Annotated in this window: 52 protein-coding genes, 1 tRNA gene and 1 pseudogene (2 of these 54 cut by a window edge); 33 read left to right on the plus strand and 21 right to left on the minus strand. The window is 66.1% G+C overall.

The genetic code is table 11. The annotated features are described in order from the left end of the window. The 5 genes from FAZ79_RS04110 to FAZ79_RS04130 form a co-directional block, all read left to right on the plus strand. A protein-coding gene (locus FAZ79_RS04110) for a copper resistance system multicopper oxidase (RefSeq protein ID WP_136866713.1) crosses the window boundary here: on the plus strand, positions 1–653 show its 3' portion. The gene continues 1270 nt to the left of window position 1, outside the view; the window shows 653 of its 1923 coding nt (coding positions 1271–1923); the start codon falls outside the window, past its left edge; its stop codon occupies positions 651–653. Between the two features lie 63 nt (positions 654–716). Then, a complete protein-coding gene (locus FAZ79_RS04115) occupies positions 717–1463 on the plus strand; it encodes a copper resistance protein B (protein WP_211238789.1) in 747 nt (248 codons plus the stop codon). Between the two features lie 168 nt (positions 1464–1631). After that, positions 1632–3743, plus strand: a complete 2112-nt coding sequence (locus FAZ79_RS04120) for a copper-translocating P-type ATPase (protein ID WP_136866714.1) — start codon at positions 1632–1634, stop codon at positions 3741–3743. A gap of 39 nt (positions 3744–3782) precedes the next feature. Continuing rightward, positions 3783–4019, plus strand: coding sequence for a GDCCVxC domain-containing (seleno)protein (locus tag FAZ79_RS11650; RefSeq protein ID WP_136866715.1), 237 nt, complete (start codon positions 3783–3785; stop codon positions 4017–4019). Positions 4020–4321: 302 nt separating this feature from the next. Next, positions 4322–5680, plus strand: coding sequence for an APC family permease (locus FAZ79_RS04130; RefSeq protein ID WP_136866716.1), 1359 nt, complete (start codon positions 4322–4324; stop codon positions 5678–5680). Between the two features lie 381 nt (positions 5681–6061). Here FAZ79_RS04130 and FAZ79_RS04135 read toward each other — a convergent pair whose 3' ends face one another. The 4 genes from FAZ79_RS04135 to FAZ79_RS04150 all read right to left on the minus strand — a co-directional run bounded on the left by FAZ79_RS04135 (position 6062) and on the right by FAZ79_RS04150 (position 8370). Then, a complete protein-coding gene (locus FAZ79_RS04135) occupies positions 6062–6583 on the minus strand; it encodes a hypothetical protein (RefSeq protein ID WP_136866717.1) in 522 nt (173 codons plus the stop codon). A gap of 225 nt (positions 6584–6808) precedes the next feature. Beyond that, a complete protein-coding gene (locus tag FAZ79_RS04140; RefSeq protein WP_136866718.1) occupies positions 6809–7048 on the minus strand; it encodes a type II toxin-antitoxin system Phd/YefM family antitoxin in 240 nt (79 codons plus the stop codon). A gap of 261 nt (positions 7049–7309) precedes the next feature. Further along, positions 7310–7385 (minus strand) — tRNA-Thr (locus FAZ79_RS04145). Positions 7386–7422: 37 nt separating this feature from the next. Then, complete coding sequence (locus FAZ79_RS04150) at positions 7423–8370, minus strand: CHAD domain-containing protein (RefSeq protein ID WP_169303569.1); 948 nt, start codon at positions 8368–8370, stop codon at positions 7423–7425. A 186-nt stretch (positions 8371–8556) separates the two neighbouring features. Between FAZ79_RS04150 and FAZ79_RS04155 the strand changes: the two genes are divergently transcribed. Genes FAZ79_RS04155 through ubiB form a run of 3 tightly spaced genes read left to right on the plus strand, consistent with a single transcriptional unit; the run spans position 8557 to position 12019 of the window. Then, the gene (locus FAZ79_RS04155) at positions 8557–9687 is read left to right on the plus strand and encodes a phospholipase A (protein WP_169303570.1); all 1131 of its coding nucleotides are present in this window, start codon (positions 8557–8559) and stop codon (positions 9685–9687) included. Between the two features lie 35 nt (positions 9688–9722). Continuing rightward, positions 9723–10361: an SCP2 sterol-binding domain-containing protein gene (locus FAZ79_RS04160; protein ID WP_136866721.1), complete on the plus strand. Its 639-nt coding sequence runs from the start codon at positions 9723–9725 to the stop codon at positions 10359–10361. Further along, positions 10361–12019 (plus strand): ubiquinone biosynthesis regulatory protein kinase UbiB, encoded by a 1659-nt coding sequence (gene ubiB, locus FAZ79_RS04165; protein ID WP_136866722.1) that lies wholly within the window; start codon positions 10361–10363, stop codon positions 12017–12019. Before FAZ79_RS04160 ends, ubiB begins: the two co-directional genes overlap by 1 nt. A 202-nt stretch (positions 12020–12221) precedes the next feature. On the opposite strand, the gene acs is transcribed toward ubiB, so the two are convergent. Then, positions 12222–14183, minus strand: coding sequence for an acetate--CoA ligase (gene acs, locus FAZ79_RS04170; RefSeq protein ID WP_136866723.1), 1962 nt, complete (start codon positions 14181–14183; stop codon positions 12222–12224). An 844-nt stretch (positions 14184–15027) separates the two neighbouring features. On the opposite strand from acs, the gene xerD reads away from it, so the two are divergent. From xerD to FAZ79_RS04190, 4 genes are all read left to right on the plus strand, one after another. Beyond that, positions 15028–15933, plus strand: a complete 906-nt coding sequence (gene xerD, locus FAZ79_RS04175; protein ID WP_136866724.1) for a site-specific tyrosine recombinase XerD — start codon at positions 15028–15030, stop codon at positions 15931–15933. A gap of 185 nt (positions 15934–16118) precedes the next feature. Then, positions 16119–16886, plus strand: a complete 768-nt coding sequence (locus FAZ79_RS04180; protein ID WP_136866725.1) for a DsbC family protein — start codon at positions 16119–16121, stop codon at positions 16884–16886. A gap of 401 nt (positions 16887–17287) precedes the next feature. Further along, the gene (locus tag FAZ79_RS04185; protein WP_136866726.1) at positions 17288–18928 is read left to right on the plus strand and encodes a methyl-accepting chemotaxis protein; all 1641 of its coding nucleotides are present in this window, start codon (positions 17288–17290) and stop codon (positions 18926–18928) included. A gap of 175 nt (positions 18929–19103) precedes the next feature. Next, positions 19104–20009, plus strand: coding sequence for an NAD-dependent epimerase/dehydratase family protein (locus FAZ79_RS04190; RefSeq protein ID WP_169303571.1), 906 nt, complete (start codon positions 19104–19106; stop codon positions 20007–20009). Between the two features lie 11 nt (positions 20010–20020). On the opposite strand, the gene FAZ79_RS04195 is transcribed toward FAZ79_RS04190, so the two are convergent. Then, positions 20021–20707 carry a transposase gene (locus FAZ79_RS04195; protein WP_136866728.1) on the minus strand — a complete coding sequence of 229 codons (687 nt, stop codon included), beginning with the start codon at positions 20705–20707 and terminating at the stop codon, positions 20021–20023. Between the two features lie 60 nt (positions 20708–20767). Between FAZ79_RS04195 and FAZ79_RS11430 the strand changes: the two genes are divergently transcribed. Beyond that, positions 20768–20974, plus strand: coding sequence for a hypothetical protein (locus tag FAZ79_RS11430; RefSeq protein WP_169303572.1), 207 nt, complete (start codon positions 20768–20770; stop codon positions 20972–20974). A 290-nt stretch (positions 20975–21264) separates the two neighbouring features. Here FAZ79_RS11430 and FAZ79_RS04205 read toward each other — a convergent pair whose 3' ends face one another. The 11 genes from FAZ79_RS04205 to ppa all read right to left on the minus strand — a co-directional run bounded on the left by FAZ79_RS04205 (position 21265) and on the right by ppa (position 32926). After that, on the minus strand, positions 21265–22317 hold the full coding sequence (locus FAZ79_RS04205; RefSeq protein ID WP_169303573.1) for a porin: 1053 nt from the start codon (positions 22315–22317) through the stop codon (positions 21265–21267). A 293-nt stretch (positions 22318–22610) separates the two neighbouring features. Continuing rightward, entirely contained in the window at positions 22611–23588 is a 978-nt protein-coding gene (gene lipA / locus FAZ79_RS04210) for a lipoyl synthase (protein WP_169303574.1), read from the minus strand. Between the two features lie 67 nt (positions 23589–23655). Then, on the minus strand, positions 23656–24276 hold the full coding sequence (lipB, locus tag FAZ79_RS04215; RefSeq protein ID WP_136866730.1) for a lipoyl(octanoyl) transferase LipB: 621 nt from the start codon (positions 24274–24276) through the stop codon (positions 23656–23658). A 177-nt stretch (positions 24277–24453) separates the two neighbouring features. Then, positions 24454–24837: a DUF493 domain-containing protein gene (locus FAZ79_RS04220; RefSeq protein ID WP_136866731.1), complete on the minus strand. Its 384-nt coding sequence runs from the start codon at positions 24835–24837 to the stop codon at positions 24454–24456. Next, the gene (locus FAZ79_RS04225; RefSeq protein WP_136866732.1) at positions 24834–25706 is read right to left on the minus strand and encodes an aminotransferase class IV; all 873 of its coding nucleotides are present in this window, start codon (positions 25704–25706) and stop codon (positions 24834–24836) included. Before FAZ79_RS04225 ends, FAZ79_RS04220 begins: the two co-directional genes overlap by 4 nt. A gap of 34 nt (positions 25707–25740) precedes the next feature. After that, the gene (locus tag FAZ79_RS04230; protein WP_136866733.1) at positions 25741–26913 is read right to left on the minus strand and encodes a D-alanyl-D-alanine carboxypeptidase family protein; all 1173 of its coding nucleotides are present in this window, start codon (positions 26911–26913) and stop codon (positions 25741–25743) included. After that, the gene (locus FAZ79_RS04235) at positions 26910–27728 is read right to left on the minus strand and encodes a septal ring lytic transglycosylase RlpA family protein (protein WP_211238790.1); all 819 of its coding nucleotides are present in this window, start codon (positions 27726–27728) and stop codon (positions 26910–26912) included. The genes FAZ79_RS04230 and FAZ79_RS04235 overlap by 4 nt, the downstream gene beginning before the upstream one ends. Beyond that, the gene (mltB, locus tag FAZ79_RS04240) at positions 27718–28761 is read right to left on the minus strand and encodes a lytic murein transglycosylase B (protein WP_136866734.1); all 1044 of its coding nucleotides are present in this window, start codon (positions 28759–28761) and stop codon (positions 27718–27720) included. The genes FAZ79_RS04235 and mltB overlap by 11 nt, the downstream gene beginning before the upstream one ends. Before the next feature lie 535 nt (positions 28762–29296). Beyond that, the gene (rodA, locus tag FAZ79_RS04245) at positions 29297–30436 is read right to left on the minus strand and encodes a rod shape-determining protein RodA (RefSeq protein ID WP_136866735.1); all 1140 of its coding nucleotides are present in this window, start codon (positions 30434–30436) and stop codon (positions 29297–29299) included. A 3-nt stretch (positions 30437–30439) separates the two neighbouring features. Continuing rightward, positions 30440–32278 carry a penicillin-binding protein 2 gene (mrdA, locus tag FAZ79_RS04250; RefSeq protein ID WP_136866736.1) on the minus strand — a complete coding sequence of 613 codons (1839 nt, stop codon included), beginning with the start codon at positions 32276–32278 and terminating at the stop codon, positions 30440–30442. Positions 32279–32395: 117 nt separating this feature from the next. Then, entirely contained in the window at positions 32396–32926 is a 531-nt protein-coding gene (gene ppa / locus FAZ79_RS04255) for an inorganic diphosphatase (protein WP_125198003.1), read from the minus strand. A gap of 157 nt (positions 32927–33083) precedes the next feature. Between ppa and FAZ79_RS04260 the strand changes: the two genes are divergently transcribed. The 9 genes from FAZ79_RS04260 (at position 33084) to FAZ79_RS04300 (ending at position 43009) form a co-directional block, all read left to right on the plus strand. Then, on the plus strand, positions 33084–33749 hold the full coding sequence (locus tag FAZ79_RS04260) for an adenylate kinase (RefSeq protein WP_136866737.1): 666 nt from the start codon (positions 33084–33086) through the stop codon (positions 33747–33749). 9 nt (positions 33750–33758) lie between these two features. Continuing rightward, entirely contained in the window at positions 33759–36101 is a 2343-nt protein-coding gene (locus FAZ79_RS04265) for an LPS-assembly protein LptD (RefSeq protein WP_136866738.1), read from the plus strand. Between the two features lie 108 nt (positions 36102–36209). Then, positions 36210–37640, plus strand: coding sequence for a peptidylprolyl isomerase (locus FAZ79_RS04270; protein ID WP_136866739.1), 1431 nt, complete (start codon positions 36210–36212; stop codon positions 37638–37640). Further along, the gene (pdxA, locus tag FAZ79_RS04275; protein WP_136866740.1) at positions 37612–38595 is read left to right on the plus strand and encodes a 4-hydroxythreonine-4-phosphate dehydrogenase PdxA; all 984 of its coding nucleotides are present in this window, start codon (positions 37612–37614) and stop codon (positions 38593–38595) included. The genes FAZ79_RS04270 and pdxA overlap by 29 nt, the downstream gene beginning before the upstream one ends. Positions 38596–38597: 2 nt before the next feature. Next, positions 38598–39431 carry a 16S rRNA (adenine(1518)-N(6)/adenine(1519)-N(6))-dimethyltransferase RsmA gene (rsmA, locus tag FAZ79_RS04280; RefSeq protein WP_136866741.1) on the plus strand — a complete coding sequence of 278 codons (834 nt, stop codon included), beginning with the start codon at positions 38598–38600 and terminating at the stop codon, positions 39429–39431. Between the two features lie 74 nt (positions 39432–39505). After that, a complete protein-coding gene (gene pgl, locus FAZ79_RS04285) occupies positions 39506–40228 on the plus strand; it encodes a 6-phosphogluconolactonase (RefSeq protein ID WP_136866742.1) in 723 nt (240 codons plus the stop codon). Continuing rightward, positions 40225–40626 (plus strand): Co2+/Mg2+ efflux protein ApaG, encoded by a 402-nt coding sequence (gene apaG, locus FAZ79_RS04290; RefSeq protein ID WP_136866743.1) that lies wholly within the window; start codon positions 40225–40227, stop codon positions 40624–40626. The genes pgl and apaG overlap by 4 nt, the downstream gene beginning before the upstream one ends. Before the next feature lie 124 nt (positions 40627–40750). Next, positions 40751–41587, plus strand: coding sequence for a symmetrical bis(5'-nucleosyl)-tetraphosphatase (locus tag FAZ79_RS04295; protein ID WP_136866744.1), 837 nt, complete (start codon positions 40751–40753; stop codon positions 41585–41587). Positions 41588–41623: 36 nt separating this feature from the next. Further along, positions 41624–43009: an MFS transporter gene (locus tag FAZ79_RS04300; protein ID WP_136866745.1), complete on the plus strand. Its 1386-nt coding sequence runs from the start codon at positions 41624–41626 to the stop codon at positions 43007–43009. Here the strand turns inward: FAZ79_RS04300 and FAZ79_RS04305 are convergent. Next, on the minus strand, positions 42969–43430 hold the full coding sequence (locus FAZ79_RS04305) for a nuclear transport factor 2 family protein (RefSeq protein ID WP_136866746.1): 462 nt from the start codon (positions 43428–43430) through the stop codon (positions 42969–42971). The genes FAZ79_RS04300 and FAZ79_RS04305 overlap by 41 nt on opposite strands. Further along, complete coding sequence (locus FAZ79_RS04310) at positions 43427–44203, minus strand: SDR family NAD(P)-dependent oxidoreductase (RefSeq protein WP_136866747.1); 777 nt, start codon at positions 44201–44203, stop codon at positions 43427–43429. Before FAZ79_RS04310 ends, FAZ79_RS04305 begins: the two co-directional genes overlap by 4 nt. Before the next feature lie 145 nt (positions 44204–44348). Here FAZ79_RS04310 and FAZ79_RS11555 point away from each other — a divergent pair, with 145 nt between their 5' ends. The 6 genes and pseudogenes from FAZ79_RS11555 to coaE all read left to right on the plus strand — a co-directional run bounded on the left by FAZ79_RS11555 (position 44349) and on the right by coaE (position 50888). Further along, positions 44349–45323 carry a MerR family transcriptional regulator gene (locus tag FAZ79_RS11555; RefSeq protein WP_231505793.1) on the plus strand — a complete coding sequence of 325 codons (975 nt, stop codon included), beginning with the start codon at positions 44349–44351 and terminating at the stop codon, positions 45321–45323. Between the two features lie 91 nt (positions 45324–45414). After that, on the plus strand, positions 45415–45864 hold the full coding sequence (locus FAZ79_RS04320) for a PAS domain-containing protein (RefSeq protein WP_136866748.1): 450 nt from the start codon (positions 45415–45417) through the stop codon (positions 45862–45864). Between the two features lie 444 nt (positions 45865–46308). Next, on the plus strand, positions 46309–48006 hold the full coding sequence (gene pilB, locus FAZ79_RS04325) for a type IV-A pilus assembly ATPase PilB (RefSeq protein ID WP_136866749.1): 1698 nt from the start codon (positions 46309–46311) through the stop codon (positions 48004–48006). Between the two features lie 28 nt (positions 48007–48034). After that, complete coding sequence (locus FAZ79_RS04330; protein ID WP_136866750.1) at positions 48035–49267, plus strand: type II secretion system F family protein; 1233 nt, start codon at positions 48035–48037, stop codon at positions 49265–49267. Positions 49268–49352: 85 nt separating this feature from the next. Further along, positions 49353–50227: pseudogene (locus tag FAZ79_RS04335) on the plus strand (A24 family peptidase). 7 nt (positions 50228–50234) lie between these two features. Next, entirely contained in the window at positions 50235–50888 is a 654-nt protein-coding gene (coaE, locus tag FAZ79_RS04340; RefSeq protein ID WP_136866751.1) for a dephospho-CoA kinase, read from the plus strand. 106 nt (positions 50889–50994) lie between these two features. Here coaE and FAZ79_RS04345 read toward each other — a convergent pair whose 3' ends face one another. After that, positions 50995–51456 carry a hypothetical protein gene (locus FAZ79_RS04345; RefSeq protein WP_136866752.1) on the minus strand — a complete coding sequence of 154 codons (462 nt, stop codon included), beginning with the start codon at positions 51454–51456 and terminating at the stop codon, positions 50995–50997. 81 nt (positions 51457–51537) lie between these two features. On the opposite strand from FAZ79_RS04345, the gene FAZ79_RS04350 reads away from it, so the two are divergent. From FAZ79_RS04350 to FAZ79_RS04370, 5 genes are all read left to right on the plus strand, one after another. Next, the gene (locus FAZ79_RS04350; protein ID WP_136866753.1) at positions 51538–52596 is read left to right on the plus strand and encodes a folate-binding protein YgfZ; all 1059 of its coding nucleotides are present in this window, start codon (positions 51538–51540) and stop codon (positions 52594–52596) included. Between the two features lie 35 nt (positions 52597–52631). Continuing rightward, complete coding sequence (locus tag FAZ79_RS04355; RefSeq protein WP_136866754.1) at positions 52632–53444, plus strand: thiazole synthase; 813 nt, start codon at positions 52632–52634, stop codon at positions 53442–53444. 4 nt (positions 53445–53448) lie between these two features. Next, positions 53449–54150, plus strand: coding sequence for a tRNA (guanosine(46)-N7)-methyltransferase TrmB (gene trmB / locus FAZ79_RS04360; RefSeq protein WP_136866755.1), 702 nt, complete (start codon positions 53449–53451; stop codon positions 54148–54150). 6 nt (positions 54151–54156) lie between these two features. Continuing rightward, positions 54157–54435: a YrhK family protein gene (locus tag FAZ79_RS04365; protein ID WP_136866756.1), complete on the plus strand. Its 279-nt coding sequence runs from the start codon at positions 54157–54159 to the stop codon at positions 54433–54435. Between the two features lie 260 nt (positions 54436–54695). Further along, entirely contained in the window at positions 54696–55589 is an 894-nt protein-coding gene (locus tag FAZ79_RS04370) for a phosphoribulokinase (RefSeq protein ID WP_136866757.1), read from the plus strand. 100 nt (positions 55590–55689) lie between these two features. On the opposite strand, the gene FAZ79_RS04375 is transcribed toward FAZ79_RS04370, so the two are convergent. Then, positions 55690–57131: the 3' portion of a sensor domain-containing diguanylate cyclase gene (locus FAZ79_RS04375; RefSeq protein ID WP_169303576.1), read on the minus strand. Its footprint extends 469 nt past the window's final position; 1442 of the gene's 1911 nt are visible here — the last part of the coding sequence; its start codon lies off the right edge, out of view; its stop codon occupies positions 55690–55692.

The raw sequence follows: 57131 nt of genomic DNA on the forward strand, positions 1-57131 counted from the left end.
ACCAGGCCATGACCGGTCAGACGTCGCATGCCGGCATGGCGATGAACAATGACGATCCCGCCAAGGGCGGCATGAACATGGCCATGGACTCGAAAGGAGGCAAGGCACCCTGGCCGCTGGCCGATCGCGACATATCGCACGGTCCGGACGATCATGGCCCCGGCGCGGCGATGGTCGCCCGGAGTCCCGGCAACCGGTTGAACGATCCCGGCATCGGCCTGAAGAGCACGCCGGAGCACAAGGTGCTCGTCTACGACGACCTCAAGGCACTGGCGCCCTGGCCCGACCCCCGCGAGCCGGAACGCGAGATCGAACTTCATCTCACCGGCAACATGGAACGCTACATGTGGTCGTTTGACGGCGAAAAGTTCTCCGAGGTGGATGGCCCGATCCAGTTCCACCATGGCGAACGGCTGCGGCTGATCCTGGTGAACGACACCATGATGGATCACCCGATCCACCTGCATGGGATGTGGATGGAGCTCGAGAACCAGCACGGCGATCTGCGGCCACGCAAGCACACCATTTCCGTGAAGCCCGGCGAGATGGTCTCCGCGCGGATCACCGCCGACGCCCCGGGGCACTGGGCGTTCCACTGCCACCTGCTCTATCACATGAAGGCCGGCATGTTCCGCGTCGTATCCGTCGCCTAACGTTTCAGAGGAGCACAATTGATGATCACCAACCGACACCTTTATATGACCGTTGGCGGCCTGATGAGCGCGACTCTGCTGGCCGTCATGCCCCTCGCCGCCACGGCCGATGGCCAGGCGCCGTTTGCCGTTGAAAAGGGCTGGGCGCCTCCGGTGGGCGACGAGCCGCATGGACGATTCCTGATCGATCGTCTCGAATACGCCGCCGGCGACGACGAGGACAGCGTCAACCTCGAGTTCAAGGGGTGGTACGGCGGCGACTACAACCGGATCTGGATCGAAGGCGAGGCCGAGGACGTCGTCTCCGGTGGCAGCGGCGGGGCCATCGAGAATCTCGACCTGCTCTACGGCCGACTGATCTCGCCGTACTGGTCCGTCCAGGCCGGTGTGGGCTACCAACTCGAATACGGCCCAGGGCCCGATCCCGACCGCGGTTACGCCGTGCTCGGCCTGCAAGGTCTCGCCCCCTACTGGTTCGAAGTGGACACCAACCTGCGCCTAAGTGAGGACGGCGATGCCTGGGCCGACTTCGAGGCCGAGTACGACTTCCTGCTGACCCAGAGGCTCGTCCTGCAGCCGCGCTTCGGCACCATGGTCGCCTTCGACGAAGTCGAGGAATTCGGCGTCGGCCAGGGCATCAACAACGTCAAGCTGGGCTTGCGCCTGCGTTACGAGATCAAACGCGAGTTCGCACCCTACGTCGGCGTGAGCTGGAACAAGAAGCTCGGCGACACCGCCGACATGGCCGAGGCCGAAGGCGAGGACACCGGTGACTTCCGGGTGCTCGCCGGCGTGAGGATGTGGTTCTAGGTCGACCGCAGGCGACCGATCCTCAACCCACCGGCCCGTTGCCGGTGTGACCCGCGCACCCGCGGACCCCGGGGGCGTGCCGTTTCCGTCCGCATCCGGGCACGATCGCCACCGGTGTGCTTGAGTAGTCCCACCACCATTGAATGACGACCGAGGAGACCGCGATCCATGAGCCAGGACTCTCCGTCCGTCCATGCGCATCATCACCATGACAGCCGTGAGCATGACCATTCGGGTCACGATCACTCGGGCCATCATGGCGGCCACCATGGCGGGCATGACCACGGCGCGATGATCGCCGACTTCCGGCGCCGCTTCTGGGTCTCGCTGGCCCTGACGGTGCCGATCCTGCTGCTCTCGCCGATGATCCAGGGCTTTCTGGGCCTGGAGGCCGCCCTCGACTTCCCCGGCGACCGCTACCTGCTGTTCGCCCTGTCGATCGCGGTGTTCTTCTACGGCGGCTGGCCGTTCCTCACCGGGCTGGTCTCCGAGCTCCGCGGGAGGGCGCCGGGGATGATGACCCTGATCGCCCTGGCCATCAGCGTGGCCTTCCTCTACTCCTCGGCCGTGGTCTTCGGCCTGTCCGGACGCATGTTCTTCTGGGAGCTGGCCACCCTGGTCGACGTGATGCTGCTGGGCCACTGGATCGAGATGCGCTCGATCATGGGGGCCTCCGGGGCACTGGAGGCACTGGTCAAGTTGATGCCGGCCACCGCCCATCGCCTGACCGACAGCGGTGATACCGAGGACGTGCGCGTCGACACCCTCGAAAAAGGCGACCGGGTGCGGATCAAGCCCGGTGAGAAGATCCCCACCGACGGGCTGATCGTCGAGGGCCGCTCGAATCTCAACGAGTCGCTGCTGACCGGCGAATCCAGGCCCGTGAGCAAGGGACCGGACGACGAGGTCATCGGCGGGGCAATCAACGGTGAGGGCTCCCTGACCATCGAGATCCAGCGCACCGGCGAGGCGACCTACCTCGCCCAGGTCATCGAGATGGTGAAGAAGGCCCAGGCCTCGCGCTCGCGCACGCAGGACCTGGCCAACCGCGCCGCCGCCTGGCTGACCTACATCGCCCTGACGGTGGGGGCGATCACCCTGATCACCTGGCTGATCCTCGGCTACGCCTTCGACTTCTCGCTCGAACGCATGGTCACCGTCATGGTGATCACCTGCCCGCACGCCCTGGGACTGGCCATCCCGCTGGTCATCGCGGTATCGACCAGCAAGGCGGCCCGCAACGGCCTGCTGATCCGCGATCGGGCCGCTTTCGAGCGGGCGCGGAACACCGACGTGTTCGTCTTCGACAAGACCGGCACGTTGACCGAGGGGCGCTTTGGTGTCAGCGACGTGGTGCCCCTGGGCGACCGCGACGAGAACGAGGTGCTGGCGCTGGCCGCGGCACTCGAGTCCCGATCTGAGCACCCGATCGCCGTGGGCATCACCGAGGCGGCCGCCGAACGCGACATCGCGCTGTCGGAGACGAGCGATTTCGAGAACCTGCCCGGTGAGGGGGTGCAGGCGCAGGTGGACGGTGCCAGCGTGCGGATCGTGAGCCCGGGCTATCTCGAGCGCGAAGGCATCGCCATCGACGACGACCGGATCGAGCGACTCGCCGAGCAGGGCAAGACGGTGGTCTTCGTCCTGGTAGACAACCAGCCGGCCGGCGCCATCGCCCTGTCGGACATCGTCCGCGAGGTCTCTCGCGAGGCGGTCGACCGGCTCCGAGCCATGGGCATGCAGTGCATGATGCTCACCGGCGACTCCCAGCCCGTGGCGAAGGCGGTGGCCGACGAGCTGGGGCTGGACGACTTCTTCGCCGAGGTGATGCCCGACCAGAAGGCCACGCGCATCCGCGAGCTCAAGGAGAAGGGCCTGTCGGTGGCCATGGTGGGCGACGGCGTCAACGACGCCCCGGCGCTGACCGAGGCGGATCTCGGCATCGCGATCGGCGCGGGCACCGACGTGGCGGTCGAGTCGGCCGACATCGTGCTGGTCAACTCCGACCCGCGCGACGTCGCCACCGTCACCGAGCTCTCGGCGGCCACCTACCGCAAGATGATCCAGAACCTCTGGTGGGCGGCCGGCTACAACATCGTGGCCATCCCGCTGGCCGCGGGCGTGCTCTACGGCGTGGGCTTTCTGATGCCCCCGGCCATCGGCGCGGCGGTGATGTCGGTCTCCACCATCGTGGTCGCGATCAACGCCAAGCTGCTGGAACGGTTCCAGCCCGCCTCAGGTCCGACCCATGAACGCCGTTTGGTCGACTCGGCTGCATAGCCGCCGAGACCACCGACAAACACTCAGGTGGAGGCTGCAATGCCAAGTGCGAACATTTTCCTGGAATCGACGATCACCTGCCCCGAGTGCGGCCATTCGCAAACCGAGACCATGCCGACCGACGCATGCCAGTGGTTCTATGAATGCGTTGGGTGCCAGACCTTGCTACGCCCGACGCCGGGCGACTGTTGCGTGTTCTGCTCTTACGGCAGCGTGCCATGCCCACCGATCCAAGGCGACTACGGATGTTGCGAAGCAAAACCCAACAGAACTTGAGCGGGGCCTCCACTTCGTTCAAGTCCACGTAAACGGATCGTTCGGATCCACATTCTGCTTGCGAGTCTTGCGAAGCTTCTTCTTTCCGCTTGGCGGTGTCGGCAACGACCTCGGTAAAACGTCTAGAAAAAGCATGAGGCAAGTCCCCCGTCTCAGGATGGGGGCTATTGTCCGTTAACGAATGGCGTCACCTGCGCTACGACATCCCCGCGTTCGGGGACGTCCGCACGGACGTGTCTTTCGGGTGACCGCCACCACAAGGCCATGACGATCGATTCCGAAGGCCTACACCGGGGACCAGGATGAGCAAAGAGAACGACAGATCGACCACCTACCAGGAAGGGAGCCTCACCCTGCCCGGAGCGGTGATGCTGGGCACTGGCGTCATGATTGGTGCCGGCATCTTTGCCCTGACGGGGCAAATGGCTGAGATGACCGGCGTGCTGTTTCCCCTCGCCTTTCTGTCCGCGGCGGTCATTGTGGGCTTCAGTGCCTATTCCTATATAAAAATCTCGAACACCTGGCCATCTGCCGGCGGCATTGGCATGTACCTCTACAAGGCCTACGGAAACCGTTTGCCGACAGCATTCAATGCCTTGTTGATGTATTTCTCGATGGTCATCGCTCAAAGCTTCCTTGCACGAACCTTCGGATCGTATTCCGTGCAACTTTTCGGTGGAGATGGATCCGGCAGATTGGTATCCATTCTCGGCGTGTCACTCATTATCGCCGCCTTCCTGATCAACCTACTGGGCAACCGCCTCATTCAGGGAGTTGCCTCGCTCATCGGCATTCTCAAGATCGGCGGCATTTTACTCTTCGGCCTGGTGGGGGTCTGGCTCGCTGACAGCATCACCGTTGATTTCTCGAGCACCGGTGAGGCGGGAACCATCGGGAATTTTCTCGGCGCCACCGCGCTGGGCATCCTGGCCTTCAAGGGTTTCACCACGATTACCAACAGTGGGTCCGAAATAAGCGACCCCCATCGAAACGTCAGCCGCGCGATCGTTATTTCCATCGCCGCCTGTGTCGTCATTTACACCCTGGTTGGCTTTGTCGTCGCCAGCAATCTGTCATTGGCCGAAATCATAGAAACGAGAGACTATTCACTGGCGGCAGCAGCTCGACCTGCCCTGAGCGAATACGGTGTTTGGTTCACGGTCATCATCGCGATGATGGCGACGGCGGGCGGCATCCTCGCAAGCATCTTCGCCGTCTCACGCATGCTTGCAATGCTGACCGAGATGAAACTGGTTCCTCACCGGCATTTCGGGATGCCTGGTAGCATCCAGAAACATACCCTGGTTTACACCGTCGTCCTGGGGATCCTCCTGACGGCGTTTTTCGATCTTTCCCGGATCGCGGCCTTAGGCATCGTCTTTTACCTGGTCATGGACATCGCTATCCAGTGGGGTGTGCTTCGTTATCTAAAGACAGAGGTAGATGCGCGGGCATGGGTTCCCGCTATGGCCATTTTCCTGAACCTGCTCGCTCTGTTGGGCTTTGTCTGGGTGAAACTCAACACGGACCCGTTTGTGCTCGGCGTGGCGGTAGCCGCGATGATTGCCATCGCGGCAGCGGAGTGGTTTTTCCTGCAAAGGGTCTGGGGACGAAGTCACTCGGACGACGAAGAGAAACGCACGCCCGAGCATCACGATTAAGTGACCGATCACCGACTTGATATGTCGATCGACGCAGCCGGTTCAGACGACCCAAGAGAAGAAGCCATGCCCAACGGCATGATCACCCTCCAGTCGGCAATCACCTGTCGAGCATGTGGGCACTCAGCAACTGAGACCATGCCCACTGACGCCAGTCAGTAGCTCCACGAGTGCCAGAACTGTGGGGTGCTGCAACCTGTCCTTCCCCAGACCATCCGATCCGGAGTCCTCCCATCTCGTCGCATCCAATCTCATCTCATATCATCTGATATCAACTCATATCTGAGGGGATTACACCGAATCCGCGGATCTCACCCAACTGCGCCCCCTCATGGATACCCATGACAATTTGCCTGAAGGGCCGACCGACCCCGAACGACCTCAATGAACCGCGTGAGCCGACTGCCGAGGACGACCGGGTCCTGGCTTGGCCACTGGATGTGAGGATTGCGCCGGCATCAGCGGCTCCCTGAGCCATACCTCGATGGCGACAAGCGAGGTGACTCGGAGGTCACCCATGCGACGGAGAAAGGGAAGATCTGGGGCGTGACGTCGTAGGGTCGCGACCGAAATATCCAGAAAGTCAATGATCGTCTGGTCACCGACCAGGAATCCGACATTCGTTGACGGACGGCTTGGCAGGCAAGCCCAGGCAGGCATCGTCAAAGCGGCATCGCCGGATGCCTCGGATCGTCGGAATGTTGGGCCTTCCGACTCCTCCACCTGCACACTGCCTTGGCCAACTAGGTGCGCCGTCCAGCCCATCAGCGCGGTATCCGAAGTGATTCGCTTCTCCCCGATCCGGCGAATCACCGAGAGCTCGTCCGCATGTCGGTGGACGTGGACCACGGAAACGTTCAGAACCTCGACAATCGCCTGGTCGCCCGTGTAGATGGTGGTCATCGAAAGATCTCCTGTTAGTGGGTGAGACCCATTAGCGGACGACAGGATTTGGCGAGGAGAGGGAGACTGAAAAGGAGGGCTTCGCGCTGCCGCGTGAAATCCACACAGCAATGACGACGAGTTGCTCAGGCTGGACTTGGTTGAGACCAATCAACCCAATCAAGGGCCGTCAGGAGGCCGCCGCGCACGAGCCGAACCTGTGTTACCTGACTTGGGAAGGCAGGCTCAGAGGTCGCGAAGGGCCACCGGCACGGTTTCCTGCCCGTCGGACAGGCGGGCATCGGCGATGGCGTTCGACCCTTGGTCCTCCGCCATCTCGACCAGTTGCTCATAGATGTCAGGCGGCACGCAGTAGAAGACCTTCTGATCGCGATGCAGGATCCTGACCGGGTGCCCCTCGGCCTCCTCAAGGACCTTTATCGGGTTTTTCTTCAGCTCACTGATGCTGGCTACCAAGCTCGTCATGATTCGCACCTCGCGATCGTCTCAACCATCAATTAGACAGGTCTCCCCGCGGGATGCAAGCCAACAAAAAGGCCCCGCCCGGTTCGCTCCAGGATCGCCCTTGATGGACGTCCTGGCCGACCGTCTGGCGGGGCCTTCTCTGCCTCTTTTGAGGCCTGCACGCGTGTGCATTCTGTGTGCAAAACGTGTGCAAATCGGTTGATTTCGAGTGATATCTGGTGATGGCGTCAGCTATAGGAAACGCCCGAAATCAAGGACTTGTGGTGCCGGAGAGAGGAGTCGAACCCCCGACCTTGTCATTACGAATGACCTGCTCTACCAACTGAGCTACTCCGGCGCGGGACCGGGCATTCTTGTCGTTTTCCTCTGGCTTGTCAATTCGCTACCGGCGCGGCCTTTTCGAGCTCGCCGATCATGCGATTGCGGGCCGCATACAGTCGTTTCTCGAGCGCCGGGCGGCGTGTTTCCCAGTCACGCCACATCGCCTCGAACTGGGCGTCCTGCCAGGCCGAGAGCCGGATGATGTCGTCGCGCACGCCGGCGAAGGTCTGAGTCAATGGCCGGGCCTGCTTGCCGGGACGGGCGAGCGGGGCGGGCAGCGTGTCGGTCAACAGCCAGCCGCCGTAATCGGCCAGGTGCGCGCGGAAGACCACCAGGTCGTGCAGGTCGCCCAGCCAATCCTGGATGGTCTTGAGGTCGACCAGCATGGGGTCGACCGCAGCAAAGGGCTCGTTCATGGGTTCGATCAAATAGCGCAGATGCTTGACCTGGATGCGTGCGGCGTGGAACCCCGAACGACCGACCGACAGGTCCCGCTCGATGTACTCGGTCATCATGGCGACCTGGCTCGCGAACCAGCGGTCGAACGGCATAGTGTCCTTGCGTGCCCGCGGCTTGAGGCCGGGCTTGACGTCGAACACCAGCTCGACGTCCGCCGGCTGACGTGCCTCGGCGAGACGACGTATCCGAGCCGCGACATCGGCGCCGTCGGCATCCCGGGCCACGCGATCGAGCAATTCCAGCATCACCTCGTGATCACGCATCGGGCTGCTGGCCCTAGCCAGCGCCTTGAGGCGCCGCCGTGTCGACTTACGCGTTCGAACCACGTCGCGCGACAACCGCAACCAGACACGCAGGCGCCGCAACTCGACCCGCAGATCGTGCAGGGCCTCGGGATCATCAGCGGCCGCCTCTAGATAATGGACCCAGGCGCGACGAAAAACACCCTGCTGGGCGCGAATGAGCACGGCAGCGACCTCGCCGGCCGGCTGGGCGAGGAAATCGGCATCCAGTTGCCGAGCGTGCTTCTTGGCCTGCCCCATACCCTTCTCCTCCGGCCCTTCTCCTCCGGCATTGGTGGCGGAACTCCGAGCCCCTGACTCATGTCTTCCCCGAGGCGGCATGCCGCCGGCTGAGTCGGAACGATGCCGAGCGCTATCGGATTCGTGCCGACCTTCCCTTCCGTCTATCATGGCCCACCGACCGCCATCCATCAAAGACTTGCCGCCATGTCCCGTCCCCTGCTCCATCTCAACCACGGTCATCTATCCGCCACGCTGTCCGGACTGGTCCTGCTCGGCGTTCTGAGCCCGGCCACTGCCCAAACCGCCGTGCCCGACTGGTCGGCCTGCGCCAAGATCGATGCCGACACGGAACGGCTGGCCTGCTTTGATCGACTGGCCTCGAGCGGACCGGTAGCGATCGAGAACGACACCACCAAGAACGACACCGCGAAACCCGGGGCATGGGAACCGTCACCCAGCAGCACGCAGGAAACACCTGTCGCCGACTCTGGGATGGAGGACAATGAGACCATCCCGCTGATCAACGAGTCCGAGCCGGTTGCCCTGGAGCGACGACTGCAGTCCGAGCAGTCGGGCGAGCGCAATCCGTTCGTGATGCGCAGCTACAAGCCCAACTACATCATGCCGGCGACCTACACGCCGACCGACCTGTCGCGTGACGTGTACGACTTCGAGCCACAGCACGCCGAGACCAAGTTCCAGCTCTCGTTCCAGTTCGACTGGTTCGAGGACCCGTTCGGCCCCAATACCGCGCTGTATTTCGGCTACACGCAACTGTCGCTCTGGCAGACCTACAACACCAAGCTGCTGGGCGAGGAGCAGGATGCCTCCTCCCCGTTTCGCGAGACCAACTACGAGCCGGAGGTGGGCCTGACCATCGACACGGACTTCTCGCTGGCCGGTCTGACCTTCAAGCGCAATCGACTCTCGCTGATCCATACCTCCAACGGCCAGGGCGGCGAGCGGTCGCGCAGCTGGAACCGGCTCGCCGCCAGCACCTCCTTCGGCCGCGGCAACTTCGCCGGCCGGCTGCGCGCCTGGTACCGGCTGCCCGAGGCCGACGAGGACGAGAACCCGGACATCACCGACTACATGGGCTATGGCGACCTGCTGCTGGCCTACAAGTGGAACGAGCAGACCATTGCCGCCACACTGCGCAACAACCTCGACTTCGCCAACAACAAGGGTGCGATCCAGGTGGACTACAGCTTCCCGCTGTCCAAGCGCGTCAAGGGCTATGTGCAGTACTTCAATGGCTACGGGGAAAGCCTGATCGACTACAATCGCTCGGTCAGCCGCATCGGCGTGGGCATCGCCCTGACCGATTGGCTTTGATCCACCCGTGTTTGCCCCGTAATTGCCACTGCCCCATGATTTCCACCACCCTGCGCTTCAGCGCCGAGACCGTGATCAACCGGCTCATCGAGCGCGACGCGACGGCGCGCGCCCGCCTGGCCGCCCTGGCGGGGCTGGTGATCGCCGTCGAGATCGAACATCCCCCTCTCACGATCACCATCACGCCCACCACCAAGGGGCTGATGTGGCGCATGGGCGATGACCTCACCCCGGATGCACGCATCCACACCAGCGGCCCGGCATTGCTTGCCGCCCTGCAAAGCGAACACCACTCGGACTCATTGTTCACCGGCGACCTCGCGATCGAGGGCGACGAGCAGGCAGCCACCCGCCTGCTGCGCGCCCTGAGCGAGCTCGACATCGACTGGGCCGACTGGCTGGCCGAGAAGATCGGCGTCTCGGCCGCGGGCGTGATCGAACAGGTCGCCCGCAAGGCACGCCGCACGGCCGCCGAATGGCGCGAGACCCGCCGTATCGAGCAACACGACTACCTCGTCCACGAGGCACGACTCGTCGCCGACGACTTCGACCTGCCGGCGTTCCTGGAAGGGGTGGACGAAACGCGTGCGGCGGTCGAGCGTCTCGAACGACGCATCCAGCGACTCGAGACCGCCGCGCCCCCACACGCCACACCCGCCACCAAGGAGGCCTGATGCGACCCCGACTGCTCTGGCGCCTGGTGGTAATCCAGTTCGTGCTGCTGCGCCACGGTCTCGACGAGATCGTGCTGGCGCTCAAGATCTTCCGCCCGATCCGGTTTCTGAAGTTCGTCTCGCCCTGGTACTGGTTCTCCAACAACCGCCAGCGCACGCGTGGCGAACGGCTGGTCGCGGCACTCGAGGACCTCGGGCCGATCTTCGTCAAGTTCGGCCAGATGCTCTCCACCCGGCGCGACCTGCTGCCGCCGGATCTCGCCGAGGCCCTCTCGGCCCTGCAGGATCGGGTCCGCCCCTTCCCCGCCGAAATCGCCCGCCAGCGCATCGAGGCGGCCCTCGGCGCCTCGGTCACCGAGCATTTCGCCCGCTTCGAGGCCGAACCGCTGGCCTCGGCCTCCATCGCCCAGGTGCATGCCGCCACCCTGGACGACGGCCAGGAGGTGATCGTCAAGATCACCCGGCCCGGCATTCACCGGCGCATCCGCAGTGATCTCGAGATCCTCTACACCGTGGCGCGGCTGGCGGAGCGCTACTGGTCGGAAGGCCCGCGCCTGCACCCGGTGGAGGTGGTCACCGAATTCGACAAGACGTTGATGAACGAGCTCGACCTGCAGCGCGAGGCGGCCAACGCCGCCGAATTGAAGCGCCAGTTCGAGGGCTCACCGATGCTCTACGTGCCGGCGGTCTACTGGGACTGGTGCCGCACGGACGTGCTGGTCCAGGAGCGTATCCACGGCATTCCGATCGCGCGCACCGATCTCTTGCGCGCGGCGAACGTCAACATGCAGCGGCTGGCCGAACGCGGCGTGGAGGTGTTCTTCACCCAGGTGTTCAAGCACAATTTCTTCCACGCCGACATGCACCCGGGCAACATCTTCGTCGACGCGAGCGACCCGGAGCAGCCGCGTTACATGGCGGTGGACTTCGGCATCGTCGGCTCGCTGATGCCCGAGGACCAGCGCTATCTGGCCGAGAACTTCCACGCCTTCTTCAACCGCGACTACCGCCGCGTGGCCGAGCTGCACGTCGAGTCCGGCTGGGTGCCGAACACGACGAGGGTCGAGGAGTTCGAGGCGGCCATCCGCACGGTCTGCGAGCCGATCTTCCAGAAGCCGTTGCGCGAAATCTCCTTCGGCCACTTCCTGCTGCGTCTGTTCCAGGTCGCGCGCCAGTTCGACATGGAGGTCCAGCCGCAACTGGTCCTGCTGCAGAAGACCCTGCTCGCCATCGAGGGGCTGGGCCGGGAGCTCTACCCGGACCTCGACCTGTGGCAGACCGCCAAGCCGTTCATCGAACGCTGGATGCGCGAGCGCATCGGCCCCAAGGCCTTCCTCGAACGCTTCAAGGACGAGCTGCCCTACCTCAACCAGCACCTCTCCGAACTGCCGCGCCTGTCCATCCAGGCCATGCAGCAGGTCCACCGCCAGTCAGACCTCCTGGAAGGGCAGCAGCGGGAACTGGCATCACTGCGCCACGAGGCCCACCGTGACCGCTTCCGCAACCGCCTGACGCTCATCGGTGCGCTGCTGCTGGTGGTGTTCCTCGCCACGCAGGGCGCGCGCATCGAGCAGGAAGGCCTCATGGCCTTGTCGTGGATCGGTTGGGCGGAACTCGTGGGTGCCGTCGGCTTTCTCTTCGCCGGCTTGCGGCGCTGAACGCTGGACGAGAGGGTCGGCAGGGCGGTCTCGGCGTTCATCCCCGGCGAGGGCAGGCCACCTGCTCGATCTTGCCATCGCGGCTAAAGCCGCTCCTACGCGCTCCCTCTTCCGGCATCTAGCGGATAGCCTTGAGCTTCCAAACAAAAACCCCCGCAGCCATCGGCGACGGGGGTTTTTTGGTTCCGCGAGGGCGGATGGGTCAGTCGTTGCCCATCAGCTGCTCGAGGATGGCCGGGTTCTCCAGGGTGGAGGTATCGCCTTCCGGCGGCTCGCCCTTGGCGATGCCGCGCAGCAGGCGGCGCATGATCTTGCCCGAGCGGGTCTTGGGCAGGTTGTCGCCGAAGCGGATGTCGTCCGGCTTGGCGATCGGCCCGATCTGCTCGGTGACCCAGTCGCGCAGGGTCTTGACCATGGCCTCGGCGGCCTCGCCCTGCGGGCGGTCGCCCTTGACCACGACGAAGGCGACGATCGACTCGCCCTTCACGTCGTGCGGACGGCCCACCACGGCGGCCTCGGCCACGTCCGGGTGCGCCACCAGCGCCGACTCCACTTCCATCGTGCCCAGGCGGTGGCCCGAGACGTTGATGACGTCGTCGATGCGGCCCATGATCCAGATGTAGCCATCTTGGTCACGACGCGCGGAGTCGCCCGCCAGGTAGTAGCCCGGCAGGTTGTCCGGGAAGTAGGTGCGCTTGAAGCGCTCGTCGTCGCCCCAGATGGTGCGCAGCATCGACGGCCACGGCTTCTTGATCACCAGGTTGCCGCCACTCTCGGTCGGCACCTTCTTGCCGTGATCGTCGACCACGTCGGCCATGATGCCCGGCAGCGGCAGGGTGCAGGAGCCCGGCACCAGGTCGATCGCGCCCGGGATCGGGGCGATGGCGTGGGCGCCGGTCTCGGTCTGCCACCAGGTGTCGGTGATCGGGCAACGACCGCCGCCGATGACCTGGTGGTACCAGACCCAGGCCTCCGGGTTGATCGGCTCGCCGACCGTGCCCAGCAGACGCAGGCTGGAGAGGTCGTACTTGTTCGGCACCTCGTCGCCGAGCTTCATCAGCGCGCGGATGGCGGTCGGCGCGGTGTAGAAGACGCTCACCTTGTGGCGCTCGACCATGTCCCAGAAGCGGCCGCCGTCCGGGTAGGTCGGCACGCCCTCGAAGACCACCTGGGTGACGCCCAGCGCCAGCGGGCCGTAGGTGACGTAGGTGTGGCCGGTGATCCAGCCCACATCCGCGGTGCACCAGTAGACGTCGTCGTCATTGAGGTCGAAGACCCAGGAGCAGGTCATCGCCGCGTTGACGAGGTAACCGCCCGAGGAATGCACGATGCCCTTGGGCTTGCCGGTGGAACCGGAGGTGTAGAGGATGAACAGCGGGTGCTCGGCCTCGACCATCACCGGCTCGCACTCGGCCGGCTGACCGTCGATGGCCTCGGCCCAGGTCATCTCCTTTGCGCTGGAGGTGCCGGTGGCCACGCCGCCGATGTGCTCGAGCATGATGACGGTCTCGACCGACGGGCAGCCGTGCTCGAGCGCCTTGTCGACCTGGCCCTTGAGGGTGACCTTCTTGCCGCCGCGCATGTTGCCGTCGGCGGTGATCACCATCTTGGCGTCGGTGTCGTTGATGCGATCGCGCAGCGCCTCGGCGGAGAAGCCGCCGAAGACCACCGAGTGGATCGCGCCGATGCGCGCGCAGGCGAGCATGGCCACGGTCGCCTCGGGAATCATCGGCAGGTAGATGATGACGCGATCGCCCTTGCCAATGCCCTGGGCCTTCAGGCCGTTGGCGAAGCGCGCGACACGGTCGTGCAGCTCCTGGTAGGAAATATGGCTGACGGTGCCGTCGTCCGCCTCACCGATAATGGCGGTCTTGTCCGCCTTCTCCGGCAGGTGACGGTCGATGCAGTTGACCGAGACATTCAGCTTGCCGTCGGCAAACCACTTGAAGAACGGCGCGTCCGAATCGTCCAGCGTCTGGGTGAACGGCGTATCCCAGGTGACGAACTCGCGCGCGAGTCGCGCCCAGAAGCCCTCGAAATCTTGCTCGGCCTCTGCGACCAACGCGTCATAGGCCGCACGCGACCCGATTCTCGCCCGGTCGGAAAATTCCGCTGACGGCGAGAAGACGCGATTCTCGCTCAGAATGGACTCGAGGTTATCCATAAAGACTCCATCGGTATTCGTGAATCGGTAGTCATGGCGCCCGCACACGGGCAGGCGCCGCCCCGGCCCGAACGAGGTCGACCCAAGGGCCCGGGGCAATCGCACCGCGCAAGATTAGCAAAATTCGCCGCGGGGCTGGGAAACGCCACGCCAGTAGGCCGTCAACTTAGCGCGTGATTCCTGAACGCATCCCCAAGTTTTGCTGCCAAGTGATTGCCGGGAAAGGGTTTCGACGAGACGAAAACCAGTTATGCACAGAAGCTGTGGACAACCTCGTGGAAAACGCGCCGACAACCTCCCCGGACAACGCCCCATCAGGCAGTTGCGCGAATTGCGTATTTTTTGACCAGCACCAACCCACCCCGAACGCGGAATATATAACTGTTTGTTATTACAACCTTTCTCTCACACCCGCCCCGCGAGACCACTTTCCCTGACAAAGCCCTTGGCGCGTCGCCGGTGGCTGTGATAAGCGGCGCCCCAAGCCGGACTGATTGTGGATAAAAAAGTGGAAAACCCGTCGGAAAAGTGGGGAATCCATCCGGTTTCATCGCCAGATCAAGCGGTTCGCTCCCCAGAGAGCTCCCGCACGATTCGGGGGCGCCTCTGGCCGACCGACATATTCGCAATCCAGGTGCCGTGCCGAAGATGGGGCAAGAGCAATAACCCAGGGAGATAACCCAAGGCGACAACATAGGGAGCGGCGAAGGGGCAACACCGAGCAAGGACATGCCTTCTAGGCCCATGTAGACGACTCGCTAAATCGAGTCGCGCCGCGTTTCCTTGGAACCGAACTCTCCCCGCATAATGGAGGCATGACCCCGAGACACCGCCAGGCACAAGCATGCAGGACGACGAACTGATCACGGCCTTTGTCGAGGCGCTGTGGCTGGAGGAGAACCTGGCCGAGAACAGCCGGGCGGCCTATCGCCGCGACCTCGAACTGGCCGCGCGTCGGCTGTCGGGGGACGAAGCCACCGACGAGAGCCGTGCCCTGGTCGTGGCGAGCGGCGAGGCCCTCAACCGCCTGCTCGGCGAGCGGCTCAGCGAGGGGGCCGCTCCGCGCTCGGTGGCGCGCATGCGCTCGGCCCTGCGGCGGTTCTATGCCTGGGCAAACCGCGAGGGCCTGATCCAGCCCAATCCGGCCGCCGACCTGCCGGCACCTCGTCGCCCGCGCAGCCTGCCCACCGACCTGAGCGAGGCGGACGTCGAGGCCCTGCTCGATGCCCCCGATACTGCCAGCCCACTGGGACTGCGCGACCGGGCCATGCTGGAGACCCTGTACGCCACCGGCCTGCGGGTCTCGGAGCTGGTCGACCTGACGCTCAACGAGATCCACCTGGCCCACGGCCTGGCACGCATCACCGGCAAGGGCGGACGCGAGCGCCTGGTGCCGATCGGCGACGAGGCGATCGACTGGCTGCGCCGCTACCTCGGCGAGGCGCGCCCGGCGTTATTGGGCGAGCGCCAGGTAAACGCGGTCTTCGTCACCAACCGGGCCGCGCCGCTGACGCGCCAGGCCTTCTGGTACCGACTCAAGCACCACGCGCGCCACGCGGGGCTGGCACGCCTGCCCTCGCCCCACACCCTGCGCCATGCCTTCGCCACCCACCTGCTCAACCATGGCGCCGACCTGCGGGCCCTGCAGATGCTGCTGGGCCACGCCGACCTCTCCACCACCCAGATCTACACCCACGTCGCCACGGCTCGGCTGCAGGCGCTGCACGCCGAGCACCACCCGCGCGGATGACGATGTGTCGGGCCGCCCCCGCCTGGAAAATCCCGATCGCCCACGGTGGGCGATCTGGATTCAACCCAGCCCCCGGTGGTGTCACAATGGCTGGCTGATGGAACCCGGACGGCCTTCGAGCATCCAATTCGATCCGTCGGACCCCATATCCGGACACGACCATACAAACCCAGGTTGATTACACGATGCGAAACACAGGCTTCCCCCTAGCCACCCGTCGCGGCCTGACGGCCCTGCCCCTTGCCATCGCCATGAGCATGGGGGCGACCTCGGCCATGGCCGCCGACCCGGCCAGCGACAAGGACGCGATCACCGCCAGCATCCAGAAGCACATGCCCGGCGTGCCGATCGACTCGATCGAGGAAACCCCCGCCCAGGGCATCTACGAGCTCAACTCCAATGGCCAGATCGCCTACGTCACCGCCGATGGCAAGTACCTGATCGCCGGTGACCTGATCGACGTGGAGAACCGGCAGAACCTCACCCAGGGCAAGCAGGACGCGCAGCGACTCGCGACCCTCAAGGACATCGGCGAGGAGCGCAAGCTGGTCTACCCCGCCGAGGGCGAAACCAAGCACGCGATCACCATCCTTACCGATCCGACCTGCCCGTTCTGCGACAAGTTGCACAAGGAACTGCCCAAGCTGCGCGAGGCCGGCGTCGAGGTCACCTACATCCTCACCCCGCGCCAGGGACCGGGCTCCAAGGGTTTCGAGCTGTCCTCCAGGGTGGCTTGCGCCGACGACCCGAAGGAGGCCCTGGAGCGGGCCATGAAGGGCAACTCGGTTGATGCCGAGGCCTGCCGCAACGACATGATCGAGGAAAACATGGCCCTGTCCAGCCGTCTCGGCATGAGCGGTACGCCCTACACGATCCTGCCCAATGGCGCGGCCATGCCCGGCTACCGCCCGGCCAACGTGATGCTGCAGGCGATCGAGCAAAGCGGCGGGTAAGCCAACCCACCTCTCTCGACGAGACGAGACGACATGCCCCGCGCCCCCTCAGCGCGGGGTTTTTGTTTGTCGCTCCGCAGACGAAGCGTCTCGGGATCATGACCACGGCAAGGGTCGTCAAGCCATTGACGATCCGGCGACCCTCAAGTATCCACACCTCGCGCAGACCGCGCCCCGCCAACGCGCCTCGCCTCCGGCACGATTCTGGCTAGTCATGCCCTGACACGCGGCGACGTGGACGAAATGTCACGCGTTTCGCTAAAGTCGGGCGCCTCCCGACCGATAGAACGACACAAGAAGATCGAGATCCCGTCATGGCCACGCCCACCCGTCACTGCGGAGGTGACAGGTCGGCGTCGACGACGGGCAACTCGAGCCACCACAGGAGCATTGCCACCACCATGACGATCAAGGCCAAACTCATCCTGCTCGTGGTCCTTGCCGGCGCCGCCACGGTCGGCACCAGCCTGTTCGGCATCTACGCCGAGCTCAAGGGGCACGAGCTCGCCGAGAAGAACCACGAATTGCGGATCATGCCGATCAATCACGTCGGCACGTCGGTGCAACTGCTCAACCAGATGACCACCCAGTCGCTGCTGGCGCTGCAACACGATCCGGAAGGCCGAACCGCGGCGATGCATGCCCACGGCATCGACCAGCACATGGACATCATCCGCAACAACCTGGCGGCTCTGGAGGAGGTCAACGCCAAGATCGCCGCGATCCAGCATCGCCAGACCGAGTCCAACGAGGCCCAACAGGCGCTGTTCGCCACCCAGGAGGAATTGGTCAACGTCGCCTTCCGGCCGCTGATCGAGAAACTCGAGGAGGGCAACTACGTCGGCGCCCAGGCCCTGCTGATCCTCACCCTCACCGAGGTACTGCCGCGCTTCGAGGAGGCGGCAAGCACCTACGAGGGCATCCTGCGCGACAACATGGAGGAAGAGCTTGCCCGCACCAGCGAGCGTGTCGAGCAGGACGTATTGATTTCGATCGGCATCACGTTAATCAATGTGCTGATCATCATCGCGATCGCGGCCTGGATCATCCATGGCGTCACCCGCGGACTGAAGGCGGCCGACCGGTTTGCCACCAACTTCGCCGAGGGCAACCTCAACGAGCCGGTGACGCTCGACAGCCGTGACGAGATCGCCGAGATCATCACGCACATGAACACCGCGCGCGAATCGCTGCGCGAGACCCTCAAGCGCATCGGCGAGGCCTCCGAGCAACTGGCCTCGGCGGCCGAGGAAACCTCGGCGGTCTCCGAGCAGACCGATCGTGGCGTGGCGCGCCAGATGCAGGAAATCGAGCAGGTCGCCGCGGCCATGAACCAGATGACCGCTACCGTCGAGGACGTCGCCCGCAATGCCTCGGATGCCTCCAGCAGCGCTCAGGCGGCCAATGATTCGGCCAAGCACGGCCAGACCATCCTCGGCAACGCCGTCAACGCGGTGGGCATCCTGTCCGACGAGATCCGCCAGTCCTCCGAGACCATCGACTCGCTCAAGGCCGAGTCCGAGGAAATCGGCAAGGTGCTCGACGTGATCGGTGCGATCGCCGACCAGACCAACCTGCTGGCGCTGAACGCGGCGATCGAAGCGGCCCGCGCCGGCGAGCACGGTCGCGGCTTCGCCGTGGTCGCCGAGGAAGTGCGGGCGCTGGCCTCGCGCACCCAGGGCTCCACCGAGGAAATCCACGGCATGATCGACCGGCTGCAATCGCGTTCGACCGCCGCAGTGGCGGCGATGCAGCGCGCCCACAACCAGGTCGATCACAGCACCCAGGCCATGTCGGAGACCGAGGCGGCCCTGGGCGAGATCGCCAACGGGGTCAACGGCATCAACGACCTCAATTTCCAGATCGCCAGCGCCGCCGAGGAGCAGAGCGCCGTGGCCGAGGAGGTCAATCGCAACGTGCAGACCATCTCGCAGATCAGCGAGGAATCGGCACAGGGCGCCACCCAGACCAAGACCGCCTCGGCCGAGCTTGCCCGACTCGCCGAGGAACTGCAGGCGCGGCTGGCCGGTTTCAAGCTGTAGCCTCCGCCGTCGCGAACGCCGAAACGTAACGACCCGCCTCACGGCGGGTCTTTTTCGTGACGTTTGCCTCGCAGGATGACAACAAGCCGCGTGATGGACGATGGACATGCTGCAGCCACCACACCGAACGGCTAGTCTTGAGCCCTTTGCCACCACTCCGACGATCAGGCACCCCATGCAATCAGACGCCCATCCCAACCGCTCGCCGATCGTCCTGATCGGCTACGGCGATATCGCGCGACGACTCGCCCATCGACTGACCGACCACGACCTCATCGCGGTGAGCCGCCATCAGGCAGAACGCCCCGAGGGCCATCGCGGCGAATGGCGTGCCGTTGCGGTCGACCTGGACCGCGAGGATCACCTCCCCGCCGAGGTCGCACCGAACGACGCAATCTGGATCTACCTGGCGCCACCCCCGCGTGAAGGCCAGACCGACCCGCGCCTGACACACTGGTTGCGCGAGGCCGCGAACCCACCGACGGGCCTCGTCTACATCAGCACCACCGGCGTCTACGGGGATCGGGGCGGCCACTGGGTGGACGAGACGACACCACCGGCTCCGGCCCATGATCGAGGGCACCGGCGCCTGGACGCGGAAACCCAGTGTCACGCCTACGCGCAGACACACGGGATTCCACACTGCAATCTGCGCGTGACCGGCATTTACGCCTGCGACCGCCTGCCTGTCGAGAAGGTGCGTCGAGGCACCCCCGTGCCAACCGGCCCCGAAGCGCCCTGGTCCAACCGCATCCACGCCGACGACCTGGTCGACATCCTGCGCCTGCTGATCGATCGTATCGAGACTGGGCACCCCGTCACCGGCACCTTCAATGTCTCCGACAACCACCCTACCCCGGTAAACGTCACCTACCGCCAGATCGCGGCCCACTTCGGCCTGCCACAACCGCCGGAGGCCTCGCTGGCCAGCATCCTCGAGCAGGCCAGCCCCATGGCCCGAGAATTCCTCACCGAGTCACGGCGCGTGGACGCCAGCGCCATTCAACGCGCCCTCGGATGGCATCCCCGCTACCCCACCCTGGCCGCGGCTTTGGCAGATTGCCCGCGAAATCTCTCCTAAAGGGGTCAGAACTATTTTCTGGCAGGACGGCCGGGTGGCCGGGGAGCAACCGTTCGACCAACCCTGTCGGCCATCCGACGCTGAAAATCCTCGGTGCCAGCGACGGCCGACTGTTCGGTCGCCCGACGGAGAAGATTAAGATCGCCACCCGGAATGGCAGCGGAGAACAATTCACGATATTTCTCTTGCCGCCTCTCCGGCGTTGACGCCAGGCTCAGATAACGCTCGTGCGGCACGACCAGGTCATCAAAGGCGCCAAAGGCGTTGCTGGCGTAGCTTGACCATGGATATTCGCCGGGAGCCGCCACCATGCGTGCGCGGACCGGATTGAGTTCGATGTAGCGATAACACGTCAGCAAATACCGCTCCGATCCCACCAGCCCCGCCTTGAATCGCCCTTCCCACAACGTCCCGCTCCGGCGGTACTTGCGATTGATCTTCAGCACATACTGACGCCCGACGGATTGCATCGTCCGGGACAACCCCTCGGCCGAATCCGGCGTGACCAGCAGGTGGACATGGTTGGTCATCAGAACGTAGGCATGAACCGACACACCGAACTCCTCGCCCGCCAGACGAAGGCACTCGAGGTAAAGCTGGAAATCGGACTCATCGAAGAAGGTCTGCTGACGATTGTTACCGCGCTGAACCACATGCTGTGGCACACCGGGCACGAACAGCCGGGGCTTTCGGGGCATGACGACGTCCTTGTCGTGGCATGAATAAATTGGTTGGTCGCCAAAGACTAGCGAACCAGGATGCCGGAAAACAAATCACAAAAGGGTTCTGACCCCTTTTCGGAACTCCTCGCCCGCCAGGCGAAGGCAGTCGAGGTAAAGCCGAAAATCGGATTCATCGAAGAAGGTTTGCTGCCGATTGTTACCGCGCTGAACCACATGCTGTGGCACACCGGGCACGAACAGCCGGGGCTTTCTGGGCATGACGACGTCCTTGTCGTTGCATGAATAAATCGATTGGTCGCTAAAGACTAGCGAACCAGGATGCCGGGAAACAAATCAGAAAAGGGTTCTGACCCCTTTTCCCCACGAATGTTCGAAGACAAATCAGAAAAGGGTTCTGACCCCTTTTTCGCTTCCCACGCCGAAAAAGCCCAACACGTCACCGACAAATCACGAGCACCGGAATTAAGCATCCACCGGCATTCGTGCTTTTTTCGTTGCCACCGAAAACCGCGACAGCAACGAAAAAAGGCGCCCGAAAGCGCCTTTGTGGTTCCGATCAATCTCAGGATTGATTAGAACTTGTGGACGACACCCACGGAGAAGGCATTGCTGTCTTCGGTAGCAGCGCCGAAAGCATCGCCTACCTGACCAGAGTGGCCAGAGCCCTTGCCGATAAAGTAACCGTTACCTTCAGCATCAGCTTCTACAGCGGCGTACACAGCGTAAACGCTGGTCTGCTTGCTCAGCTTGTAGTCGTAACCAACGGCCCAGAGGTCAGCGCCGGTGTCTTCGTTACCGGTACCCGAAACGTCGTCAGCGGTGTAGTACTGAGCCTTGATGGTGCTCTTGCCGAAGCTGTATGCAGCACCCAGACCCCATACGTCCTGGTCACCGTTTTCCGGGTTAGAGGTGATCATGTCGGCGTTCTGGTAAAGACCAACGATCTTGAAGCCGCCGATCTTGTAACCAGCGCCCACACGGTAAGCTTCCAGGTCTTCAGCGTCGCTGTTGTGCTGCTCGTAGGCACCATCGATCATGAAACCAGCGACCTCGTAGCCAGCGCTTACGCTGTAGCCGTCTTCGTTATTGTTTACGTCATCGCTCATATCGGAAATGTAAGCGAGCTTAGCAGTAAAGCCACCCAGATCCGGAGTCATGTAGGCAACAGTGTTGTTCGTGCGGGCATCCCAGTCGTTGGCGCCAGCAAGGGCCTTGCCGCGGATGAGGGCACGGGAATCGCCAACGGTTTCATTGAACAGCTCGTATTTACGACCAACCCTCTTCATCGGGGTGTCGTGACGCCCAGCGATGGCAGAACCCCAACCACCGGTGAAGCCGATAAACGTGTTCCGCGGCTTGTCACCGGTTTCGTCTCGACCGTCGCCCCAATCGATACCTTCTTCCCACTGGTAGATCAGGGACAGGTTGTCGGAGATCGCTTCTTTGCCCTTCAGACCGATACGGGAAGAGTTGGAGGCGACGCTGTAGTCACGATCGTTGGCGTTGTCGCCACCGAAGAAGTCGTAAGAGGCGTGGATCTTGCCGTACAGGGTGGTGTCGGCCATAGCAGCTGCCGGAGCGGCAACAGCGGCAGCAACTGCCATTGCGATGATGTTCTTTTTCATCGGTTCCATCTCCAATGTGGTTGTGAGATTTCCAAATTTCCCCGGCATCATGCGGTGCGTTTGGCCAGGTACGCGGCCAATACTAGTCAGATGGGATGCGCTGACAACCCCTCGGGGGCCGGTTTGCAACAAACTGGCGCTTTTCTGTTGCATGGGTGCAACAAGGCGCCTTCGGCGCAAGAGGTGAGAGGTCAGAAATCAGAGATGAGAAGATGGTGGGTTCGCTACCTACCTCAACCCCGGCCGCTCCGCCCTCTGACCTCTGATTTCTGACCTCTGAACTCTTGAAGCGATCAGCTTCCCGCCTTCTTCAACACATCAAACCCGCCCTGGTCGGCGTGGTAGGACGAGCGCACCATCGGACCGGCAGCGACGTGGGTGAAGCCGAGCGCTTCGGCCTGGCGGCCGAGCTCAGCGAAGTGCTCGGGGGAGACGAAGCGCTTGACCGGCAGGTGGTGGACGGAGGGCTGCAGGTACTGACCGAGGGTGAGCATGTCGACGCCGTGATCGCGCATGTCCTGCAATTCGCTCAGCAACTGCTCGTCGGTCTCGCCCAACCCCAGCATCAGCCCGGACTTGGTGGGCACGTCGGGGCAGCGACGTTTCATCTCGGCGAGCAGGTCAAGCGAGCCCTGATAGCTCGCGCCCGGTCGGGCGGCGCGGTAGAGCTCCGGGACGGTCTCGAGGTTGTGGTTGAACACGTCCGGCGGCTCGGCGCTGAGGATGTCGATGGCCTTTTCCACCCGGCCACGGAAGTCGGGGGTCAGTATCTCGACGATCAGTCCGGGGTTGACCTCGCGCAGGGCGCGGATCACATCGGCGAAGTGTTGCGCGCCGCCGTCGCGCAGATCATCGCGATCGACCGAGGTGATCACGACGTACTTCAGCCCCATGGCGCGCACGGTCTCGGCCAGTCGGGCCGGCTCCTCGGGATCGACCGGGCGCGGCTTACCGTGGGCCACGTCGCAGAACGGACACCGGCGCGTGCAGATGTCGCCAAGGATCATGAAGGTGGCGGTGCCGTTGTTGAAACACTCGCCCAGGTTGGGGCAGTTGGCCTCCTCGCAGACGGTGTTCAGCCCCTGCTCGCGCACCACGCGCTTGAGGCGCTGGACCTCCGCCCCGCCCTGCGGCCGGGCGCGAATCCAGCTGGGCTTGCGCATCGGGGCCGACGGCTCGATCTTGACCGGGATGCGCGAGACCTTGTCGGAAGAGCGCATCGCGCGCGTCGGGCCGTCGGGCTTGGCGGCGTTGTCGGTCGTTTCGGTCATGATTGGGTCTCCGGGGGCGCGGGACGCAACGGATGCGGTGTCCGGGGTTTCGCGCCTGAAGGCGCTCCTACGGGGTAAGCGATGCGCCGAGGTCGGCGGCGAACTCGCGGGCGATGGTCGGCAAGGCGTCCGTGTCGCCGAGCAATCGCTTCGCGTCGGTGACGGCCAGCCCCTGGTAGCCGCAGGGGTTGATCCGGGCGAATGGAGCCAGGTCCATGTCGATATTGAACGACAGGCCATGATAACAGCGCCCCTGTCGGATTTTCAGGCCGAGGGCGGCGATCTTGGCGTGATCGACGTACACGCCGGGGGCATCCGATCGGCGCGCGGCGAGCACGTCCCGCGCCGCCAACCAGTCGATCACGACCTGTTCTAGCCGATGGACCCAGTCGCGCGGCCCCAGGCCGGCGCGGCGCAGATCGACCAACGTGTACAACACCAACTGGCCCGGGCCGTGATACGTCACCTGCCCGCCGCGGTCGGTCGGGATGACCGGAATGTGGCCGGGACTCAGCAGGTGCTCCGGCCGACCCGCCAGCCCCTGGGTGAACACGGGCGGGTGGGTCAGGGCCCAGAAGGCATCCGGGCTCTCGGTTGACCGTTTCGCCGTGTAACGCCGCATGGCCGCCCAGGTGGCGCGGTAGTCGCGCCGTTCGCCTAGCCAGCGAAATTGGGGGGATCGGGGCATAAGAAGCGGGGAACAAACCTTATTGGCCGGGAAATCGGCCTCCCGGCCGATTGTCGGGCTGAAGCCCGACCCACAGTGAAAAAGCTCGAAGCTGAAAGATTTCTGAGTGAGAAAAACCCTACTCCGAGTTCCGCGCACACCCTCTTTCAGCTGTCAGCTTCAAGCTTCCGGCTTCGTTCACAGACACATCTTCACGTCCGGGTGCGCGGTGATCGCGCGGTAGACGTCGTCGATCTGTTTCCGGGAGGTGGCGGTGAAGGTGACCGTCAGGCCGACGAAGGTGCCCTTGCCGCTGGCGCGCTGTTTCCAGGCCGACTCGGGCAGCCCGGGGATGACGTCGTCGACGGCCTGTTTGATGTCGTTGATGAAGGCATCGGTGGCCGGGCCCATGACCTTGATCGGGAATTCACTCGGAAAGTCGATCAGGGTCTCGCGCTCGAGCGCCGCCTCGTCCTCGGCCGCCGTGGGCTTGGCGTTGGGATCGCAGGCGGTCAATTGCCCATCGGGTCGAGCCTCGAGGGGGCCATTGCCTTTCCCGTTCGGGGAAGAATCGTCGGTCATCGCGAGCTCCGTTGCGGGTGTTTGAGTGCCTGGAAATGCTGGTCGAGCTGCCGGGTAACCGGGCCGGCACGGCCGGAATGCGCGCCCGAGCCGACCGGCTGGCCGTCGATCTCGACCACCGGCCAGAGATCCTTGGTCGAGCTGGTCAGGAACACCTCGTCGGCCTCGCGCAGGGCGCTGATCGTGATGAACGATTCGTCCACCTCGACCAGCCGCTCGTCGCGCACCAGGTCGAGCAACAGCCCGCGGGTGATGCCGGCAAGGATGCGCGGCCCGGTCGGCGCGGTGACCAAACGCCCGTTGATCACGGCGAACAGGTTGGTCGCCGCCCCTTCCATCACCAGCCCGTCACGCACCAGCACCGCCTCGTCGCAGCCCTGCTCGAGGGCCTGCTGGCGCGCCATGGTGTTGGGCAACAGGTTGATGCTCTTGATGTCGCAACGCGCCCAGCGCGCATCGGGCAACGTGATCACGCGCGCGCCGCCGGCGATCGAACCGACCGGCGAGACGGTGGCCATCACGCCGGGATGCACCTCGTCGCCCGGCCAGGCATGGTCACGTTTTGCCGGCGCGCCGCGCGTCACCTGCAGGTAGATGGCGGCATCGGGGGCGTCGATGCCGGCGAGCAGCCGGTCGAAGATGGCCTGCCAGTCATCACGTCCCAACGGCTCGGCGATGCCGATCGCCTCGAGGCTGCGCGACAGGCGTGCCATGTGCTCGTCGAGACCGAACAGCCGACCGGCGAAGGCCGGGATTACCTCGTAGACGCCGTCGCCGAACAGGTAGCCACGATCAAGCACCGACACGCGCGCCGTGTCGGTATCGCACCACTCACCGTTGAGATAGACCGGCCGTGGCTTGCTTGTCACAAGAGCACCTCGACAAACGGCATCGGGTCGATCATCAGTTATCCCACCAGAGCCAGAAACTATCGGTCGCCTGCTTGACCAGACCACCCTCCGGATTGTCCGACAAGGCGACCACCGGTCGCTCGGCGATGGCCTGCTCGCCCAGGCGCACCACCAGCGAGCCGACGGCATCGCCCTGGTTCAGCGGCGCGGTCAGCTCGCCGTCGAGCTTGAGGCTGATGGCCAGGTCGTCGCGCTGATTCTTGGGCACCAGCACCGAGAGATCCTGGCGCAGCCCGACCGGGGTCTGGTCCATCTCGCCCTTGTAGACGCGCGGACTGGCCAGTGTCTCGCCACCCGAGCGCACATCGACGGTCTCGAAGTGCCTAAAGCCGTAGTTGAGCAGGGCCTCGGCCTGGTTGTTGCGCGCCTCGTCGCTGTCGGTGCCCAGCACCACGGCGATCAGGCGCATGCCGTCGCGCGCCCCGGAGGTGGCCAGGCAGTAGCCGGCCGCCTCGGTATGACCGGTCTTGCCGCCGTCGACCCACTCGTTGCGAAACAGGAGCTTTTCGCGGTTGTACTGCTTGATGCCGCCATAGGTGTAGGACTTCTGGCGGAAATACTTGTAGAGGTCCGGGAACTCGTGGATCAGTTGCGAGAGCAGGGTCGCGATGTCGCGCGCGGACATCAGGTGCCCCTCGGCCGGCCAACCGGTGGGGTTCTCGAAGTGGGTCTCGTCCATCCCGAGGCGCTCGGCGGTGGCGTTCATCTGCGCGACGAACGACTCCTCATTGCCACCGATGTACTCGGCAAGCGCGGTGGCGGCATCGTTGCCCGACTGCACGATCATGCCCTGCAACAACGCCTCGACGGTGACCTGCGTGCCCACCTCGATGAACATGCGCGAGCCGCCCATGCGCCAGGCCTTCTCGCTGACCGTCACCTGGTCGTCGAGGGCGATATTGCCGCTCTTGATCGCCTGGAAGGCGAGATAGGCCGTCATCAATTTGGTGATGCTCGCCGGCGGCACGGGCCGGTCGGCGTCGCGCTCGACGATCACCTGCTCGGTGGCGTAGTCGAGCAGCACATAGGAACGCGCCGAGAGATCGGGCGCGCCCGGCGTGGGCAACGCGGCATACGTGCTTGTTGCCACCAGGGAAAGCAGGGTCGTCGCCAGCAGGCCGGCAAACCAGCCGCCTCGCCATGTCGTGGACAAGGCCTTGATCATTTCTTCACCACCATCGTTGTTTCGTGAAAGCCGAGTTGTCGCAGGCGCTCGCGCACGGCATCGAACTCGTCGGCCGAGGCGAGCGGGCCGACGCGCACCCGGGTCCAACCGCCGGCCGACTGGCTGACCGTCGAGAGCCCCGCGCGACGCAGGCGCGCACCGATTTCCTCGGCATTGTCCGCGTCGCGGAAGGCGCCCACCTGGACGAAGACATTCTCGCCCCAGCGGGCATTGGGCATCGCGCGACCGGAACGGTTCCCCGACGAGGCGGAATTCCGGGTCGCGGTGCGCGTGTCGTCGGGACCGACCACCTCGATCTCGACCGGCACGGTGCCCTTGCCGGTCATCTCGATCTTGTGCGCCGCGGCGTAGGACAGGTCGATGATCCGCCCGTCGACGAACGGGCCGCGATCGTTGACCCGCACCACCACGCTCTTGCCGTTGTCGAGGTTGGTCACCCGGACGTAGGTCGGCAGGCGCAGCGACTTGTGCGCCGCGGTCATCTTGTACATGTCGTAGGGCTCGCCCGACGAGGTCAGCCGCCCGTGGAATTTCTTGCCGTACCAGGAGGCGAGACCGCGTTCGCGAAAGCCCGTGTTGCTGGCCAGCACCGTGTAGCGCTCGCCCAGCACCGTGTAATTGTCGGGGTTGCCGCGGCTCGAATAGGGCTCGTCGCGGGGGACGGCATCGCGGGTGGCCGCCCGATCCGGGGACGGACCGCTGGCGCAGCCGGCCAGCAACAGCGTCCCGACCAGCGCAACGACCGCCGCGCCAGGCAGACGGTGACGCCACTCGATCATGGCATCAGCCGGCATCGGCCCCGTCATGCCCCGCCGACGTGGCCGCATCGGCAGTTGCCTGTTCGATTGCTTGGGCCAGCTGCCAGACGGCTGTCGCGTAGAGCACGCTGTGATTGTACCGGGTGATGACATAGAAATTATTGAGTCCCACGTGATAGGCGACGTCATCGCCATCGGTGAGCGTGAACAGCATCACCTCGAAGTCGTCCGGCACCGGCGCGTCGTCCGGCACGGTCACGCCGCGCTCGCGCAGTTCGGCCAGGGTGGTCTTGGGCGCGAGATCGCGCGCCCGGTTGAGCAGGTCGTCGACCTCGGCGCCGTTGATGTCCACCTCGAACATCACCGGCTCGCCCTGCCCCCAGCCGTGCTCGACGAAGTAGTTGGCCACGCTGGCGAAGACGTCGTGATGGCTGTCCCACAGGTCGCGGTGACCGTCGCCGTCGCCGTCGACCGCGTAATGCCGGTAGCTCGACGGGATGAACTGCGGCAGCCCCATCGCCCCGGCGTAACTGCCCTCGGCCTTGTCCATGGAGATGCCTTCCTCGCCGGCCAGGCGAATGAAGTCGACCAGCTGGCCACGGAAAAATTCCCCGCGGCGCGGGTAATCGAAGCCCAGCGTCGCCAGGGCATCGATCACCCGGTAGCCGCCGGTGATGCGCCCGTAGTAGGTCTCCACCCCGATGATCGCGGTGATCACGTAGGGCGAGACGCCGTAGGTCGAGGCGACCTCGTCGAGCAGCTCGCCGTGTTCCTGCATGAAGGCCGCACCGCGCTCGATGCGCTTGTCAGTGATGAAGATGGGGCGGTACTCGCCCCAGGTCTTGGATTCGGCCGGGCGGGTGATCGCGTCGATGATCTTCTGCTGGTACTCGGCATCCCCCAGCCAGGCCTCGATCTGCTCGCGCGAGACCCCGGTCTCGCCGACCGCCTCGTCGATGAACGCCTGCACCGGTTCGCGGTCGAGGTAATCGCCGGCCTGCGCGCTGCCGACAGCGAGGAAAGCGGCGGCCAGAACGCCTTGCGTGGCGCGGTTCAAAGCGTGTGTCATTAAGGAACCTCTCGATGAGTTGGCAACGTCTCTGGCAGCCGGGCTATTTCGCGATCCGGGCACCGCAGCGCCGGCAGGACAGCTGTCCGCCAAGGGGCGGCAACACCGTGCGGGAGCAAGCCCGGCTGCCCCAGCGGGCGGGCCGCCAAGGACCCACCTGCGGCGTTGCCGCCCTTGTGAAGGACTCGGCCCTTCACTACGGACGGCGTCTTGCATCTGGGCCCTTGGCGACCCGCAGAGACATCGCCAAATCATCGAGCGGTCCCAAGGGAAGGTCTGCACGCATGCCATGCCACTCTGGCTTGGCGAGTCGTTCGTGATCAAGGCGCGATGTCGCCGGCGTGCCGGTGGCCACGTCAAGACATCGTAACGCGGAGCACGGGCGACTCGCCAAGCCCCGCCGGGCGCGCCTTTAGCCGGGCATCTGCTGCGTTGTCGTCCTTGGAAAGAGAAATGCTCTTCCGCGGTGGACGAGCGCCTTGCAGCTGCCCGGCTCAAGGCACGCAGAGCGGTATGGCATTCGTGAAGACCTTCCCTACCGATCGTGCCCCAGGAAACTGCGTTGCGTGCGGATGCTCATCAGCATACCCAAACCCACCATGATGGTCACCAGCGCGGTGCCGCCGTAGCTCATCAACGGCAAGGGGGCGCCGACCACCGGCAAGAGGCCCAGCACCATGCCGGCATTGACCAGCACGTAGACCATGAAGGTCATCGAGATCGAGGCCGCCAGCAGCCGCCCTTCGACCGACTCGGCGTGCTCGGCGATCCACAGCCCGCGCCAGATGACGGCCAGGTACAGGAGGAACAGCACCAGCAGCCCCATCAGGCCGAATTCCTCGGCATAGACCGCCAGGATGAAGTCCGTGGTCCCCTCGGGCAGGAAGTCCAGGTGCGACTGGGTGCCCTGCAACCAGCCCTTGCCCCAGACGCCACCAGAGCCGATCGCGATCATCGACTGGATGGTGTGGTACCCGGCGCCGAGCGGGTCGCTGGCCGGGTCGAGCAGGGTCAGCACGCGCTCCTTCTGGTAGGCGTGCATGACGAAGAACCACATCACCGGCATTGCGGCGGTGGCCAGCGCCAGAAAGCCGCCGATATACCACCAGGACAGGCCGGCGAAGAACAGCACGAACAACCCCGAGGCCATGATCAGCAGGGAGGAACCCAGGTCCGGCTGGCCGGCGATCAGCACGGTGGGCACACCCACCGCGAGCATCGCGACCACCACGTCGAGCGGACGCGGCGGCAGGGGGCGACGGGCGAGGAACCAGGCGATCGTCATCGGCATGGCCACCTTCATCAGCTCGGCCGGCTGGAAACGGATCACGCCCAGATCGAGCCAGCGTTTGGCGCCGCCGCCCATGTCGCCTACCAGCCAGACGGCGACCAGCATCAGCACCACCGCGGCATAGAACCAGGGCGCGACGGCGAAGAACCAGCGCTGCGGGATCTGGGCGATCAGCAGCATCAGGCCGAAGCCCAGGCCGAGGCGGACGATGCTGCGTTCGACCCAGGCATCGCTCTGCTCGGCGGCCGAGTAACCGGCCACCACGCCGATCATCGCGATCAGCGCGACGAAGAACAGCAGGACGGGGTCGAGCTTGAATACCGAGCGCAGCGTGGCGCCGACCCGGTCGCCCAGGCGGATGGGTTGCAGACGGTCAACGGCCATGAATCAGTCCCCGTACTCGGAAAATTCGGGCTGGACGTCGGCGTCCGGCTCGACGTCGAACCAGAAGTCCATCACCTGGCGGGCGATGGGCGCGGCCGTCCCCGACCCGCTGCCGCCGTGCTCGGCGATCACGGCCACCGACAGCTCGGGGTCGTCGAACGGCGCGAAGCCGACGAACAGGGCGTGGTCATGCAGTCGTCGCTCGAGCTCCTCGGCGTCGTACTCCTCGTCCTGGGCCACCGAGAACACCTGGGCGGTCCCCGTCTTGCCCGCGATCGGATACGGCGCCTCGATCTTGTGCGCCGTGCCGCGCTCGTGGCCGACCACCGCACGCATCGCCTCACGGGCACGTTGCCAATAGGACTCGCTCGAGAGCGTCAGGCGGGGCTGCGGCTCGCGGTCGTCGGCCACCAGCCAGGGCACGTGTCGCACCCCGGAGAGCGCCAGCGTCGAGGTCATGTCCGCCAGTTGCAGGATGGTCGAGAGCATGTAGCCCTGGCCGATGCCGGCAATCACCGTCTCGCCGGGGAACCACACCTGCTGCTTGACCCGCTGCTTCCAGTCGCGCGAGGGCATCAGGCCCGCCCGCTCGCCGGGCAGGTCGATGCCGGTCTGCTGCCCAAGGCCGAACCGGGTGAAGAACTCGTGCATCCGGTCGATGCCCATGCGGTAGGCGAGATCGTAGTAGTACACGTCGACCGAGCGGAACACGGACTCCTCGAAGTCGACCCAGCCGTGGCCCCACTTGCGCCAGTCGCGATAGCGGTGGTCGTTGCCCGGGATCTGGTAGTACGGGCCGGCGAAGAACCGCTCGTCGGGATCGAGCAGGCCATATTCCATGCCCGCCAGCCCCATCACCGGCTTGATGGTCGAGCCTGGCGGGTAGGTGGCGGTTGTCGCGCGATTGTAGAGCGGCCGGTCCGGGTCCTCGAGCAGGTCGCGGTAGGCCTGGTGGCTGATGCCGTCGACGAACAGGTTGGGGTCGAACGACGGCCGGGAGACCATCGCGCGGATCGCCCCGTCACGCGGGTCCTGGGCGACCACCGCCCCGGCGTACTCGCCCAGGGCGGCGGCGGCCACGCCCTGCAGGCCGACGTCGATGGTCAGGGCGATGTCCTCGCCCGGGACCGGCCGCTGGGTCTCGAGCACCTTGACCTCGCGCCCGAGCGCGTCGACCTCGACGATCCGGTACCCCGGCTGGCCGTGCAGACGATCCTCGTACTGGCGTTCGATGCCCGTCTTGCCGACGTACTGCGTGCCCTGGTAGGCGTCCGGATCGAGACGCTTGACGTCCTCGGCGTTGATCCGACCGACGTAACCCACCACGTGGGCGAGCAGCTCGCGGTACGGGTAGACCCGCTTGAGGCTGGAGACGATCTCGGTCCCGGGAAGCCAGGGCTTGAGCCGCGCAAGCCGCGCCCGTTCGACCTCGTCGAGGTCGGCCTTGACCAGCACCGGGTCGAAGCGGCGACTGACCCGGATGCGCTCCTCGAGCGCCTCGACCGCGCGGGCGTCCAGCCTCAGCACGTCGGCCAGCATCGCCAGCTCCGCCGCCACGTCACGACTGTGCTCCGGGGTGATCTGCACCTGGTAGGTCGCGACGTTGTCGGCCACCACCTCGCCCTGGGCATCGAAGATCCGGCCGCGCTCGGGCGGCACCACCACCAGGCGGGTCCGGTTCTGCTCGGCCTTGGCGAGATAGTGCTCGTGCTGGGCGATCTGCAGCCAGGCGGCCCGCCCCAGCAAGGTGAGGACGACCACGAGCGAGACCAGCGCCGCGAACAGGATTCGCAGCCGGAATACCCGCCTGGCCCGGCCATGATCATGGAGACGATCTAGCATCGCTTCGCTCGGGGCTCGCCGTTACACTGAAAACAAGCGCGGCCGACGGGGAAGCACCCCGCCGGCCGCGTCAATGCAGTCATGTCGGACGCACACCACGCTCCGACTCGCACCGGATCACTGCTGCTCGTGGCGGGCGATCGAGTCCTCGATCTCCTTGCAGGCCGCGGCCTTGTCGGCAAAGCCCTTGCACTCGACCCACTTGCCCGGCTCGAGCGCCTTGTACTGCTCGAAGAAGTGCTGGATCTGCTCGAGCAGGAAGCCCGGCAAGTCCTCGACCTTCTTGACGTCGTGGTAGTGCGGGGTGAGCTTGTCGTGCGGCACGGCGATGATCTTGGCATCGATGCCCGATTCGTCGGTCATCTCCAGCATGCCCACCGGACGCGCGCGGATCACCGAACCCGGCTGCAGCGGCAACGGCGCGACCAGCATCACGTCAACCGGATCGCCATCGTCGGAGAGCGTCTGCGGGATGAAACCGTAGTTGGTCGGGTAGTACATCGAGGTCGCCATGAAGCGGTCGACCAGGAGCGCGCCGGAATCCTTGTCCAGCTCGTACTTGACCGGCACGCCCTGCACCGGGATTTCGATAACGACGTTGATGTCTTCCGGCGGGTTCTTGCCGGCGGAGATCTTCGACAGGTCCATAGGGAACGGCCTCGATAGATTGCGGTTGAACTGAAGGGAAAGCGATCTCGCCGCAAGTCACGGCGTTTTGGTTATGATACCGTTTTTCGCCGGTCGACCGGAGTCCCGGTCTCGAATTCGGTCGGCAAAATCCACGGCTATCAAGATCTGGAAAACCATGCGAATCGTACTTTTGGGCGCCCCGGGTTCGGGCAAGGGCACGCAGGCGGCACGCCTGGTGGAACACTACAAGGTCCCGCAGATCTCCACCGGCGACCTGCTGCGCGCCGCCGTGGCCGCGGGCACCGAGCTCGGCCTCAAGGCCAAGGCCGCGATGGACGAAGGCCAGCTGGTCAGTGACGACATCGTACTGGGCATGATCCGCGAGCGCCTGGCCCAACCGGACACCCAGCGCGGTTTCATCCTCGACGGCTTCCCGCGCAACATCGCCCAGGCCGAGGCGCTCGACGAGATGCTCGAAGGCCTCGAGCGCCCGCTGGAGCTCGGCATCCTCCTGGACGTGCCGCTCGACAAGCTGATGAAGCGCCTGACCGGCCGCATGACCTGCAAGGAATGCGGCGCGGTGTTCAATCGCTTCACCAATCCGCCGGATTCCGACCACCAGTGCGACCACTGCGAGCACGAACTGGTTCAGCGCAACGACGACAACGAGGACACCGTGCGTCGCCGCCTGGAGGTATTCCAGGAGCAGACGGCGCCGTTGGTCGAGTACTACGAGCGCGACGGGCGACTGGCCCGCATCGACGGCGAACGGGAAATCGACCAGATCGCGGCGGACTTCCGCGAGATCCTCGACCCGATCGCCCCGTCATCCGAGAGCTGAGCCCAACGCATGGAGTCAGGGAAGACGCGCACGCCACTGGCCATCGCCATCGCCGCTGCCCTCGGGGCCGGCGGACTGGCCGGGAGCCAATCGCTGCAGCCAGTCGAAGCGGCCTCGGGCGGCGAGTGGGGCCTGTGCCCGGCCTTCGGCCCGGAGCGCCCCGCCTACCAGCCATTGGCCGAGGGCGAGCCGGGCAAGGCCTCGGCCGACCGGGCCGAGTACGGCACTGACGGCGCCGTCACCCTGATCGGGGATGCCATCGTCGACGAGCCGGGGCGGCGCGTGCGCGGCGAGCGGCTGATCTACCGGCAGGGCCCCGAGGCCAGCGTCTCCGCCGAGGGCAACCTCTGGCTGCAGACCGGCGACATGGCCGTGCAGGCCGAGCGCGGCGAGCTGAACCTCGACACGGACGCCGGACGACTGGAGCGGGCGCATTACTGGCTGGAGAGCCAGCACCTCTCCGGCGTGGCCGAGACCATCGTCCAGGACGACCGGCAGCACTATCGCCTCGGCCAGGCGACCTTCTCGACCTGCCCGGCCGAAACACGCGACTGGGAATTCCAGGCACGCGAGGTCAACCTGAACCGTGAGACGGGCCGCGGCGAGGCCTGGCACACCACCTTGCGAGCCGGTGGCGTGCCGGTGTTCTACGCGCCGTATCTCAACTTCCCGATCGACGACCGGCGCCAGTCCGGCCTGCTCTACCCGACCTTCGGCAACAGCACCGAAGGCGGCTTCGAGTACGCCCAGCCCTACTACTGGAACATCGCGCCCAATCTCGACGCCACGCTCACCCCCACCCTGCTGACCAAGCGCGGTCTGGGCCTGGGCGGGCAGGTGCGCTGGCTGCACCAGTTCGGCAGCGAGGACCTCGGTCGTGACCAGCTCGACTTCTTCTACCTGCCCGACGACCGGGTCGAGGGCGGCTCGCGTTGGTCCCTGGGACTCGACAGCAGCGGGCGGGTCAATCCGGACCTCGACTACCGCGTCGACATCAACCGGGTCTCCGACGACCAGTTCTTCCAGGACTTTTCCACCAACCTGGAACAGTCGACCACCAGCCATCTCCGCAGCGACGTGCGACTCAACGCCCGCCCGGGCGGCGGCTGGAACCTCGGGTTGCTGGCGCAGCGCTACCAGACCATTAATCCCGACCTGAGCGAGTACCAGTACCCGTACCGGATCATGCCGCGGCTGACCGCCAGCAACCGCTTCGGCCTGGGGCAGTGGGGCGAACACGTCGCGCCCAGCTTGAGTGTGCGCGCCGACGTCACCCGGTTTGCCCACCCCTCGAGCGAACGCATCGTCGGCGATCGTGCGCATGCCGCGATCGGGCTTGGTCAGACCTTCGACGACACCTGGTACCGTCTGCGCCCGCAGGTCACGCTCGACACCACCAGCTACCACCTGAATGACGCCGATCCCAACACGATTGACGGCAACCGGGCATTCGACACCAGCGCCACGCGCAGCGTGCCGATCTCCAGCATTGACGGCAGCCTGTTCTTCGAGCGCGCCTACGGTGAAACGGGTCGTTACCGCGCCCTGCTCGAGCCGCGGCTCTACTACCTGTACGTGCCGTACCGCGACCAGAGCGACATCCCGCTGTTCGACACCGGGCAGCCGACGCTCAGCTACAGCCAGTTGTTCCGTCCCAACCGCTACTCAGGCGGCGACCGGATCGCCGACGAGAACGCCCTGACCTACGGCCTATCCTGGTCGCTGATCGACACCCAGCAAGGCACCGTGCCGCTGTCGCTTCGTGTCGCCCAGCGCTACCGTTTCGAGGACTCCGAAACGGTGCTGCCGCCCAATTTCGCCACCCCGGAGACGCACCCGAGCTACCGAGAGGCGGGTGGATCGACCGTGCTCGCCGAGGTCTACAGCGACGTCACTCAGAACTGGAACGGCTCGTTCACCGCCGAGTACGACACCGATCGGGAACGGGTCTCTCGCTCGCAGACGCGACTCGGCTATCGGGGAGAAGACAATAGCGTCCTGAATTTCTCCTGGTTCACCCGCGAGGGCATCAACGAGTCCGACCGCGACTACCGCCAGGGCGACGTGTCGTTCGCCTGGCCGCTGTCACGGCGCTGGTCGATGCTCGGCCGGGTCGGCTACGACTTCGAGTCCGAGCAAGTGGTCCAGTCGCTGCTCGGCGTGGGCTACGAGTCCTGCTGCTGGTCGGCACGCCTGGCCTTCAAGCGCTACATCGTCCGACCGGACGTGGGCGCCGACCTGGGCGACGATGCCGAGTACTCCAACGCCGTGGTCTTCCAGGTCGAGCTCAAGGGCCTGGGTGGCATCGGCGGCAACCAGTTCCGCGACGACATCCTCGGCTTCGATCCCTGACCGCCGGGCATCGGCCCCACCTGCCCGGATGCGTTATGATCGCCCGAGCCCGGGTATCGTCACCCCGGAACATGACCGAATTTCAACGCCGCAACCGCGAGTAGATCCATGCCCGTTTCGCACGCCCCCACACACCGCCACGCGCGTCGACCGCTGGCCGTGCTGGCCACCCTGCTGCTCACCGCCACCTCGATGACCCTGACCGCGTCACCGGCGGCCGCCCAGGCCAACGGTGGCTCGGCCGGCCAGCAGAACCCCGGCATGAGCGGCTTCCAGCCACTGGACCGCATTGTGGCCGTGGTCGATGACCGGGTGATCACCCAGCGCGAACTGCAGGCCGAGGTGGCCCAGTTGGGTGGCCAGGTGGATCTCGCCAACATGAGCCCGGCCGACCAGCAACGGCTCGGCGAGCGCGTGCTCGACCGCATGATCACCGAGGCGACCATGCTCGAGCGGGCCGACAAGATCGGCATCCAGATCGACGACACCCGCCTCAACCAGGCGCTCAACGGCATCGCCCAGCGCAACGGCATGAACCTTTCGCAACTGCGCGACGCCGTGGTCGGCCAGGGCCAGAACTGGGCCGAGTTCCGCGACGGCATCCGCGAGCAGATGCTGCTCGAGGAGCTGCAGAAGCGCGAGGTCTACAGCCAGATCAATGTCTCCGATCGCGACATCGACGCCTACATCGAGCAGCGCACCGGGGCGTCGGCCGAGCAGACCGAGTACCGCCTCGCCCAGATCCTGGTCTCGGTCCCCGAAAACGCCTCGCCCGAGGCGATCGAATCGGCCCGCGAACGCGCCGAGGCGATCCGCGACGAGCTGCGCGACGGCGAGGACTTCGCCCGCGTCTCGGCCGAGCGTTCCGATGCGCTCAACGCCGACGAGGGCGGCGATCTCGGCTGGCGCGAGCCGGCGCGCATCCCGTCGCTGTTCCTGCCGGTGGTGCAGGACATGCAGGCCGGCGAGGTCAGCGAGATCATCCGCAGCCCGAACGGCTTTCACATCGTCAAGGTGGCCGACACGCGCAGCACCACCGGCACCGCGGCCGTGACGCAGTATCGGGCCGAACACGTCCTGCTGCGCCCCCGCCAAGACCGCGACCCGGCCGCCACCCGCGAGCTGGCCGAGCAGCTGCGCGCCCAGGTCGCCAGCGGCGAGACGACCCTCGCCTCGGTCGCACGCGAATTCTCCGACGATCCGGGCTCCGCCCAGCGCGGCGGCGACCTGGGCTGGGTAAACCCGGAGGACATGGTGCCGGCGTTCGCGCAAGCCCTGGAATCGGTCCAGACCGGCGAGTTGAGCCCGGTCTTCGAAAGCCAGTTCGGCTTTCACTTCCTGCGGGTCAACGACCAGCGCCGCCAGGAGGTCTCCGGCGAGGACCTGCGCGAGCAGGCACGCAATGCCATCGGCGAGCGCCGCGCCGACGAGGAGCTGACCAAGTACATCCGCCGCCTGCGCGCGGAGGCCTACATCGAGAACCGCCTGACCGGCACCGTCAACGACGCCAGTGGCCAGCGTGCGCTTGGTCGTCAGTAGCGGCGAACCGGCCGGGATCGGCCCGGACCTGCTGCTCGCGCTGGCCGCCGACCCGGCCTTCACGCCGTCCGACGAACTGGTCGTCCTCGGCGACCGGGACGTGTTCGCCGCGCGCGCCGAGGCCCTGGGCCTGCCCTTCGACTGGCCGGCCGCGGACGACTCGGCCGCCACCTCAGCCGGCTTTCGCTTCCACCATCTGGCCGCGGCCAATCCGGTCACGCCGGGTCGGCTCGATCCGGGCAACGCCCGCCACGTGCTGGACATGCTCGATCACGCCGCCGATGGCTGCCGTGATGGCCGCTACGCCGCGATGGTCACCGCGCCGCTGCACAAGGGCGTGATCAACGACGCCGGCATTCCCTTCACCGGGCACACCGAATACCTCGCCGACCGGGTCGGCGGCACCCCGGTGATGATGCTGGTGGCCGACACCCTGCGCGTCGCGCTGGCCACCACCCACCTGCCCCTGGCCCGGGTGCCGGCCGCGATCACCGGCGAGACGCTGACCACCGTGATCGAGACGCTGCACGCGGCGATGGTCGACTGGCTGGGCAAGCCGCAGCCGCGCCTGCTGGTCGCGGGCCTGAACCCGCATGCCGGCGAATCCGGGCACCTGGGCGACGAGGAAATCCGCGTGATCGGCCCGACGCTCGAGGCGATGCGCGAACGCGGCATCCAGGCGATCGGCCCGCTGCCTGCCGACACCCTGTTCACGCCCCGCCACCTCGACGGCGCCGATGCCGTGCTGGCCATGTACCACGATCAGGGCCTGCCGGTACTCAAGTACGCCGGCTTCGGCCGAGCGGTGAACGTGACCCTGGGCCTGCCGATCGTGCGCACCTCGGTCGATCACGGCACGGCCCTGGACCTGGCCGGCGGCGGCCGGGCCGAGCACGGCTCGCTGGCCGAGGCGATCCGGCTTGCCGGCGAGATCACCCGGCGGGCGGCGGCCTGACCATGGCATCCGCGGGCAATTCCAAGAAAGGCGTCCAGGACGGCCACCGAGCGCGCAAGCGCTTCGGCCAGAACTTCCTGGTCGACTACGGCGTGATCGACCGCATCCTCGGCGCCATCCCGGGCGATGGGCCCGTTATCGAGATCGGGCCGGGGCTCGGGGCACTCACCGTGCCACTGGCCCAGCGCGGCAACCGCGTGGTCGCGATCGAGCTCGACCGGGACGTTATCCGTCACCTGCGCGTCAAGCTCGATGCCGAGGGTGTCGGCCGACAGGTCGAGCTGGTGGGGCAGGACGCCCTGCGCCTGGACCTCGATACGCTGTGCGAGGAGCAGGGGCTCAGCCCGCCGCTGACGCTGGTGGGCAACCTGCCCTACAACATCGCCACCGCGCTGATCACCCGGCTGCTGCAACAGTCGACACGCATCCATGACATGGTGTTCATGGTGCAGCGCGAGGTCGGCAACCGCCTGGCCGCCGGCCCCAACGACTCGGCCTACGGGCGATTGAGCGTGCTCACCGCCATGCACGCCGAGGTCGAGCACCTGTTCGACGTGCCGCCCGAGGCCTTCAACCCGCCGCCCAAAGTGGAGTCGAGCGTGATCCGCATCACCCCGCGCGCCGAGCCGCTGGTGCCGCCCGCCGAGCAGGCCCGCTTCGAGACGCTGGTCACCGCGGCCTTCGCCCAGCGTCGCAAGACCCTGCGCAACAACTTGAAACCCCTCATGCCAGCGTCAACAATTGAGGCGTCGGGAATCGACCCGTCGCTGCGCGCGCAGGCACTGGACATACCCGCCTTCCTGACGCTGGCCCGACGGCTCGACCCGAGCAGTTGACGAGCGACCGACCCGCGCCCCGATCGGGCGCCGGGCACCGGCACCCCCTTCACCCATCGCAGGAAACCACGGCCATGTCCGCGACCGCCGACATACACGCCTACCCCCAGGCCGAGGACGCCTTCGCCGCCTGCGCCGACTTCCTGGTCGATCGGCTGGCCGCGGCGGTGCGTGCGCGGGGCATCGCGCGGATCGCACTGGCCGGCGGGGGCACGCCGAGACGGCTCTATCAACTGCTCGCCCACCGCTACCGTGACGCCCTCGACTGGCAGGCGGTGGAGTTCTACTTCGGCGACGAGCGCAACGTGCCGCTGGATCACCCCGACAGCAATTTCCGCATGGCGCGGCTGGCCCTGTTCGAACCATTGGGCATCCAGCCGCATCGCACCTTCCCGATGATCTCGGACCAGCAGCGTGACCCGGAGCGGGACGCCGATGCCTACGAGACGGCACTGCGGCGCTGGACGGCCGGGGCCGTGCCGCGCTTCGACGTGACCCTGCTCGGGCTGGGCAGCGACGGGCACTTCGCCTCGCTGTTCCCGGACACCCCGGCACTGGCCGAACGCGAGCGCCTGGTGGTGGTCAACCCGGTGGCCAAGCTCCACGGCCATCGCCTCACGCTGACCTTCCCGGTTTTCGAGGCCGCTCGCGACGTGGTCTTCCTGGTGCTGGGCTCGGACAAGCGCCGGGCGTTCGCCCGCATTCGCGACGGGAAAAGCGAGCGCCCCGCCGAACGACTGGCGGCCGAGCGGACCACCCACTGGTTCGTCGATCGCGCCGCGGCGGGGGCGCCATGATGCTGACCGCCTCGCCCCTGGCCGAGTCCATCCGCATCCGCCCACGGGCGGTATTCGTGCCCGAGCACAGCGACACCGCCGCGAATCGATTCGCCTTCGGCTACGAGATCGTGATCGAGAACGACAGCGATCAGCCGGTCACCCTGACCGACCGGCACTGGGTCATCGACCACGGCAACGGCTGCCTCAAGGAGGTGCGCGGCGAGGGCGTGGTCGGCGAACAACCGCGCATCCTGGCCGGCGACCGGTTTTCCTACCGCTCCGGTGCCGTGATCGAGTCACCCGCCGGGCGAATGTGGGGCGACTACGGTTTTGTCAGCGATCAGGGCGAGGTACTCCGGGTGACCATCCCGACCTTCGACCTGGTGGCCCCGGCGGCCTTCCGCAGCATCCAGTAGCCACGATCCAAGCTCGGGCCGGCAACCCGGCCAACATCGCTGTCGATCCCGCCGCACCACTCCCATGCGTCGGGTGCTAGCATCCCCCCTTTGCCCACTTCACGCGACGGAATCCGCCCGCCCCATGGCCACCTACGCAATCGGCGACCTGCAGGGCTGCCTCGACCCGCTCGAGGCCCTGCTCGAACAGATCCGCTTCGACCCGGCGGCCGACCGGCTCTGGTTCGTGGGCGACCTGGTCAATCGCGGCCCGCAGTCGCTCGAGGCGCTGCGCTTCGTCCGCGGGCTGGGCGACCGCGCCGTCACCGTGCTGGGCAACCACGACATCCACCTGCTGGGCTGTTATTTCGGTACGCGGGTCGCCCGCGGTCGCGACACGCTGGCCCCGATCCTGTCCGCCGCCGACGGCGACGAGCTGATCGACTGGCTGCGCCGGCAACCGCTCCTGCATCACGACCCGGGCCTCGACTGGACCCTGGTGCATGCCGGCATCCACCCCGCCTGGGACCTGCCGACGGCACAGGCCGCCGCCCGGGAAGCCGAGGCGGCCATGCAGGCCGACGAGCCGCTGACCTTCTTCGGCGAGATCTTCGGTAACCAGAGCGATCATCCGGACGGCAATACCACGCCAATCGACCGCCAGCGCTTCGCCATCAACGTCTTCACCCGCATGCGCTACTGCCACGCCGATGGCCGGCTCGACTTCACCGAGAAGCGTCCCCCGGCCGATGCCGACCCGGCGCTGATCCCCTGGTTCGCCATGCCCGAGCGGGCGATGGCCGAGCGTCGGATCGTCTTCGGTCACTGGTCGACCCTGGGCCCGGCAAAGGCGCGTGCCAATGCCTGGGGCATCGACCAGGGCTGTCTCTGGGGTCATCAGCTGACCGCCCTGCGCCTGGAGGACGAGGCCCTGTTCGCCACCAACTGCCCGGGCGCGCAGAAGCCCAAGGGCGGCAAATGACCATGGCCGCCCCGGGACAGGCCGCGGAGACGCGCGATGCTTAGCACGGTGTTCTCGGTCCAGTCGCTGCTCGCCGGCATGGGCGTGCTGCTCGCCGGCTCCGGCCTGCTCGCCACCCTGCTCGGCCTGCGCGCCGCCGAGGAGGGGTTCTCCGACGGCACCATCGGCCTGGTCATGTCGGCCTTCTACCTCGGCTACGTGCTGGGCACGCTCACCATCCCGGCCATCATTCGTCGAGTGGGTCACATCCGCACCTTCGCCGCCCTGGCCGCGATTTCCTCGGCGGCCGCCATCCTGCACGGCCTGTGGGTCGAGCCCTGGTTCTGGATGCTCCTGCGGCTGATCAACGGCGTGACCCTGCTGGGCCTCTACATGGTGATCGAGAGCTGGATCAACGAGAAGGTGACCACGCACCGCGGGCAGGTGTTCGGCATCTACATGATGGTCAGCCTGTTCGCCTACGGCGCCGGCCAGTTCCTGATCGGCATCTACGGCCCGATGGAGGTCTCCACCTTCGCGATCGTCGGCCTGCTGTTCTCGCTGGGGCTGGTGCCGATCGCGCTCACGCGGGTGAGCCAGCCGCCACCCATGGAGACCACCCGGCTGCCGCTGAGCGAGCTGTTCCGGCTGGCGCCCACCGGCGTGATCGGCGCGGCGATGTCCGGGGTGATCACCGGCACCATCTATGGCATGGCGGCGGTCTACGCCAACCGGGTGGGCCTGCCCGACACCCAGGTGGCGACCTTCGTTGCCGCCATCATCGTCGGCGGCGGGTTGCTGCAATGGCCGATCGGGCGCCTGTCCGACGGGCGCGACCGCCGTTACGTGCTGATCGTGATTTCGGCGATCGGCGGCGCGTTTTCCGTGCTGCTTGCCCTGCAGGACTGGTTCCCGGGCTGGACGCTGTTCGCCCTGGCGCTGGTCTTCGGCGGGTTCTCCTTCTCGCTTTACGCCATCAGTGTCGCGCAGACCAACGACCGCCTGTCGAGCGACCAGGTACTCGAGGGCACGCGCGGGCTGTTGATGGTCAACGGGGCCGGCTCGGCCGTCGGCCCGATGATCAGCGGCCTGGCCATGGGCTGGTTCGGCGCGGCCGGTTTCCCGCTGTTCGTCCTCGCCGCGCTCGGCACCATGATCCTGCTGGTCTTCTGGCGTATCCTGATCGACGCGCCGGTACCGGACGAGGAACGCGGCGATTACGTCTTCACCCACCGCACCTCGGCGGCGGGCCTGGAGCTCGATCCGCGCACCACCGACGAGGAGACCGAATCGCCACCGGCCCACGAGCACGTCAGCGACGCCGCCCCGCCCATCTATGAGACCGACCCGGCCTGGGAGGACTACGAGGGCCCGCCCGGGGCGATCGACGAACCCGACCGCGTCAACGACTCGGGCTCGTCGGGGCGGCGAGGCGACGCCTGATCCGGCGCATCAGCCAGCCAAGCACCGGCACCCGCTCGTAGAGCTGGGCGGCCGGGTCCCAATAGTCGACGTGGTCGACCACCCGCCCGTCGCGCCCCAGAACGAGCTCGGACATGCCGTCGATCGACAGGCCGTGCGCCGAGGCATCGCAGCGCATCCGCCAGCGCAGCAGGGCGCGATCGCCATCCACGGCCCGGGCCTGCACCACGAATCGCATCCCCGGACACTGCGCAAACCCGTGGGCGAACACCGATTCGATCGCCTCGATGCCGCGCACCTCGTTGAACGGGTCGACGAAGCGCGCCTGCTCGGCATACACCGACGCCAGCGCGTCGAGGTGATCGACCCGCAGCCCCTCCATCACGGCCACGTAGCGCTCGAGGGCGGCCGCCCGATTCAGGTCGCGCCCGGGCGCCGTCACGCGCCCGGTTCCTTGAGCATCCGGCGGGTCAGCCGGAAATACAGGGCGTAGGGCAGCAGTCGCAGGCCCTTCATCACCCAGCCAAAGCCTCGTGGCGCGAGGATCTCGAAGCCGCGTCCCTCCAGGCCACGGGCGATCAACTCAGCGGCCGCCTCCGGTTCGATGCGCCCCGGCATGGCGAAGTCGTTCTTGTCGGTCAGGCGGGTGCGCACGAAGCCGGGATTGATCACGCGCATCGCCACCCCCGCCCGCTCGAACTCGGGACGCAACGACTCGGCCAGGTTGATCATGGCCGCCTTGCTCGCGCCGTAGGGGGCCGCGTAGGGCAGACCGCGGTAGCCGGCCACACTCGCCGTGAGCACGATTTCACCGGCACCCCGCGCGATGAAATCCTCACGCACGGTATCGATACCGTTGACCGCGCCTAGGAAATTGACCCGGATCAATCGCTCGAACAGTCCGGGATCGAAGTCCGCCAATCCCATCGGCTCGTAGTCGCCGGCATTCAGGATCACCGAGTCCGGCACCCCCCAGTGCGCCACCAGCTCGCGGTAGGCATGGGCCAACGACTCCGGGTCGGTGACGTCGACGGCCAGCGCCAGCACCCGCTCCGGATCGCGGCTGGCCCGTTCGTCGAGGCGCGCCTGGTGTCGGGCCGAGATGGCGACCCGATGACCGCGCGCAACCAGTCGGTCGGTCAGTGCCGCCCCGATCCCGGCGCTCGCGCCCACCAGCCAGTAAATACGCTCCGTCTTCAGCTTCGCTTCGGTCATGTCGGTTATGCCTCGTGTGAATGCGGCCCGGTCAGGGCGACGAACACCGTCCGGTTGCGCGGTATCGTTTGACGCGAGCGTAGTCGAAGGCTGCTACAATATCGATGCACAAGTTATACAACACCCATTGCGTCGCAGGTGGCCCGTGTCCACGACCGAATCGAACCCAACCGAAACCGAAAGTCAGGCCCTACTGCCGATCCGGTCGGTATCGCAGATCACCGGGGTCAACCCGATCACCCTGCGTGCCTGGGAGCGTCGCTACGACCTGATTCGACCGACGCGCACGCCGGCCGGGCACCGGCTCTACAGCCAGGCCGACATCCGCACCATCCAGCGCATCCAGGAACTGGCCGAGAGCGGCATGGGCTTCGCCCAGATCGCCCTGCTGCTGGAGCAGGAAGGCCCGGACGCGAACGAGGACGCGGGCGACGAGACATCGACCACCGCCCCGCCGACCACGGTGGCACCACCTCGGTCGCTCCTCGACCGGGTGATGCGCGCGGCCATCGACCTCGATCCGTCCGAATTGCGCGCCGCCGAGGTGACCGCCCTGATGTGGCTCACCCCGGAGGACTACCTGCGCGAGGTGCTGATCGAGGCCCTGGCCCAGCTCGAGGCGCGCACTGCCTGGCCGGACCGCGACCTGGGGCTGGTGTGGCTGGCCGAGTACATCAAGGGGCGCGCCGAATGGGTCGCCGACGCCCCGGGACGAGCGACCGCCCCGGTGGTCGTGATCGACAACCTCGTGCCGGGCCGGCCATTCTCCGCCGGCGGCCTGCGGCTGTTCACCGCCCTGCACGACGACCAGTTCCATGTCCGGCTGCTGCCGACCGGGCTCAACGAGACCCAGCGCACGCAGATGGCCCGTCGCTGGGGAGCGCGCGCCTGGATCCGGCTCGACACGACCCGCCCGGAAAACCCCACCACCAGCGCGGCCGGGGCGCGCGTCTTCTGGTGCGAGCTGCCGCTGCTCGAACCCGAGGACGGCGACCAGGCCGTCGATTTCATGCAACGCTGGCGCGAACTGGTGGAGCGGGACATCCAGCACTGCCGCGAGCAGGTGGCCGAAGCGCTCGGCCGCCCCGAACCCGCCCCGGTTCGCCTGACCCGGCACTGAGCCGGGATCGATCCCAGGCGGCCGTGTGGACATCATGCCGTCTGTGTCACAATGCCGTGACCCTCATGCACCACAGGAGATCCAGACCTTGATGCTGGATGCGAATCTGCTGAAGAAGGCGGTCAACGCCTCGACGGACGGTATCGTGATTGCCGAGCAGGAAGGCTCGGACAATATCTTGATCTACGCGAACCAGGCCTTCGAGGAACTGACCGGTTACTCACAAGACGACATCCTCTACCAGGATTGTCGCTTCCTTCAGGCCGGTGATCGCGACCAGGCCCCGCTGGCCGAGGTCAGGGACGCCATCCGTCGGGGCGAGGCCACCCGCGTGGTGCTGCGCAACTACCGCAAGGACGGCAGCCTGTTCTGGAACGAGCTGTCGATCACCCCGGTCTTCAACGACGACGACCACCTGACCTACTTCATCGGCATCCAGCGCGACGTGACCGAGCTGGTTCGCATGCGCGAGGAGAACGAGCGCCTGCGTGCCCGGGTGGCCGAGCTCGAATCCCGCCTGGAGTCCGACACGCCCGACTGAGCCGACGCCCCCGGGGCCCGGGTGCCCGGGGAAACCCTGCACGATTCGATGGCATCTCTGGCTCGCGGGTTTGTGGGCAATCAAGGCGCCGGAGCGAAGACGGGCTCATTGCCCGTCGAGGGACGGCTTTGCTGCGTGCGGGCAAACCCGCGAGCCCCGTCTGGGTGAACCGGGACCGGAGCGACTCAACGTCGCTCCGCAGCCCGGTGAACGCGGAGCTGGAACAGGCCTCCAAGGGTCCATCTGCGGCGTTGCCGCCCGTGTAAAGGGCGACGGCCCTTCACGGCGGGCTGCGCCTTGCATCTGCACCCTTGGAGGCCCGCAGAGACGTCATCGAATCGTGCAGGGTTTCCCTTGTCAGGAACCGGCCAAGCGGGCATCCTTTGCGCATGCCGCCCCGCCCGCGGGGCACGAACACGGACGCGACAACGCACAGGCGGATCGATGAGCGCACCCCCCGTCAATGGACTGCTCAGCGCCCTGGTCAGGGAGGAAGCCCTGTCCTCCGACCAGGCAAAGACCATTCAATCCAAGGCCGAAGCCAGCGAGGACTCGCTGCTCAACACCGTGATCGCGGAGGGCGTGTCGGCGGCAACCATCGCCGCCGTCGCCTCCAAGCGTTTCGGTCTGCCGCTGGTGGATCTCGATGCCATCGACACCAGCGACCTGCCCCTGAAACTCGTCCCCGAGAAGGTCCTTCAGGCCAACATGGCGCTGCCGCTGTTCAAGCGCGGGCGTCGCCTGACGGTGGCCGTTGCCGACCCCTCCGATACCGGCGCGATCGACGGCTTTCGTTTCTCGACCAACATGGCGATCGAGGCGGTGGTCGCCGAGGCGCCAACGATCGCGCGACTGCTCGAGGAAGCCCTGAGCGACAGCATGGACGCCCTGGGGGACGAACTCGACGACGACCTGTCGAACGTCGAGTTCGAGCGCGAGGACGACGAGGCCCACGACGTCGAGGATGCCTCGATCCAGGACGACGTGGTGGTCAAGTTCGTCACCAAGCTCCTGACGGATGCCATCCGCAAGGGCGCCTCGGACATCCACATCGAGCCCTACGAGAAGCAGTTCCGCGTGCGTTTCCGCATCGACGGCATGCTAACCGAGAGCGCCAAGCCGCCGGCCAACCTGGCCGACCGCATCATCGCGCGCGTCAAGGTGATGAGCCGGATGGACATCTCCGAGCGGCGCATCCCGCAGGACGGGCGCATCAAGCTCAAGCTGTCGAAGAACCGCTCGATCGACTTTCGTGTCAACACCTGCCCGACCCTGTTCGGCGAAAAGGTGGTGCTGCGTATCCTCGACCCGACCAGCGCGCAACTGGGCATCGACCAGCTCGGCTACGAGCCCGGGCAGAAAGCGCTCTACATGGACGCGCTCGACAAGCCCTACGGCATGATCCTGGTCACCGGCCCCACCGGCTCGGGCAAGACGGTCTCGCTCTACACCGGCCTGAACATCCTCAACAGCGGCGACCGCAACATCTCGACCGCCGAGGACCCGGCGGAAATCGTCGTGCCAGGCATCAACCAGGTCAACGTCAATCCCAAGGTCGGGCTGACCTTCGCCAACGCACTGCGCGCCTTCCTGCGCCAGGATCCGGACGTGATCATGGTGGGCGAGATCCGCGACCTCGAAACCGCCGAGATCGCGATCAAGGCCGCCCAAACCGGGCACCTGGTGCTCTCGACCCTGCACACCAACGACGCGCCACAGACGCTCACTCGGATGGTGAACATGGGCGTGCCGGCCTACAACATCGCCTCGTCGGTGAGCCTGATCATCGCGCAGCGACTGGCGCGACGCCTGTGCAATAATTGCCGCACCAAGGAAAGCATCCCCGACGAGGAACTGCGCCGCGAGGGGTTCACCGCCGAGGACCTCGCCGGCTCGCCGACCATCTACAAGGCGGTGGGCTGCGATCAGTGCACCAACGGCTACAAGGGCCGGGTCGGCATCTATCAGGTCATGCCCGTGTCCGAGGCGATGGGGCGGATCATCATGGAAGGCGGCAACGCCATGGACATCGCCGACCAGGCGCGCAAGGAAGGCATCGACGACCTGCGACGCTCCGGTCTGAAAAAGGTGCTCGCCGGCGTGACCAGCCTCGAGGAAATCAACCGCGTCACCAAGGACTGAAGGCGGCCGGGATCAAGGGAGAGACAAGATGGCCATTGCGGCAAGCAAGAACAAGACAAGCGAAAAACCCGTCTTCACCTACGAGGCGCGCACCAAGGAAGGCCGGGTGATCAAGGGCGAGATGGCGGCGTTCAACGACACCGCCGTGCGTGCCGAGATCCGGCGTCTGGGCATGACCCTGATCCGGGTCAAGCGCAAGGCCAAGCCGCTTTTCTCCAGCTCCAAGCCCGTCCAGCCGCGCGACATCGCCACCTTCGCCCGGCAGCTCGCCACCATGATGACCGCCGGCCTGCCCATCGTGCAGGCCTTGGACATCATCGCCCAGAGCGCCGAGAAGAAGACGATGAAGGACCTCATCAACGAGGTGAAGAACGACGTCGAGAGCGGCACCAACCTCGCCGACGCCCTCGATCGGCACCGCAAGTACTTCGACGAGCTGTTCGTCAATCTCGTGCGCGCCGGCGAGCAGTCCGGTGCCCTCGAGGTGGTGCTCGACCGCATCGCGACCTACAAGGAAAAGACCGAGAGCCTCAAGGGCAAGATCAAGAAGGCCCTGTTCTACCCCACCGCGGTACTCGTGGTCGCCTTTATCGTCACCGCGATCCTGCTGATCTTCGTCATCCCGCAGTTCGAATCGCTGTTCCAGGGCTTCGGTGCCGACCTGCCGGCCTTCACACAGTTCGTCATCGGCCTCTCCGACCTGTTCCGCGAGTACTGGTACTGGATCTTCGGCGGTATCGGCGGGGCGATCTTCCTGTTCGTGTTCGTCAAGCGGCGCTCGGATCGTTTCAACCACTTCCTCGACCGGATGATCCTGAAGCTGCCGATCTTCGGCCCGCTGATGGAGAAATCGGCGATCGCGCGCTTTGCCCGCACCCTGTCGACCATGTTCTCCGCCGGCGTCCCGCTGGTCGAGGCCCTGCCGCCGACGGCCGGGGCGACCGGCAACGCGGTGTTCCGCGACGCGGTGATGAGCATGCGCGACCTGGTGGCTGCCGGCTCGCCGCTGCGCATCGGCATGCAGCAATCGAACCTGTTCCCGGTGATGGTGATCCAGATGGTCGCGATCGGCGAGGAAACCGGTGCGCTCGACAACATGCTGGCCAAGGTGGCCGACATGTACGAGGAGGAGGTCGACAACATGGTCGACGCCATGTCGAGCCTGCTCGAGCCGATGATCATGGCCTTCCTCGGCATCGTGGTCGGCGGTCTGGTCATCGCCATGTACCTGCCGATCTTCAAGCTGGGCGCCGTGGTCTGACCACCGCGCCACCCGACGGAACCCACACGGCCCGCCATGCACGGGCCGTTTCGCTATCCGGCCCCGACCCAGGTCCACATACCTCATGAGCGAACTGCAAGCGATCTTCCAGCAACACCCGGCCATCTGGATCGCCGTCGCTACGGTGTTCGGCCTGCTGGTGGGCAGCTTTCTCAATGTGGTGATCAACCGCCTGCCGGTGATGATGGAGCGGGAGTGGACGCGCGAATGCCGTGCCCTGCTGGACCGCGAGGAGGCGCCCGCCGACGAGCCCTTCAACCTGGTCCGGCCGCGCTCGGCCTGCCCGGGCTGCGGGGCGCCGATCCGGGCCTGGCAGAATATCCCCGTGCTCAGCTGGCTGATGTTGCGCGGTCGTTGCGCGAATTGCGGTCAGGCCATCGCCTGGCAGTACCCGCTGGTGGAACTGGCGAGCGCCGCGCTTACCGGTCTGGCGGCCTGGCACTTCGGGCCAACCGCGCTGGCCCTGGCCGTGTTCCTGTTCGGCTGGGCCCTGCTCGCCGCCTCGATCATCGACCTCAAAACCCAACTGCTGCCCGACGTGTTCACCCTGCCGCTCTTGTGGCTGGGCCTGCTCCTGCCGATCGTGCTGGACGACTACCATCTCTCGCTGGACCAGGCAGTGCTGGGCGCCGTGTTCGGCTATCTCGCCCTGTGGTCGGTGTACTGGCTGTTCCGGCTGCTCACCGGCAAGGAGGGCATGGGCTTCGGCGACTTCAAGCTGCTCGCCGCCCTGGGGGCCTGGCTGGGCTGGCAGCTGTTGCCGCTGGTGATCCTGCTCTCGGCCCTGGCCGGGAGCTGATCGGCATGGCGATGATCGTGGCCCTGCGCCACGACCGCCGCATCCCCATCCCCTTCGGCCCGTATCTTGCCCTCGCCGGGCTGGTCGCCCTGTATCTCGGCGAGCCGATCATGGCGGCCTACCTGGGCGGCGCGCTCTGACCCCGGCATGACGAACCGCTCCCCGGATCGCGAGGAAACGACAGGCAAGGTCATCGGCCTGACCGGCGGTATTGCCAGCGGCAAGAGCCTGGCGACCTCGATCTTTGCCGAGCTGGGCGTCCCGATCGTCGACACCGACGCGATCAGCCGCGAACTGGTCGAGCCGGGCAGCCCCTGCCTTGAGGAGATCCGGGCCCGATTCGGCGACGAGATACTCCGGGACGATGGCCGTCTCGATCGCGACCGGCTGCGCCGGCGCATCCTCGACCAACCGGCGGAGCGCGCCGCGCTGGAGGCGATCCTGCACCCGGCCATCCGGGCCACGGCCCGCGAGCGCGCAAACGCCGCGAGGCGTCACGCGCCCTACGTGCTGGTGGTGGTACCGCTGCTCGCCGAGGCCTCGGTGTGGCCGGCCTATCGGGACTGGCTCGACGCCGTGATCACCCTGACTGCCCCACACGCGCTGCGCCGAGAGCGGCTCGCCGCCCGCCCGGGCATCGGCGCCCGCCAGGCCGAGCAATGGATGGCCGCCCAGGTCGATGACGCGGCGCGCCGGGCGATCGCCGATTTCGAGTTGGTCAACGATGCCGCGCCCGAGGCCCTGCGCGCACGGATCGTGGAGCTGGATCGCCGCCTGCGCCGGCCCGGCTCGCGCATCTAAGGAAACTCTGCACGAATGCCATACCGCTCGGCGTGCCCTGAGCCGGGCAGCTACAAGCCGCTCGTCCGCCGCAAAAGGGCGATTCCCTAAGAACGCGCGCGACGGATCACGGGGTCCCCAGCATCAGGAAGCGTTGCAGACGCCACCAACCGCGCCGCCCCAGGCGCGCCGGCGTCAGCCAAAGCGTGAAACGTCCGCGCGTGGCGGTATCGAGCCTCACCCCCACCAGCAACGGGCCTTGCCATAGCACCCGCGTCTCTCCGCGTATCGACTCGCCCGAGGGCAGCAGCACCTCCGCACGCCCGGCCGACCAAGCCAGCTGCCCCTCGATCGCAAAGCCCGGCGGGCGATAATGAAGCCAACGCCACAACCCGCCGGAGACCACCAGCCAGGCCGCCGTTCGCCACAACCATTCCAGTGACGGCGTGTGGGCCCCGACCGGCCGGGGCGCCTGCCAGATGACCAGGCTGACCGCCAGCCAGGCGGCCAGCACCAGCGCGGTCCACGCTGCCAGTAGCCAGCGGTCGGCAACCAGACGCTCACTGAATCCTTCCGATACCCGTTCCATGGGTCGCCCTCCATCTCGCAGCGAAGCCGCCGGCGGTGATGCTATCCTTGCCGACCGAACTTGACGAGCCTGAATGCGCCAATGTCCGACGCGATCGATACAACCTGGCACGACCTGATGCAGCCGAACGCCAACCCGGCCGCCGATGCGATTCTGCTGACCGACCTGCCCGACCGTCGGGTGATCGAGGTCACCGGCTCGGAGGCGCGCGCCTTCCTGCACGCGATCCTCACGCAGGACATCAACGCGGTGAGCGACGAGGCCGCCTCCTTCTCCGCCCTGTGCACCGCGAAGGGACGGGCACTCGGATTGCTGCGTATCGCCGCGCACGACGACCGCTTCCACCTCATCACGCGTGCAGAACTCGCCCCGGGCCTGCTCAAGCGCCTGCAGATGTACGTCCTGCGCCGCGACGTGCAATTGTCGCTCGCCGACGACCAGGCCGCGATGGGCATCATCTGGCCGGGTGAGACCCGGTCGTCCGATTGCCCGTTCGACGACGCCGAGGCCTGCGCGGCCATCGAACGACTCGCCCAGGCCGACCCGACGCCGGGCCGCTGGCCGACGGTCGTGGACGCGCGCGGCTGCCTCTATCTGCGCGAGGACAAGGGCACGAGCCACGGCATGCGCGTTGCCGTTCACGGCCCGACCGAGGCACTCAAGGCGATGCTCGGCACCGCCCCGGACAGCAGCGCCATCGTTGCCAGCGACCATTGGGAACGTGCCGAAATCGAGGATCGCATCCCGGAGGTAACCGGCGAGACGGCCGAACACTTCGTGCCGCAATGGATCAACCTCGACGAGCTCGATGCCTTCAGCCTGAAGAAGGGCTGCTATCCGGGTCAGGAAGTCATCGCCCGGATGCATTACCTCGGCAAGCCCAACCGGCGCCTGTTCGCCGGTCATGTGCTCGGGCTTGCCGCGCCGGCAGCCGGCACGCCGGTGAAGAACGACCGTGACGAGACCGCCGGCGAGGTCGTTCGCAGCGCCCCGCTGCCGGACGAGTCGGGCAGCCTGGTGCTCACCGTGATCAAGCTCAAGCACCTGCACGATTCCCTGAGCATCGACGGGCTGGCCCTGAGCCTCGACCCGCACGACACCATCGAGGGCGGCAGCGACCGGGCCGGCGCCCGGCACTGACCCCACCCCAAATCACACGCAACGAAATCAAGCCCATGACTGACAACCGTCCCGAATCCAGCCCGACGGCCGACCAGCCGCTGGTCGTCGGCAGCCGTCGCTTCACCTCGCGCCTGCTGACCGGCACCGGCAAGTACAAGGACATGACCGAAACCCGCGAGGCCACCGAGGCCGCCGGGGCCGAGATCGTCACCGTGGCGATCCGTCGCAGCAACATCGGCCAGAACCCCGACGAGCCCAACCTGCTCGACGTGCTGCCACCGGAGCGATACACCATCCTGCCGAACACCGCCGGCTGCTACACCGCCACCGAGGCGGTGCGCACCTGTCGACTGGCGCGCGAACTCCTGGACGGGCACAACCTGGTCAAGCTCGAGGTGCTCGGCGACGAGAAGACCCTCTACCCAGACATCACCAACACCCTGCTCGCCGCCGAGACTCTGGTCGAGGACGGCTTCGAGGTGATGGTCTACACCTCCGACGACCCCATCGTCGCCAAGCGCCTCGAGGAGATTGGCTGCGTCGCGGTCATGCCGCTGGCCGCGCCGATCGGCTCGGGCCTGGGCATCCAGAACAAGTACAACCTGATGACCATCATCGAGAACGCCGAGGTGCCGATCATCGTCGATGCCGGCGTCGGCACCGCGTCGGATGCGGCCGTGGCCATGGAGCTCGGCTGCGACGGCGTACTGATGAACAGCGCCATCGCCCACGCGAACAACCCCGTGCTGATGGCCTCGGCGATGAAGAAGGCGATCGAGGCCGGCCGCGAGGCCTTCCTCGCCGGGCGCATGCCGAGAAAGCGCTACGCCAGCGCCTCCTCGCCCGTCGACGGCCTGTTCTTCTGATCCCATGAGCGAAACCAGCCAGAAAAGCGACGGCTTCCGGCGTCGCATCCGCTCGTTCATCCGCCGCGAGGGTCGACTCACGCCCGGCCAGCAGCGCGCGCTCAACGAGCTGGGGCCGAAGTACCTGATCGAGGCCGAGGGCCCGCGGATCGACCCGGCCGAACTGTTCGGCCGGACCGCGCCACTGACCCTGGAGATCGGTTTCGGCAACGGCGACAGCCTGGTCGAGATGGCCGCCAAGGACCCGGAGCAGGACTTCATCGGCATCGAGGTCCACCGCCCCGGCGTGGGCCACCTGCTCAACGGCATCGAGCACTTCGGCCTGACCAACCTCAAGGCCGTCTGCGGCGACGCCGTGCCGTTCCTCGAGCAGCGCCTGGGTGAGCAAAGCCTCGACCGACTGCTGCTCTACTTTCCCGATCCCTGGCACAAGAAGCGCCATCACAAGCGCCGCATCGTGCAGACGCCATTCGCGGATCTCGTCGCCACCCGCCTCAAGCCCGGCGGGCTGTGGCACCTGGCCACCGACTGGGCCGAGTACGCCGAACACATGCGCGAGGTGCTCGACGCCCACCCGGCCTTTACCGCCGAGCACGAGGGCACGGGCGAGAACGCCCGGCCCGACTGGCGCCCGCGCACCAAGTTCGAGCGGCGCGGCGAGGAACGTGGCCATCAGGTGTTCGACCTGCTCTACCGCCGCCGCTAGTCGGGCATGAGTCGCGACCCCTCACTGACCCTGCCGCTGGGCCGCGAGGCGCTGGTCATCCGGCGCCGCTACGAGACCGCCGTACTGGCGAACGATTTCCTGATCGGTCTGTGGTTCACGCTCGGCAGCGTCGCCTTCCTCGTTCCCGACTACGAATCGGTCGGCGCCTGGGTCTTCGTCATCGCCTCGCTGCAGTACCTGGTTCGCCCCAGCATTCGACTGGCTCGGAACATCCATCTGCAGCGAATTCGGCGTCGCCAGGCCGTGTCGGCCAAGACACCCTGAAACTCAGCAGGTGCTCGGCTCAAGGAACGCAGAGCGGTATGGCATTCGTGCAGCCTTCCCCAAGGCCCGGCAACCGCGCCATTCCGGGCCGGTTCGATAGGCAGCAACTTGTTCCCGGTGCCGTAAACCCATATTATCGTGGGCTTTCGTTTGCCCGGCGAGTCTCGTAGCGCGACCACGATTGCGCTCCTCTCCGGCCTACCGACCGAATTGCACCGCTTTTCCACGTTTCGTTTTATTGCTTTCCAACAGGAGGGACCATGTCCAAGAAGCATCCCGTTGTCGCGGTTACCGGCTCGTCCGGCGCCGGCACCTCGACCGTCAAGACCGCCTTCAATCACATCTTCCGTCGCGAGAGCATCTCGCCGGTCGTGATCGAGGGCGACAGCTTCCACGCACTCAACCGCAAGGACATGCGCGAGCGCATGGCCGCCGAGGCCGAGAAGGGCAACAACTTCTTCTCCCACTTCGGCCCCGAGGCCAACCACTTCGACAAGCTGGGCGAGCTGTTCAAGAGCTACGGCGAGTCGGGTTCCGGCAAGAAGCGCTACTACCTGCACAGCGACGAGGAAGCCGCCGAGCACAACGCGCGCCTGAACACCAACCTCGGCCCGGGCGAGTTCACCCCCTGGGAAGACATCCCGGCCGGCTCCGACCTGCTGTTCTACGAAGGCCTGCACGGCCTGGTGAAGACCGATGACGTCGACGTCGCCCAGCACGTCGATCTGGGCGTCGGCGTCGTGCCGATCGTCAACCTCGAGTGGATCCAGAAGATCTTCCGCGACAACGCCGAGCGCGGCTACTCCGCCGAGAAGATCGTCGACACCATCCTGCGCCGCATGCCGGACTACGTGAACTACATCACCCCGCAGTTCTCGCAGACCGACGTCAACTTCCAGCGCGTACCGACCGTCGACACCTCCAACCCGTTCATCGCCCGCGACATCCCGACCCCGGACGAGAGCGTGGTCGTGATCCGCTTCCGCGATCCAGACGAGTTCGGCGTCGACTTCCCGTACCTGCTGCAGATGATCCCGCACTCGTTCATGTCCCGCTACAACACCATCGTGGTGCCGGGCGGCAAGATGAGCTACGCGATGGACCTGATCCTGACCCCGCGTATCCATCGCCTGATCCAGGAACGCGACGCCTAAGCGTTCACGGATTCGCCGGAACGAAAAAAGCCCCCGCCGGCTCTGCGCCGCGGGGGCTTTTTCGTGTCCGCGACGGATCAAACCGTCCGGTGAGCCGACTTCAGGAGGGGGAATCGTCTCCGTTGCGCGACGTGGTCACATCCGCAGGGCCGTCGAAATAGCGGTAGCGGTCCCGACCGGCGGCCTTGGCCTCGTACATGGCCGCATCGGCGTGGTTGACCAGTGCCTCGGCATCATGCCCCTGCTCGGGGAAGACCGCGATGCCGATCGACACGCCGATCGAGACCGACTCGCCGTCGAGGTCGAATGGCTGGGTGAGCACCTCGATCACCTTGGCGGCGACCTGCCCGGCAAAGCGCGGCGCGGGCAACCCCTCGAGCAGGATCAGGAACTCGTCGCCGCCCAGGCGCCCCACGATATCCTCGTGGCGCAGCAGGCGTTGCAGGCGGCCGGCGACCTCGCGCAGCAGCCGGTCGCCCATCGCGTGGCCGAGCCGGTCGTTGACCTCCTTGAAGTAGTCCAGGTCGAGGAACAGCACCGCCAGGCGCGTGTTGTCCTGGCGCGCCCGGGCCACCGCCTCGCCGATCCGATACTTGAGCGAGGCCCGGTTGGGCAGGTCGGTCAACGAATCGTGGTGGGCCTGATGGCGGATCTGCTGCTCGGCCACCTTGGTCTCGGTGATGTCGTTGAAGATGTGGATGAAGTGGCTGACCCGATCCTGCTCGTCGGTCACCTTGCTGATGGTCTGCAACGCGGTCAGCCGCTCGCCACGTCGATTGCGGTAGTCGAGCTCGCCCTGCCAGCTGTGTTCGCGATTGAGCCGCTGGCAGATGCGCTCCAGCTGCTCGCTTTCCTCGTCATCGAGCTGGAACAGGTCGCTCATCGGCCGCCCCATCACCTCGTCGGCGCTGAAACCGGTGATGCGCGTGAACGCCGGGTTGACCCGCAGGATGCGATGGTTGGGCGAGGTGATCATGATCGCCTCGCCGGTGCCCTCGAACACGCTGCCGGCCAGGCGCAGCTCACCGGCCGAGCGCTCGAGCTCCTCGGCCTGCTCCGACAGGCGTTGCAATACCGGACGCAACGCCCGCGCGGCCAGCCAGGCGACCAGCGGCAACAGCAGGAGCACCACGCCCAGCGGCCAAAGCAGGCGCGCGACCACCGGCTGGTAGAAGCTCCAGAAATCGGACTCGATCAGCAGCAGGCAGCGACCGCCGCCGACCGGCGTGTGGAACAGCACACGGGCCTCGCCATCCAGCTCGGGCCAGACCACGCCGGGACCGGTTGGGTCGATCCGCGAAAGCTCGCCGGCGATTGTCTCGCGCGCCTTCTCCATCTCCAGCCCGGTGCCGTCGGCGTTCACGCCCACGAGTCGCTCGCCGCGGTAGTCGAGCAGAAAACCGCGCGCGGAGGGCTCGAGTGTGCGCGCCCGCTCGAGCAGGCTGACCAGGCTATCGACCTCGAAGAACAGCACGTCGGTGCCGAGCCGCTGGCCGTCCTCGGCCCAGATCGGCGCGACCGTGCGCCAGACGATGCGGTTCT

This window comes from Guyparkeria sp. SB14A (assembly GCF_005096345.1).
In the GTDB taxonomy this organism is placed as follows: domain Bacteria; phylum Pseudomonadota; class Gammaproteobacteria; order Halothiobacillales; family Halothiobacillaceae; genus Guyparkeria; species Guyparkeria hydrothermalis.

Excerpts from the sequence above, each read along its gene's own strand:
- FAZ79_RS04115 (WP_211238789.1), top strand. The coding sequence starts at position 717 with ATGAGCGCGACTCTGCTGGCCGTCATGCCCCTCGCCGCCACGGCCGAT.
- FAZ79_RS04120 (WP_136866714.1), top strand. The coding sequence starts at position 1,632 with ATGAGCCAGGACTCTCCGTCCGTCCATGCGCATCATCACCATGACAGC.
- FAZ79_RS11650 (WP_136866715.1), top strand. The coding sequence starts at position 3,783 with ATGCCAAGTGCGAACATTTTCCTGGAATCGACGATCACCTGCCCCGAG.
- FAZ79_RS04130 (WP_136866716.1), top strand. The coding sequence starts at position 4,322 with ATGAGCAAAGAGAACGACAGATCGACCACCTACCAGGAAGGGAGCCTC.
- FAZ79_RS04135 (WP_136866717.1), bottom strand. The coding sequence starts at position 6,583 with ATGACCACCATCTACACGGGCGACCAGGCGATTGTCGAGGTTCTGAAC.
- FAZ79_RS04140 (WP_136866718.1), bottom strand. The coding sequence starts at position 7,048 with ATGACGAGCTTGGTAGCCAGCATCAGTGAGCTGAAGAAAAACCCGATA.
- FAZ79_RS04150 (WP_169303569.1), bottom strand. The coding sequence starts at position 8,370 with ATGGGGCAGGCCAAGAAGCACGCTCGGCAACTGGATGCCGATTTCCTC.
- FAZ79_RS04155 (WP_169303570.1), top strand. The coding sequence starts at position 8,557 with ATGTCCCGTCCCCTGCTCCATCTCAACCACGGTCATCTATCCGCCACG.
- FAZ79_RS04160 (WP_136866721.1), top strand. The coding sequence starts at position 9,723 with ATGATTTCCACCACCCTGCGCTTCAGCGCCGAGACCGTGATCAACCGG.
- ubiB (WP_136866722.1), top strand. The coding sequence starts at position 10,361 with ATGCGACCCCGACTGCTCTGGCGCCTGGTGGTAATCCAGTTCGTGCTG.
- acs (WP_136866723.1), bottom strand. The coding sequence starts at position 14,183 with ATGGATAACCTCGAGTCCATTCTGAGCGAGAATCGCGTCTTCTCGCCG.
- xerD (WP_136866724.1), top strand. The coding sequence starts at position 15,028 with ATGCAGGACGACGAACTGATCACGGCCTTTGTCGAGGCGCTGTGGCTG.
- FAZ79_RS04180 (WP_136866725.1), top strand. The coding sequence starts at position 16,119 with ATGCGAAACACAGGCTTCCCCCTAGCCACCCGTCGCGGCCTGACGGCC.
- FAZ79_RS04185 (WP_136866726.1), top strand. The coding sequence starts at position 17,288 with ATGACGATCAAGGCCAAACTCATCCTGCTCGTGGTCCTTGCCGGCGCC.
- FAZ79_RS04190 (WP_169303571.1), top strand. The coding sequence starts at position 19,104 with ATGCAATCAGACGCCCATCCCAACCGCTCGCCGATCGTCCTGATCGGC.
- FAZ79_RS04195 (WP_136866728.1), bottom strand. The coding sequence starts at position 20,707 with ATGCCCCGAAAGCCCCGGCTGTTCGTGCCCGGTGTGCCACAGCATGTG.
- FAZ79_RS11430 (WP_169303572.1), top strand. The coding sequence starts at position 20,768 with ATGCCGGAAAACAAATCACAAAAGGGTTCTGACCCCTTTTCGGAACTC.
- FAZ79_RS04205 (WP_169303573.1), bottom strand. The coding sequence starts at position 22,317 with ATGAAAAAGAACATCATCGCAATGGCAGTTGCTGCCGCTGTTGCCGCT.
- lipA (WP_169303574.1), bottom strand. The coding sequence starts at position 23,588 with ATGACCGAAACGACCGACAACGCCGCCAAGCCCGACGGCCCGACGCGC.
- lipB (WP_136866730.1), bottom strand. The coding sequence starts at position 24,276 with ATGCCCCGATCCCCCCAATTTCGCTGGCTAGGCGAACGGCGCGACTAC.
- FAZ79_RS04220 (WP_136866731.1), bottom strand. The coding sequence starts at position 24,837 with ATGACCGACGATTCTTCCCCGAACGGGAAAGGCAATGGCCCCCTCGAG.
- FAZ79_RS04230 (WP_136866733.1), bottom strand. The coding sequence starts at position 26,913 with ATGATCAAGGCCTTGTCCACGACATGGCGAGGCGGCTGGTTTGCCGGC.
- FAZ79_RS04235 (WP_211238790.1), bottom strand. The coding sequence starts at position 27,728 with ATGCCGGCTGATGCCATGATCGAGTGGCGTCACCGTCTGCCTGGCGCG.
- mltB (WP_136866734.1), bottom strand. The coding sequence starts at position 28,761 with ATGACACACGCTTTGAACCGCGCCACGCAAGGCGTTCTGGCCGCCGCT.
- rodA (WP_136866735.1), bottom strand. The coding sequence starts at position 30,436 with ATGGCCGTTGACCGTCTGCAACCCATCCGCCTGGGCGACCGGGTCGGC.
- mrdA (WP_136866736.1), bottom strand. The coding sequence starts at position 32,278 with ATGCTAGATCGTCTCCATGATCATGGCCGGGCCAGGCGGGTATTCCGG.
- ppa (WP_125198003.1), bottom strand. The coding sequence starts at position 32,926 with ATGGACCTGTCGAAGATCTCCGCCGGCAAGAACCCGCCGGAAGACATC.
- FAZ79_RS04260 (WP_136866737.1), top strand. The coding sequence starts at position 33,084 with ATGCGAATCGTACTTTTGGGCGCCCCGGGTTCGGGCAAGGGCACGCAG.
- FAZ79_RS04265 (WP_136866738.1), top strand. The coding sequence starts at position 33,759 with ATGGAGTCAGGGAAGACGCGCACGCCACTGGCCATCGCCATCGCCGCT.
- FAZ79_RS04270 (WP_136866739.1), top strand. The coding sequence starts at position 36,210 with ATGCCCGTTTCGCACGCCCCCACACACCGCCACGCGCGTCGACCGCTG.
- rsmA (WP_136866741.1), top strand. The coding sequence starts at position 38,598 with ATGGCATCCGCGGGCAATTCCAAGAAAGGCGTCCAGGACGGCCACCGA.
- pgl (WP_136866742.1), top strand. The coding sequence starts at position 39,506 with ATGTCCGCGACCGCCGACATACACGCCTACCCCCAGGCCGAGGACGCC.
- apaG (WP_136866743.1), top strand. The coding sequence starts at position 40,225 with ATGATGCTGACCGCCTCGCCCCTGGCCGAGTCCATCCGCATCCGCCCA.
- FAZ79_RS04295 (WP_136866744.1), top strand. The coding sequence starts at position 40,751 with ATGGCCACCTACGCAATCGGCGACCTGCAGGGCTGCCTCGACCCGCTC.
- FAZ79_RS04300 (WP_136866745.1), top strand. The coding sequence starts at position 41,624 with ATGCTTAGCACGGTGTTCTCGGTCCAGTCGCTGCTCGCCGGCATGGGC.
- FAZ79_RS04310 (WP_136866747.1), bottom strand. The coding sequence starts at position 44,203 with ATGACCGAAGCGAAGCTGAAGACGGAGCGTATTTACTGGCTGGTGGGC.
- FAZ79_RS04320 (WP_136866748.1), top strand. The coding sequence starts at position 45,415 with ATGCTGGATGCGAATCTGCTGAAGAAGGCGGTCAACGCCTCGACGGAC.
- pilB (WP_136866749.1), top strand. The coding sequence starts at position 46,309 with ATGAGCGCACCCCCCGTCAATGGACTGCTCAGCGCCCTGGTCAGGGAG.
- FAZ79_RS04330 (WP_136866750.1), top strand. The coding sequence starts at position 48,035 with ATGGCCATTGCGGCAAGCAAGAACAAGACAAGCGAAAAACCCGTCTTC.
- coaE (WP_136866751.1), top strand. The coding sequence starts at position 50,235 with ATGACGAACCGCTCCCCGGATCGCGAGGAAACGACAGGCAAGGTCATC.
- FAZ79_RS04345 (WP_136866752.1), bottom strand. The coding sequence starts at position 51,456 with ATGGAACGGGTATCGGAAGGATTCAGTGAGCGTCTGGTTGCCGACCGC.
- FAZ79_RS04350 (WP_136866753.1), top strand. The coding sequence starts at position 51,538 with ATGTCCGACGCGATCGATACAACCTGGCACGACCTGATGCAGCCGAAC.
- FAZ79_RS04355 (WP_136866754.1), top strand. The coding sequence starts at position 52,632 with ATGACTGACAACCGTCCCGAATCCAGCCCGACGGCCGACCAGCCGCTG.
- trmB (WP_136866755.1), top strand. The coding sequence starts at position 53,449 with ATGAGCGAAACCAGCCAGAAAAGCGACGGCTTCCGGCGTCGCATCCGC.
- FAZ79_RS04365 (WP_136866756.1), top strand. The coding sequence starts at position 54,157 with ATGAGTCGCGACCCCTCACTGACCCTGCCGCTGGGCCGCGAGGCGCTG.
- FAZ79_RS04370 (WP_136866757.1), top strand. The coding sequence starts at position 54,696 with ATGTCCAAGAAGCATCCCGTTGTCGCGGTTACCGGCTCGTCCGGCGCC.